This window comes from Spirochaetota bacterium (assembly GCA_034190085.1).
In the GTDB taxonomy this organism is placed as follows: Bacteria; Spirochaetota; UBA4802; order UBA4802; family JAFGDQ01; genus JAXHTS01.
In genome coordinates, this window is the sequence record JAXHTS010000083.1 from 1 (window position 1) to 57671 (window position 57671).

42 protein-coding genes, 1 tRNA gene and 1 riboswitch (1 of these 44 running past the window's edge) are annotated in these 57671 nt (G+C 37.9%); of the genes, 16 read left to right on the forward strand and 27 right to left on the reverse strand.

Annotated features, from left to right (window positions below; translation table 11 throughout):
* The coding region (locus tag SVZ03_17050) for a choice-of-anchor X domain-containing protein (protein MDY6935912.1) at nt 1–1154 on the forward strand (1154 nt) is incomplete at its 5' end.
* 37 nt (nt 1155–1191) lie between these two features.
* Here the strand turns inward: SVZ03_17050 and SVZ03_17055 are convergent.
* From SVZ03_17055 to SVZ03_17065, 3 genes are all read right to left on the reverse strand, one after another.
* Entirely contained in the window at nt 1192–2751 is a 1560-nt protein-coding gene (locus SVZ03_17055) for a carboxyl transferase domain-containing protein (GenBank protein MDY6935913.1), read from the reverse strand.
* A gap of 19 nt (nt 2752–2770) precedes the next feature.
* Nucleotides 2771–4321 carry a carboxyl transferase domain-containing protein gene (locus SVZ03_17060; protein ID MDY6935914.1) on the reverse strand — a complete coding sequence of 517 codons (1551 nt, stop codon included), beginning with the start codon at nt 4319–4321 and terminating at the stop codon, nt 2771–2773.
* A gap of 158 nt (nt 4322–4479) precedes the next feature.
* Nucleotides 4480–5577 (reverse strand): nitronate monooxygenase, encoded by a 1098-nt coding sequence (locus SVZ03_17065; GenBank protein MDY6935915.1) that lies wholly within the window; start codon nt 5575–5577, stop codon nt 4480–4482.
* Nucleotides 5578–6146: 569 nt separating this feature from the next.
* Here SVZ03_17065 and SVZ03_17070 point away from each other — a divergent pair.
* From SVZ03_17070 to SVZ03_17085, 4 genes are all read left to right on the forward strand, one after another.
* Nucleotides 6147–7325 (forward strand): NAD(P)/FAD-dependent oxidoreductase, encoded by a 1179-nt coding sequence (locus SVZ03_17070; protein MDY6935916.1) that lies wholly within the window; start codon nt 6147–6149, stop codon nt 7323–7325.
* 204 nt (nt 7326–7529) lie between these two features.
* A complete protein-coding gene (locus tag SVZ03_17075; protein MDY6935917.1) occupies nt 7530–8414 on the forward strand; it encodes an ABC transporter ATP-binding protein in 885 nt (294 codons plus the stop codon).
* 7 nt (nt 8415–8421) lie between these two features.
* A complete protein-coding gene (locus tag SVZ03_17080) occupies nt 8422–9432 on the forward strand; it encodes an ABC transporter permease (GenBank protein ID MDY6935918.1) in 1011 nt (336 codons plus the stop codon).
* 284 nt (nt 9433–9716) lie between these two features.
* Nucleotides 9717–10988, forward strand: coding sequence for an MFS transporter (locus SVZ03_17085; GenBank protein ID MDY6935919.1), 1272 nt, complete (start codon nt 9717–9719; stop codon nt 10986–10988).
* Nucleotides 10989–11064: 76 nt separating this feature from the next.
* Here the strand turns inward: SVZ03_17085 and cobT are convergent, their stop codons facing one another.
* From cobT to SVZ03_17115, 6 genes are all read right to left on the reverse strand, one after another.
* The gene (gene cobT / locus SVZ03_17090) at nt 11065–12126 is read right to left on the reverse strand and encodes a nicotinate-nucleotide--dimethylbenzimidazole phosphoribosyltransferase (protein ID MDY6935920.1); all 1062 of its coding nucleotides are present in this window, start codon (nt 12124–12126) and stop codon (nt 11065–11067) included.
* On the reverse strand, nt 12123–12653 hold the full coding sequence (cobU, locus tag SVZ03_17095) for a bifunctional adenosylcobinamide kinase/adenosylcobinamide-phosphate guanylyltransferase (protein MDY6935921.1): 531 nt from the start codon (nt 12651–12653) through the stop codon (nt 12123–12125). The genes cobT and cobU overlap by 4 nt, the downstream gene beginning before the upstream one ends.
* A 12-nt stretch (nt 12654–12665) precedes the next feature.
* On the reverse strand, nt 12666–13430 hold the full coding sequence (gene cbiR / locus SVZ03_17100) for a cobamide remodeling phosphodiesterase CbiR (protein MDY6935922.1): 765 nt from the start codon (nt 13428–13430) through the stop codon (nt 12666–12668).
* A 104-nt stretch (nt 13431–13534) separates the two neighbouring features.
* Nucleotides 13535–13753, reverse strand: a riboswitch (cobalamin riboswitch).
* A gap of 349 nt (nt 13754–14102) precedes the next feature.
* On the reverse strand, nt 14103–16328 hold the full coding sequence (locus tag SVZ03_17105; GenBank protein ID MDY6935923.1) for an SBBP repeat-containing protein: 2226 nt from the start codon (nt 16326–16328) through the stop codon (nt 14103–14105).
* 808 nt (nt 16329–17136) lie between these two features.
* Nucleotides 17137–18216 (reverse strand): AI-2E family transporter, encoded by a 1080-nt coding sequence (locus SVZ03_17110; GenBank protein ID MDY6935924.1) that lies wholly within the window; start codon nt 18214–18216, stop codon nt 17137–17139.
* A gap of 67 nt (nt 18217–18283) precedes the next feature.
* A complete protein-coding gene (locus SVZ03_17115; protein ID MDY6935925.1) occupies nt 18284–18445 on the reverse strand; it encodes a hypothetical protein in 162 nt (53 codons plus the stop codon).
* A 317-nt stretch (nt 18446–18762) separates the two neighbouring features.
* Here SVZ03_17115 and SVZ03_17120 point away from each other — a divergent pair, with 317 nt between their 5' ends.
* Nucleotides 18763–19542, forward strand: coding sequence for an amidohydrolase family protein (locus SVZ03_17120; protein MDY6935926.1), 780 nt, complete (start codon nt 18763–18765; stop codon nt 19540–19542).
* 335 nt (nt 19543–19877) lie between these two features.
* On the opposite strand, the gene SVZ03_17125 is transcribed toward SVZ03_17120, so the two are convergent.
* A complete protein-coding gene (locus SVZ03_17125) occupies nt 19878–24305 on the reverse strand; it encodes an Ig-like domain-containing protein (protein ID MDY6935927.1) in 4428 nt (1475 codons plus the stop codon).
* A 227-nt stretch (nt 24306–24532) separates the two neighbouring features.
* Here SVZ03_17125 and SVZ03_17130 point away from each other — a divergent pair, with 227 nt between their 5' ends.
* The 3 genes from SVZ03_17130 to SVZ03_17140 all read left to right on the forward strand — a co-directional run bounded on the left by SVZ03_17130 (nt 24533) and on the right by SVZ03_17140 (nt 29385).
* On the forward strand, nt 24533–27199 hold the full coding sequence (locus SVZ03_17130) for a hypothetical protein (GenBank protein MDY6935928.1): 2667 nt from the start codon (nt 24533–24535) through the stop codon (nt 27197–27199).
* Complete coding sequence (gene rpe / locus SVZ03_17135) at nt 27196–27864, forward strand: ribulose-phosphate 3-epimerase (GenBank protein MDY6935929.1); 669 nt, start codon at nt 27196–27198, stop codon at nt 27862–27864. The genes SVZ03_17130 and rpe overlap by 4 nt, the downstream gene beginning before the upstream one ends.
* A gap of 408 nt (nt 27865–28272) precedes the next feature.
* Nucleotides 28273–29385: a radical SAM protein gene (locus SVZ03_17140; GenBank protein ID MDY6935930.1), complete on the forward strand. Its 1113-nt coding sequence runs from the start codon at nt 28273–28275 to the stop codon at nt 29383–29385.
* A 61-nt stretch (nt 29386–29446) separates the two neighbouring features.
* Here the strand turns inward: SVZ03_17140 and SVZ03_17145 are convergent, their stop codons facing one another.
* Nucleotides 29447–31465, reverse strand: coding sequence for a putative glycoside hydrolase (locus SVZ03_17145; GenBank protein ID MDY6935931.1), 2019 nt, complete (start codon nt 31463–31465; stop codon nt 29447–29449).
* Entirely contained in the window at nt 31437–33131 is a 1695-nt protein-coding gene (locus tag SVZ03_17150) for a DNA repair helicase XPB (protein MDY6935932.1), read from the reverse strand. The genes SVZ03_17145 and SVZ03_17150 overlap by 29 nt, the downstream gene beginning before the upstream one ends.
* 1067 nt (nt 33132–34198) lie before the next feature.
* Here SVZ03_17150 and SVZ03_17155 point away from each other — a divergent pair.
* Together SVZ03_17155 and SVZ03_17160 are read left to right on the forward strand one after the other, a co-directional pair.
* Nucleotides 34199–34501 (forward strand): DDE-type integrase/transposase/recombinase, encoded by a 303-nt coding sequence (locus SVZ03_17155; protein ID MDY6935933.1) that lies wholly within the window; start codon nt 34199–34201, stop codon nt 34499–34501.
* Nucleotides 34502–34732 (forward strand): integrase core domain-containing protein, encoded by a 231-nt coding sequence (locus tag SVZ03_17160; GenBank protein ID MDY6935934.1) that lies wholly within the window; start codon nt 34502–34504, stop codon nt 34730–34732. It abuts the gene before it with no gap.
* 856 nt (nt 34733–35588) lie between these two features.
* Here SVZ03_17160 and SVZ03_17165 read toward each other — a convergent pair.
* Together SVZ03_17165 and SVZ03_17170 are read right to left on the reverse strand one after the other, a co-directional pair.
* Nucleotides 35589–36053: a hypothetical protein gene (locus SVZ03_17165; GenBank protein ID MDY6935935.1), complete on the reverse strand. Its 465-nt coding sequence runs from the start codon at nt 36051–36053 to the stop codon at nt 35589–35591.
* Nucleotides 36054–36494: 441 nt separating this feature from the next.
* A complete protein-coding gene (locus tag SVZ03_17170) occupies nt 36495–37187 on the reverse strand; it encodes a hypothetical protein (protein MDY6935936.1) in 693 nt (230 codons plus the stop codon).
* A gap of 806 nt (nt 37188–37993) precedes the next feature.
* Here SVZ03_17170 and SVZ03_17175 point away from each other — a divergent pair.
* Nucleotides 37994–39562, forward strand: a complete 1569-nt coding sequence (locus tag SVZ03_17175; protein ID MDY6935937.1) for a radical SAM protein — start codon at nt 37994–37996, stop codon at nt 39560–39562.
* A 155-nt stretch (nt 39563–39717) separates the two neighbouring features.
* Here the strand turns inward: SVZ03_17175 and SVZ03_17180 are convergent, their stop codons facing one another.
* A complete protein-coding gene (locus SVZ03_17180; GenBank protein ID MDY6935938.1) occupies nt 39718–40527 on the reverse strand; it encodes a class I SAM-dependent methyltransferase in 810 nt (269 codons plus the stop codon).
* 89 nt (nt 40528–40616) lie between these two features.
* Entirely contained in the window at nt 40617–42074 is a 1458-nt protein-coding gene (locus SVZ03_17185; protein ID MDY6935939.1) for a putative glycoside hydrolase, read from the reverse strand.
* Between the two features lie 416 nt (nt 42075–42490).
* Here SVZ03_17185 and SVZ03_17190 point away from each other — a divergent pair, with 416 nt between their 5' ends.
* The 4 genes from SVZ03_17190 (at nt 42491) to SVZ03_17205 (ending at nt 46122) form a co-directional block, all read left to right on the forward strand.
* Nucleotides 42491–43264 (forward strand): ABC transporter permease, encoded by a 774-nt coding sequence (locus SVZ03_17190; protein MDY6935940.1) that lies wholly within the window; start codon nt 42491–42493, stop codon nt 43262–43264.
* A gap of 134 nt (nt 43265–43398) precedes the next feature.
* Nucleotides 43399–44160 (forward strand): ATP-binding cassette domain-containing protein, encoded by a 762-nt coding sequence (locus SVZ03_17195; GenBank protein ID MDY6935941.1) that lies wholly within the window; start codon nt 43399–43401, stop codon nt 44158–44160.
* A 114-nt stretch (nt 44161–44274) separates the two neighbouring features.
* Nucleotides 44275–44958, forward strand: coding sequence for an MlaD family protein (locus SVZ03_17200; protein ID MDY6935942.1), 684 nt, complete (start codon nt 44275–44277; stop codon nt 44956–44958).
* Nucleotides 44959–45246: 288 nt separating this feature from the next.
* Entirely contained in the window at nt 45247–46122 is an 876-nt protein-coding gene (locus SVZ03_17205) for a glycosyltransferase family A protein (GenBank protein MDY6935943.1), read from the forward strand.
* On the opposite strand, the gene SVZ03_17210 is transcribed toward SVZ03_17205, so the two are convergent.
* From SVZ03_17210 to raiA, 11 genes are all read right to left on the reverse strand, one after another.
* A complete protein-coding gene (locus SVZ03_17210) occupies nt 46058–47146 on the reverse strand; it encodes a hypothetical protein (GenBank protein MDY6935944.1) in 1089 nt (362 codons plus the stop codon). The two genes, SVZ03_17205 and SVZ03_17210, sit on opposite strands and share 65 nt — an antisense overlap.
* Before the next feature lie 3 nt (nt 47147–47149).
* Nucleotides 47150–48157 (reverse strand): RNA polymerase sigma factor RpoD/SigA, encoded by a 1008-nt coding sequence (locus SVZ03_17215; GenBank protein MDY6935945.1) that lies wholly within the window; start codon nt 48155–48157, stop codon nt 47150–47152.
* A 240-nt stretch (nt 48158–48397) separates the two neighbouring features.
* Nucleotides 48398–48470: transfer RNA gene (locus tag SVZ03_17220), tRNA-Trp, on the reverse strand.
* 45 nt (nt 48471–48515) lie between these two features.
* A complete protein-coding gene (gene purF / locus SVZ03_17225) occupies nt 48516–49979 on the reverse strand; it encodes an amidophosphoribosyltransferase (protein ID MDY6935946.1) in 1464 nt (487 codons plus the stop codon).
* 84 nt (nt 49980–50063) lie between these two features.
* Nucleotides 50064–52025 (reverse strand): primosomal protein N', encoded by a 1962-nt coding sequence (gene priA, locus SVZ03_17230; protein MDY6935947.1) that lies wholly within the window; start codon nt 52023–52025, stop codon nt 50064–50066.
* 210 nt (nt 52026–52235) lie between these two features.
* Nucleotides 52236–52925, reverse strand: coding sequence for a uracil-DNA glycosylase family protein (locus tag SVZ03_17235; protein ID MDY6935948.1), 690 nt, complete (start codon nt 52923–52925; stop codon nt 52236–52238).
* A gap of 6 nt (nt 52926–52931) precedes the next feature.
* The gene (locus SVZ03_17240; GenBank protein MDY6935949.1) at nt 52932–54287 is read right to left on the reverse strand and encodes a sigma-54 dependent transcriptional regulator; all 1356 of its coding nucleotides are present in this window, start codon (nt 54285–54287) and stop codon (nt 52932–52934) included.
* Entirely contained in the window at nt 54265–56049 is a 1785-nt protein-coding gene (locus tag SVZ03_17245; GenBank protein ID MDY6935950.1) for an ATP-binding protein, read from the reverse strand. The genes SVZ03_17240 and SVZ03_17245 overlap by 23 nt, the downstream gene beginning before the upstream one ends.
* Before the next feature lie 194 nt (nt 56050–56243).
* Nucleotides 56244–56510 (reverse strand): HPr family phosphocarrier protein, encoded by a 267-nt coding sequence (locus SVZ03_17250; protein ID MDY6935951.1) that lies wholly within the window; start codon nt 56508–56510, stop codon nt 56244–56246.
* Between the two features lie 10 nt (nt 56511–56520).
* The gene (gene hprK, locus SVZ03_17255) at nt 56521–57462 is read right to left on the reverse strand and encodes an HPr(Ser) kinase/phosphatase (GenBank protein ID MDY6935952.1); all 942 of its coding nucleotides are present in this window, start codon (nt 57460–57462) and stop codon (nt 56521–56523) included.
* Nucleotides 57463–57596: 134 nt separating this feature from the next.
* Nucleotides 57597–57671: the final stretch of a ribosome-associated translation inhibitor RaiA gene (raiA, locus tag SVZ03_17260; GenBank protein MDY6935953.1), read on the reverse strand. It continues 249 nt past the right edge of the window; 75 of the gene's 324 nt are visible here — the last part of the coding sequence; the start codon falls outside the window, past its right edge; its stop codon occupies nt 57597–57599.

Sequence of the window (57671 nt, forward strand, 5' to 3'; positions counted from 1 at the left end):
ATAGCGCTGAATATTACGCAAGAGATCCTAAACTCGGTCCAAGGGTTCTGGAAGTAACTGTGACGCCAGACGATATACCTCCGGATGGAGCTACAGAAGTGCTTTTTACAGCCCGCATAACCGATCCTGACGATAATGTTACAAGTGTGGTAATAGACCTGTCAACCGTTGGCGGGGATCCTGGGCAGGCTATGTATGATGATGGAAGTCATGGAGATGTAACTCCAGGTGATAAGATATACAGCTATGAGACTTTACTTATTGATGAAACCGGACACTGGACCATAACTGTTACTGCAACTGATGAAGACAGCCAGACTGGTTCAGGAGATATTGAAGTAATGACAGTAAACTCAGGTTGGTCTGTGATTGATGATAATGAGGCTGACTTTGTGGGTTATTGGGCAGGTGGCGGAGAATCAACTGGTTATAACAACTCATATATTACATATCATGAATCAGGAGACGGCTCCAGCATTGCAAAATTTACACCAGCTATTATGCAGTCCGGCAATTATAATGTGTATGCCTGGTGGACCTCGCATAATAATCGTGGAAACGATGTTCCTTTTACTATCAAGCACAGCGGGGGTTCGGATACAATTAGTGTGAATCAGCGAGTGAATGGCTCCAAATTTATGCTTCTCGGTACATACTATTTTGTATCACAACCAGCTTATGAACCGATAATAGTAGACAACGAGGATGCTCTCGTTATTGGCGATTGGCCAACTTCATCCGGCAATACCTATGAATATGGCAAGGATATTCTCTACCATGAGTCAGGATTTGGACTCAACACTGTAACCTTCACCCCAAACCTGCCAGAATCAGGTAATTATGATATTTATGCCTGGTGGACAACGCACAGCAACCGCGCCACTGATGTTCCCTATACAATAAACTACAGCGGAGGATCCGATGTCGTTGTCATGAATCAGGAGAGAGGCGGAGGAGCATGGATATATCTCGGCACATACTATTTTAATGCAGGCACTGGTGGTTCAGTTATGATTTCCGATGATGCGAATGAATATATCATAGCTGATGCTGTAAAGTGGCAGTTATCATCTCAAAAGCAGTGCGTTGAGATAAGCGATGATGCTAACGGCTATATAATAACTGATGTTATTATGTGGGAACCACAAAATTAGCTACAATACAGCTAAAGCTATATAGTATTACCATGCTCTATGTTGGGGGTGTCCCATGCATCTTTGCCCTCTTAGGTAATTGCTCATGCTTATCATTTGTAATCGTGAGAGCCTCTATAATCTTTTTCCTGGTGTCCTTTGGATTGATTATTTCATCAATTACTTGAGATGTATATGTACTACCGAGATCAAAGACGTCCACCTTCTCTCTTGATCGATTAAGGTATCCCTCATAAGCATCATCCTCTATACCCTTTCCGTATACCCCCCTGTAATCGATTTCAGATGCCTCAACAGCAAAACGCGTAATAGGCCATGCATAGCACAAATCCACTCCCATGGCCTTTGTACCACCCATAATTAGGCTACCGGCATCAGAATAGGCCTCCCTTAAAATAATGCTGATTTTGGGTATGGTAGCATTAGAATATACATCCAAAATCTTGCCAAAGTGCCTTAAGAGTCCAATGGATTCCTGATCTTCACCCGGCACAAAGGGTGGCGTATCAACCAGATTTACGAGGGGGATATTATAGGCATTCAATACCTGTAAGAAACGATAGTATTTATCGCATGAATTTATTTCCAGTATGCTGCCCGGCTCTATTGGATTGTTTGCCACAAGACCCACAACCTGGCCGCCCATCCTACAAAAGCAGGTGATGATATTTTTTGCATATTCATCCTTAATTTCATAGTATTCACCATCATCCACCAACAATTTAATCACTTCATGCATGTTATATTTTTCATCAAAATTATCCGGCACGATCTTGATAAGATCACTGACCTCGCGGTTTGGATCATCAGATGTTTCCTTGACCGGCGGTTTTTCCCTATAATTTGAAGGCAGATAGCTAAGCAAAGCACGTGTCTTTTCAATTGTCTCCCTATCATTGGCGCCCACCACATCACAGGTGCCGCTATGGACCATATGATAATCCGCATTGCCCACTTCTTTATCAAATTGTTCTGATGTAGCCGCCTTGGCCTGTCTTGGACCAGCAAGCCAAAGATTGGCTGTCTCCCTGCTCATTAAAAGGAATTCGCACAGGGTAGGAGCATAAGCCTGACCAGCTATACAGGGTCCCATCAATACATTTATCTGAGGTATCAACCCGGAATATCGTGATATTAGACAGAAGTACCAGTCAATATGTGACATCATAACATCCTGATACCCTAGTCTTCCTCCTGATGAATCGAGCAGCCAAACCATTGGGATACCCCAGTTAGCTGCCATAATTATTAATTCAGCGCACTTCTGAATATGCTGCACACCCAGAGATCCCCCGATTACAGTAAAATCACTGGCATAAACTGCCACCTTTCTGCCATCAACCAAACCCGTGCCTATTATACCTCCATCGCATGGAGCATCAGCCTTTCTGCCGTCCATTCTGTGACCGGTAGTATTGACACAAGAGCCGATTTCCTTAAAGGTTCCTGGATCAAGCAAGCAGTCAATTCTCTCACGTGCCATTAATTTATTTCGACTGTGTTGTCTCTCCACATGTTTAATCCCACCACCAATTAGGTTATTCTCATGAATTTCTTGTAATCTCTGAATCGCATTGTTCATTCTTTCGCCCATCATTTCACCTCTCTTGATATAATTACGCAGGTTTAATAAAAGTCTTCTTTTTAGGCAATTCCTCCTGTTTGTTCATTGTAGCTTGAATTGCCTTTATAATCTTTGAACGAGTATCTCGAGGATCAATAGCATCATGTATCATATAATAGGATGTCCAGAACTTTGAAAGAAACATAACATTCATATGCTCCCTTATAGCGCTCACATAGGCATTATAGAGTTCATCATAATTCCCCTGCTCTCTTGCCTTATCAAGCTCCTTATGAAAAACAGCCTGGACTATCGCCTCAGGTCCTGTAGGTGCAAACTCTCCCGTAGGCCATCCGTATACAAAATCGGGATGCATTTGAGAACAACCCATTACAATATTTGCGCCTCCATAGGCCCTTCTCAATACAATTGTAATTTTTTGATTTGTTAGATGCGAATAGGAATGTAAATTTTTAGCTCCATGCCTGATTATTCCCAGTCTTTCCCATTTATCACCTGGAACATAAGCGGTTGAATCCACCATAGTAATGAGTGGTATATTAAAGGCATCCAAAAAATTTATAAAACGATCATATTTATCTGAGGAGTCAATCTCAAAAACACCGCTCATCTCTTCAGGATTGTTTGCTGCAATACCAGCGACATGTCCCCCAAATCTGGCAAAGCCTATTACCATATGAGAGGCAAAATCTTCCTTCAATTCAAAGAATTCACCATTATCCACAATCTTCTCAATTATCTCATGAATATCATATGTGTACTTCGGATCATCCGGCATAACATCAAGTAGTTCCTCATCCCGTCTCATGTGATCATCGCCAGTGTCCTTATAAGCCGGCTTTTCCCAGCAACTCTGTGGCAAATAATCGAGTAACTCCTTAGCTTTATCAATCGCATCTTCATCATCACTAGCTATCAGATCACATTGACCGCTCTTCTTCATATGAAAATCAGCCAATCCCGCCTCCTTAGACTCAATCTCTCCACCCAACCATAAAAATCCGGTCTTCTCGTTAATAATCAAGAAATCCGACAATGCAGGCAGGGAGGCTACTGTGCCTGTACAAGGGCCTAATAAAAGCATTATCCTTGGAACAACGCCGGAATAGAGACAATAATTTCTAATAAGCCGGCCCAACGCATTTAATCCGCTATCTCCACCCTTAATGCTGAATCTTTCACCAGCAGAATCCATAATTCCTATTAGCGGCATCCTTCTCAATCCTGCAATCTGGATTAACTCAGCCAGCTTCCATGCTGCCTGATCGCTGATTGAGCCGGACATTATAGTAAAATCCATGGAAAACAGCATTATAGGACGACCATTGACCTTTCCCGAGCCTATAATTACCCCATCTGCCGGGCTTGGTCTATCCTTACCGTCATAGGGCGGCCGCATATCCCTCACTAAAGACCCAATCTCCTCAAAGGTTCCATCATCGAGGAGTCGATCAATCCTCTCCCTGGCAGTGAGTTTGCCTAGCGAGTGCTGTACATCTATGCGCTCCTGTCCGCCGCCCTTAATATTTTCCAAACGATTAACTTCAAGTTTCTCTAGATACTTATCCATCCACTCACCCATGGTATATATCTCCTTTCTAATAAATTTTCAAAATAATTTCTCTCTTTCAATTAATATAATTACAACCTACACCATATAGAGTTAATGCCATATAAGTGAAATAATCCAGGTTGAAATATATCGAGCACAACAAAAATTATTTGAAATTATAGTACTGATTAATTTGTTTGAACAAATCGAGGAATAGATGAGATGAGTTCCTCAGCCTCTCTTTCAATTCTATCCAGCAATTCTTTTATTGGTGGAATATCATCCACTCTACCTGCAGCCTCGCCTCCGAAAAAAAGCGCCTTCTCATCATCATCTCCTAATAGAGCTGACATGCCCTTTGATTCAAATTCAAAAATTTCAGGATCAAGTGTATCATCCGGCTCGCCAATAAATAACTGAGGTGTATTTTTTATGGTAAGCTCAGTTAATTCAACCGAAGCATTATTCTTCAAGTATCTCAATGGGCCCACAAAACCCCTTGAGGCAATTGTATCCATCTCACTACTCTTTAATACCCTATCTTTCCATATCTGAACAAAATCACTTTCCTCAGTAGCTATAAATCGAGTCCCCATTTGAACACCGCAAGCACCTAAGACAAGAGCCGCCACCAGGGTTGTGCCGTCACAAAATCCCCCAGCACCTATAACTGGAATATCCACAGCCCTGACTATTGCTGGCAGCAGCACCATGCTATGAACTGGTTGCCAAGCAGTATGCCCACCAGCTTCATGCCCTGATGCGATTACAGCATCAACACCGGCTTTTTGGCATCTCTTGGCATGTCGCACAGAGGGCACCACATGAAACCATTTTAGTCCTGAGGGTTTTATTATATCAGCGCAGGGAATCGGGTCTCCTGCAGAGGTGATCACAACTTTTAATCTCTCTTTTAAACTTGGATTTTCATTTATCGATTCTATTGTTCCTTCAAGGACCTCTTTTGATCCTTCAAACATCTCCATTGAAACCATACAATTGATACCGAATACCCCTTTTGAGTCCCTTGTCTGCTCCTCCACATTGTGAATTAGCTTCTTAATCATTTTACGGGGATTATCGATTTCTTCATTGACTTTATCTGAAGAACCTTCTGCCCCAGGCATTCCAAATGATTCTGCAAGGATCCCGCTTGTGCTTATTATTCCAAGTATTCCAGCATTAGCTGCTGCAATTGACAATTTCTCAGTTTTCCATGGCCCCATACCAGCCTGTATAATAGGATATTTTATTCCAAGCATATCGCATAGTTCTGTTTTAATCATTATCCATACCTCCTTCCTCTTATCTTCATTTCTTAGAAATGAAAAATTTTATTTAAGAAACTGGGTTATAAAGCAATCCCTGATGAGTTCAGGAGATTGATTCACTTCATTCACTATGACAAAACATATCAATATGATATTGACCATCCAATTAGTTATTTATTCAATATACTAATTATGAACATTGAAAAAATCTATACATATTACTCAATATGTTTTATTATATTTTGATAGAGCGTAATATGTTTAAAACCCTATTGACTCAACCCTTTTGACCCAAAATAGCAATCCCTATTCTGATTGTAAAGACTTTTATATTTTACATACCAATATTGAATGTTACTTCACCATGGTTTATAATTACAATGCATCACCCGCGATTCAACGTAAAGAGCAGCCGATTTTTTTTATTCACTTGTAATGAGCAATAATTATTAAAAATTTTAAGGATGAAACTATATTATTGTGTTGTCAATATAAATCGATTCTGACTTTTAAGATAACAGGCATTCGAGGTTATCACTATCTTAGAAAGAGGCCTTAACTCATTAATATAATTAGAAAGGAAAATGCTGAATAGACGAATAGCAATTGTTGGAGCTGGTGTAGCAGGAACGCGTCTTGCATATCTTTTAGCTCGACATGGAATAAAGACTCAGCTCTTTGATCATAAGGCGCCATGGGAAAAGCCTTGTGGTGGTGGACTGACTGCTAAGGTATTTAACGATTTCACTGATATCAATAGATGGGACTTGAATGGTCGAGCAAACTATAAAATGTCAGTAATTACCCCCTTTGGAAGACGAATAGTAATGACTATAGACAATCCAATAGTTACTGTATCAAGAATGAGACTTGGAAATATCCTTCTTGATGAGGCTATAAGAGCAGGGGTCAAGTTTTTGCCATATCGTGTAAAAGCTATTCAGCGAAGGGATGATAAAATCATACTTCATACAGCAGATAAGGAGTATGAGGCTGACTTTGTTGTCGGGGCTGACGGAATTCACAGCATTGTAAGGAAGACTTTTGCATCTCCCTTATCACGGGATGACTACTTCATGGCTTACGGAGCCCTTCTGCGGGAGGAAGTACAGATGCCCATTGTCATCAAGTTTTATAAGGGCTATAATGGCTATGCATGGATATTTCCTCGTTTCAGAGAAACATCTGTTGGGATAGTGCTTGGGAAAAATACAGACCGTGCAATAATGCTAACAGAACTCCAAAGCTTTGTAAATAAGGAATGGTCATTGTCAGGTCTTACACCTCCATCTATTGATAAACCCTATGCAAGAGCTATTCCATCAATGAGAAGAGAGACCTTCCTGCAAGCCATTCAATGCGGGGGAGACTGGGCGCTTCTTGGCGACGCCTCTGGAGCAGCTGACCCTCTCACAGGAGAGGGCCTCTACTATGCTTTTAGGACAGCAGAAATACTTACTAAAGCAATAGTCTCGAACGACATTGATTCATATAATTGGGAATGGAATAAAATGGCAGATATATCAATTGGAAAAGTGAGCAAGGTGGTTGACCTTTTTTATGATTCAAGAACCCTTCGAATTATGGGATTCATTATGGATTACAGTCAAACTGCAAGGGAATTGATAGGTGAAATTATTAGCGGAATTCAAGGCTATGATACGTTAAGATCACGCATGAAGGATGAAGCCTTTCAATATGTTAAAGAAACTATATGGAATCTGTTAGCCTTTAAAAGAAGTAAACAAGTCAATGGGGGATAGGTCTTATTGCATTGTTATTAATTGTATCAGAAAAAAATAGATTACTTTTGGGGATTACCGTACATCCCTCCTTTGCCCCAAGGTAAGATTATTTCAGAAGTATCATTGAGTTGTTTCACATCAATATAATTATCTTCGTTTTGTATTGACTTCCTGATGATGGTAAGCTAACATCGTCTAACAAAAATTCAGGACTCGCTATTCATGTCAGTAATTTTAGAGGTTGTACAATTAAAAAAGTACTATCAAAATGTTAAAGCGGTTGACGACATCAGCTTTTCCATCGAACAGGGAATCTGTTTTGGGTTATTAGGACCAAATGGAGCGGGAAAGACCACTACAATTGAGATTATTGAGGGCATTATTTCACCCACATCAGGAGAGGTGCTTTACAAAGGAAAACAAATTAACAGCCGTTTTCGTCAAGATGCAGGCATTCTGTTCCAGTCCACAGCGCTGATGGACTTCATAACAGGAAGGGAGGTGCTACAACTATTTTCAAGCTTTTACAAGCGGACTCAACCTATTGAGGAATTAGCAGACATGTGTCACCTGCATGATTTTCTTGATCGCTATGCAACAAAATTATCAGGCGGTCAACGACAACGCCTCATGCTTTCGCTAGCCATGATAAATGACCCAGAAATTATATTTCTTGATGAACCAACCACAGGTTTAGATCCACAAGCTAGGCGCAATTTCTGGAAGTTAGTGGAATCAATAAAAGCCAAAGGGAAAACCATAGTCTTAACTACACACTATATGGAGGAGGCGGAAATATTGTGCGATAATCTTGCAATAATGGACGAGGGCAAAATTATCACACAGGGATCACCTCAACAACTTCTACGGGAAAACTTTGATAATATGTCAGTCCATTTGGATAGAAGCGATTTTAACATCGATCCCGGCTCTTGGCCGGAGCCTGTAACTTTCATTGAGAACAATGTTGAGATTCATACCAATGATATTGACCAAACCATCCAGCGACTTCTGGATAATAATATTAATCTCAATAGTCTTCAGGTTAAATCCTATACCCTGGAGGATCTTTTTATCAAACTTACGGGACATCAACTTAAAACCTGAAAATGAAATGAAAAAATTATTAGCTGTTTTAATTGCTCGAAATAAGGAATTTTATAGAGATAAATCATCTTTAGGTTGGTCTATCGCATTTCCAGCACTCATAATCTTAGGATTTGCATTTGTGTTTTCAGATGACAATGATTATGTCTATAAAGTTGGAGTATATAAAACAGAAAAAAATGAAATAAAAGCCCAGGATTTCTTAAACATTGAATATATCCAATTTATAGAATTCACAAATCTGGAAAAGGCAATTGACAAGATACGCTACCATCAGATCGATCTTTTAATTGCATCCGGGACTCCGACCCGTTACTGGATCAACAAGGACTCTAAAAATGGTTACTTTCTAGAGCGTATCCTTATGTCATACTCCAATAATAACTTCATCAAGCAAAGCGTGTCAGGAAGAGAAGTGCGATACGTTGATTGGGTTATCCCTGGAGTATTGGGGATGAATATGATGTTCAATTGCCTCTTTGGTGTGGGATATGTAATTGTACAATACAGGAGCAAAGGGATATTGAAACGATTAAAGGCCACACCACTGCATGCATTCCAATTCCTTAGCGCTCATGTAGCCTCACGCTTAATAATCACCCTATGCATCACATCGTTTATTTTTATTGCCTGTTATTTCACAATTGACTTCGTTATGCGAGGCTCCTTTTTGAATCTGATGATTGTAGCAATTATTGGCGCGATTTCTCTCATCTCCATTGGACTTTTAGCAGCCTGCCGTACAACTAGTCAGGAGCTATCCAATGGCATATTAAATCTCATCAGCATGCCTATGATGTTTTTATCTGGAGTATGGTTCTCACTTGAGGGCAGCCCGTCGGTTATAATAATAATTTCCAAATTTCTGCCACTAACTCATCTGATTAATGCTGCAAGAGAGATCATGATTGATGGGGCTACCTTAATGCAGGTCGCTGATCATATCCTCATACTTGCGACAATGAGCGCTATATTCTTGATTATTTCACCACTTCTATTCCGCTGGGATAAACCTTGATTTGAAAAGATAAGTATAACGAATATAAATAATACTATAAAAATGCTCATTTATAATAAAAATCCTTTGCTATTTTTATGTATACTTCTATGGTCGTCCCTATGGATTCAACTGGTCTTATTTTATTATCTCATCATTACGAAAATGGATTTGAAGTTACATTTACCCCTCTTTTCTGTGCAATTATTCAGACCTTAAATATCTGATTATAAACACATTTGGGAATGATCTTATGATGATTGAGATCGAAATACATAAATTATTGTAAGTGGAGGTATAGTTGAATGGTTTCATCAATTGAAAAATTTTATGGCTGGAAGGCGTTGACTGGAGCAATGCTGGTCTACTTCTGTGGTTGTGCATGTTGTTTTTATTCAATAGGCGTTTTCATCCCATTATTATATGAGGAGTTAAACTCGAGCCTGGCTGTAGTAGCAGGAGTTATCACAATGTTCATGGTGCTTATGGGACTGGTTGGCCCCTTGATTGGCATCTCTATCGACAAATTCGGTGCAAGAAAAAACATAATTTACGGTAATCTTGTCTCTGCTTTAGGCTTAGCTGGAATGTACTTCATCAACCAAGCCTGGCAACTATATCTACTATTTGGAGTTATCGTTGCCTTGGGTCAGGGATTTGGAATGTTTGTACCTGCCACAACCCTAGCCAATAACTGGTTCATTAAGAAAAGATCATTAGCTGTTGCTCTGATCGTCGCCTCAGGATCAATAGGTGGCTTTGTCGGCCCCTCTGTGACTAGAATTTTTATTTCTAACCTAGGATGGAGGTTATCCTGGGTCTGCTTAAGTGGTATTTTAGTGGTTATATCTGTAATAATCGGAGGAATGCTTATAAGAAACAGGCCTGAGGATTTGGGTCAAGCACCTGATGGCAAGACTGATGAAGATGCACAGGAATCCGAGTCGACTGATGTGCCTTCAACAAGGGTATATCAGACTCCGGTTGACTGGGAAACGGGAGACGCCCTGCGTACTCCGGTTATATGGATGTTAGTGGCAGCTTTTATTACTCATATGTTCGCGCTGAATACTATGATAGGCCATTTAGTATTCTACTTGGAAAAGGACTTAGGTTTTACTAAGGCATTAGCCGCCTTTGTATTTGGTCTAATTCCTGGGATGAGTATTGTTGGCAGGCTGAGTATGGGTTTTTTGGCCATGAGATATGAGTTGAGATATATTGTTTCCATCTGCCTAGGCTTGATGGTAGTCGGGATGAGTATTCTTATGACAAACACATCCCTAAGCATGATCTATGTATTCGCTGTACTCTTTGGTATCAGCTATGGAGCAATTATCCCAGCCCTTCCCTCATTCATTGGAGCATATTATGGACGCGAAAATTTTGCCAAAATTTTAGGCTGGCTCTTGCCCATTACCACTATTTTCGGGGCATCCTCAGCTCCATTGGCAGGAATGGCTCGCGAGGCTTCAGGTAGTTATATACCTTGGTTCACATTTGTGGCTATCCTCCTTGCGGGAGGTGGAGTACTGGCCTTTATGGCTCGACCTCCTAAACCGAATAAAATAACCTAGAATCTGCAAAGATCGGGTATTAGAGGGTTCGTAATTTAAATACTATTTCTCATGTATTTATGAAAAAATAATTATGTCAATTCTTCTCTTTGGAAACACCTGCATCTTCAAATGTTGTCATCTCATTAAGTATCTTTACCCCGGTTTCGATGAAGCTGATGGCAAGACATGCCCCCGTGCCCTCCCCCAATCTCATCTTGAGGTTGAACATAGGCTCAATGCCCATCCAATTTAAAGCAACGCTATGACCTATTTCAACAGAATTATGGCTGCCAAAAATATACTCCTTTGATATTGGCGAAATCGTTGTAGCAATAAGGGCTGCGCAAGTTGTAATGAAGCCGTCTAATACAACAGGTATATTATGTGCAACAGCCCCTAATATGATGCCAGCAAGCCCCCCGATCTCATATCCTCCAACCTTTGATAAAACATCTATTGGATCCTTTGGATCAGGATTATTAATCTCAATCGACCTCTTTATTACATCTATTTTTATTTCCAAATGTTCATCATCAATTCCAGTGCCCCTTCCAGTGACATCCACAACATCCGCCCCTGTGATGCAGCTACATATAGCGCTTGAGGAGGTTGTATTTGCAATCCCCATATCCCCTATACCAATAATATCAACCTTATTCTTTTTCAACTCCGCTTCAATGAGATTAATACCACCCTCAATTGATTTGATAGCATCATCCCTTTTCATAGCCGGACCCTTTGTCATATTATCCGTGCCATATCCAATTTTCTTTACAACTAAACCTGGCTCCTCTCTTAAATCTGAAGCAACCCCCATATCAACAACTACAACACGTGCTCCAATGTGTTTGGAAATCACATTTACACCGGCCCCGCCCTGTAAAAAATTATACACCATCTGTTCTGTTACCTCCTTGGGAAAGAGGCTAACCCCTTCTTCAGCAACGCCATGATCTCCTGCAATAGTAAAAATTACCTTATTGGGGATTGTAGGGCTTAGTGTGCCGGTGATGCAGACGATTTTTTTGGCAAATTCTTCAAGCCGACCTAAACTGCCCTGGGGCTTTGTCAGGTTATCCAATTTGCTTTGCGCCTTATTCATTAAGTCATAATTTATTGGTTTTATACATTTAACAACATCATCAAGAGCTTTCAATTTGTTCCTCCTTTGATCTGTAAAGGTATTGCTGATATCATAAAATAGGCTTCATCTGAGCCTGATGCTACGATTTGATTGCAGAAACCGGCAATATCTCTAAAATCCCTGCTAAGTTTATTGTCCGGTACTAAACCCAAGCCAACCTCATTTGTAACAATTATAACAGTAGATTTGCCCTTCTTTATTATCCTGACTATTTCTCTAACCTCACTTTTGATTTTCTCCTCCTCCTTCCCCTCCACTAACATAGCTGACACAAAGAGGGTTAGGCAATCCAGAATGATTACTATATCGGACTCGACCTCCTTCCTAAGCACAGAGGCTAATCCCTTATTGGCTTCAATAGTCCTCCATGAACTTGGTCTTTCCTGCTTATGTAACCTAACCCTTCTCTTCATCTCTTCGTCTTGTGGAATGCATGTAGCGAGAAAGAGCTTGTCCCTCTCTATGGATTTAGCAATTTCCAACGCAAAGGAACTTTTACCGCTTCTCGCGCCGCCAGTTATAAATATAAGCTTTGCCATTTTATTCCTTCTTTATAACAGTTCTTCAATGATTGAAATGGATTCTTCAAAATTACTTTCTGAAAAAATCTCCAGGGTCAATATCCCATCATAATTATTACAATTTAATATATTCCAAATTTTTTTGAGCAACTTCCTATCCATATACCTCAGGGATTGATGATCCCTGTCTCTATAAACACCATGCAGATGAATTACCTTAGTTTTATTTAAATATTTGTTTAAATGCTTCTCTACATCAGCCCCTGCTACTATCAAATGGCCAACATCTATGCATATAGAAAGATTATTATCAGCTATAATATCTTCTATGTACCAAAAGGGATAATTGATATTTTCAATTCCTATCTCACTATTCTTGCATACTGTTTTATTGAGTATTGACTGTAATGAATCGCTTATTCTCTTCTGCCAAGCATCAATTCTAATCTCTTCTATATCCATTAAATTAAGGTGTAAAACATAACAATGAGGTTGAAGATAATATAGGTGATTTATCAGTGTAACGACCTTATCAATTGAACTCTCCCTCAATAAATCCCTGTTGCTCCCTAAATGCAAATCAACAGGCAGATGAGGAGTATATGTAAGATCGCTATCCCTGCTAATCTGCAACAACTCCTTCATGTTCTCAACTGAGGGAATATCAGCCTCATCATTTACCTCAAAGAAAAGCAGTTCAATATCATTTACCCTGTCTTTTAATCTATGCACATTAGGAATGATTTCATCAGGATAAATGTATGAAGTGGTTCCTATTCTAAAGGGTAATTCCATATTCTATTAATATAAAAAAATCCTTAAAGTCCTTCATTGGACGATAAGGATTCTACTTCCGGGTAAACATCATCCTTACCTCGAGAATGAAATGCTCTACAAACACTCACCTCTTCATAATAGGCAGGTCTTCTGGCTTCCGGATCACCCTACTCTCCACGCCTTCCCACTCAACTTGTCTGCTCAAATCAAAGCAGGGTGATGAACAGTGGCTTCTTGTGGATTTGGTCCCCGGTTACAGCGGCGAGTCCGCTCCTGTGTCTAACAGGATTCCCTTTTCATCCTGAATTCAAATTCAGGACACCTATTATAAACTGAATCTTGTACAAATTATAGTGAGACCATTTATAATTCAAGCTTTTTTCTATATTTGAAAACCTTTTAACGACTAAATTTAAATTAAATCCATACATCTGTAAGGGTCTATGAATATGAGATCTCTATACTACATGAGATAGCAATGAACCTCCCTGCTGTTCTTAAAGAGGATGCATAAAACCCTTTGGAATAAGCAATATTTAAATCAAGAAAAATGGAAGATAATCTAATCAAAATCCGGCAAGAACCTCGTCAGTATAGATTAATTAAGAAAGGGGCTGTCTATAAATTCTAGCCTATAGACAGCCCCATTAACTATACTCCATAAGAGTCAATAATTTTACTTATAAACAATTAGTTCCTATCACCGAGTGAGTTATACCTAATTGTAAAGATATCCATGCCGCCCTCATTGGTCTGTCCACCGAGGTCACCTTCGGTATATCCTGTCACATAGATATTACTATAAGCATCAGCCGCTACTCCAAGTCCCTCCTCTGCATTTGCTGTACCTAATAGTCTTGTCCATTCTCTATCGCCTGTAGAAATATACTTCATAAGAAAAATATCTTTAATCCCTTGAAAGGATTCTCCATGAAGAGAATCACTTACATATCCGGTCAAATAAATATTTCCATCCAATTCAACAGCCACCCCACAACCACTATCATCATTTCCATTTCCACTCAGCCTTGTCCATTCCTCATTAAACAATATATCACACTTAATAAGAAAAATATCAGAGTTTGAGCCACCAGAATGAGGTTCGCCATTAAGATCACCCTCAGTATACCCAGTCACATAGACATTATCATTTACATCAACTACTATTCCACTACCCTCATCATTATACATTGTGCCAAACATCTGTTTACCTTGCTGAATACCTGCCTTATCATAATTGACTATACAAATATCTCTACCACCAATATTTTGTAAAGGTCCGCCACTATCAAGATCACCTTCTGTATATCCTGTTATACATATATTATCACTTCCATTAACGGCTACTGCAATGCCTTCTTCATTTGCTGATGTGCCAAATTGTCTAATCCAACCAAAAGATCCATCTTCAATAAACTTAGCGAGAAAAATATCTTTATTTCCATAAGAACCTCCATCCAAATCACCCAATGTGTACCCTGTCACATAAACCTCAATGTCTTCGATTTGAGGACGAACCGTCACTCCAAGTCCTTCTTCATTTGCTGATGTGCCAAATTGTCTAATCCATATTGTGTTGCCATTGCTATCATACTTAACCAGAAAGATATCCGTACCCCCATAATAGCTTTCAGATCCTACCCCATCCAGGTCCTCACAGGTGTATCCTGTCACATAGATATTATCATTGGCATCAACAGCTACTGCTTTCCCTTCATCATCATTTGATGTACCCAATTGCTCTATCCATTCTATTGAACCAAAAATATTATATTTTACAAGAATTATATCCCTTGATCCAAAAGAGCCATTCAAATCACCATCTGTATAACCTGTTACATATATACTGCCCTCAGAATCAACCGCTATCCCATTCCCAGAATCATTGCTTATTGTACCCAGCAATTTCGTCCCGAAATTACTTACAATTACCTCTGTATCATCATCTGTTTGATAATCACCTGAATTATCATAGGCTATTGCCATGATGCTATAATAATCATTGCTATACCCTATTGTATTCCAGCCATATTCATATGGCGTTTCCTTATCCTCTCCAACCATTGTCCCATCTATATAAAATTCAACCCTATCAATTCCGTCAGGATCAGAAGCATCAGCTATGATCGTTACCATACCGTTTAAAATATCATCGTCTATAGGATTAGTGATATTTATTGATGGGAGTGTTATAAGTCTTTTACCAGTAAATATTCCCCCCCTCTTAGAAGGATCTATTGGATCCCAAGAATTGATTGAGTTCCCTGTTGCATCTTGCACATTGCTGACTGTGAGTAAATATTCCGTTTCCTCCTGGGAGGAAGTAGTTAAGTCTACTACATTATCGAAAACCAACTGCGCTTCTGAAATTGCTAAAGAGACATCGAGATTATCACTTAGAGTAATTAAATAATTATCTGGATTCTCAGCGCTATTGGGATCCGCAATCGGATCCCCACCAACAACATCTTCGGAAAATGTAACCCTTACAACTGTATTAGATGTTGACGCTACATTCTCAACTTCAGGCAAGGCATCGCCTATGAACTCCATAGAATTTGGCGGCACAATTGTTTTTCCTCTAATACTCTGAACATTGTTTACTGTAAGCAAGTATTCTTCATCTATCTGAGAATCAACCTCTAATTCTACCACCGCTCCTGAAATCTGCGAAGCTCCAATTATATCTAAAAAAACATTTTCATCATTTACTAAAGTGATTGTATAATTATCAACATTTTCAACGCTTATATGGTTCATATCTTCTGAAAACGAAACCCTAACCCCATCATTCGAGATTGATGTTGTTTCAGTTAAATAGGGTGAACTGCCATTACCCCATAAATTGTACTGATCGCATGCACTAAAATTTGTAACTAACAATAAAACTAATATGCTGAATAAACTTCTCTTCATCACATACCTCCTTGTAATAAACTATTATTATTAAAGAAAGTATTTATCATTTATATTCTCACTTTTGAAATGTTAATAATGAATCACTATTAAAATCTTTATAAGATAATAAAAAAAATCAGCAAAGTCAACAAAGATAATATTTTTTTCAAAAAAAATAGGGTAATTTTTTAAAAAAATTGAAAAATATGGGATATCTCTCAATTTTTCGAGTAGGGGTGAACAAACCTTCACCCCTACTCCAATCTGAATTCCAGAATCCTTCTACGAATAAAGAACTGACTTTCTTCTCATGTACACTAATCACATATATTGATTATATTATTAGTGTACTTCTATTATTTATTATATCATACATAGTATTTATCTCAAGCTAAATTAACATATTACCTAAATTATAACTTTATAATAAATTCAGAACATTACTCAATTAAAGAATGTAAAGGATAGTAGACGGAGGATAAAGGTAAAAAATATATAACAGAAGTAACGACTCAGCTAATGTCATCCCCCTGTATTCACAGGGGCAAGCTCTGCGAATACAGGAATTTTATATGTTTACAAAAACCTACTAATAATTGCTTTAGATTCCGGCATTCCGCTACGCTACAGCCAGAATAACATATTTTAGACACACCCAACTCATCTCCTGTATACATTTTTAATTAAATAGTGTATATTGGGAAAAATACATGAGTAGTTATTAACAAAAAATCTTTTTGTATTGTTTATCTCAGTATCTCTTTAATCCACAAATTTGCATTTTTTCAAAATAAAGAGGGTTAATGTCATGAAAGGATGGGGTTGTTTACTCACTGCTGTCATCATACACATTCAACAGTTTGTATATCTCCCATAGCGAGTAAAAGAGTACGAGTAAAATAGGTCCAATTATTAAACCAGGCAGATTAAATGCCTGAATACTCCCGAGTAGCAAAAAGAAGAATAACAAAGGGTGAAAATTCAGCGTAGTACCGAAAAACTTTGGTTTAAAAAGATTCTCCAGTGTAATATACCAGAATAGACACCATGTTCCCATTAATATAGCATATAGGTACTCACCTATTACTAAAAGATAGACGCAAGCAGGTATCCAAACAAAAGCAGTGCTCACAATTGGAATCAAAGAAAACACTGCAGCAATGCTTCCCGCTAAAAGGGACATCCCAATTCCAAATAGATAAAAGGCTAATCCTACTGCCAGTCCCTGTAGAAACATTACCAACATATTTCCAGCAATAAGAATCTTGATTACCTGCTTTAATCTCTCAATAATGTCTTTTTCAATATCTTCAGGAAAGGGTAATATACTATATAATGATTCTTCAAGTCTGTAACCATCCTTGAATAAAAAAAATAGAATAAGAAGCATAAAAAAAATGTTAATTGATAACCTTATTGAAAAGGTTAAAACAGTTGTTATATTAGAAAATATTTGTAGAGAGGATTTCTGTAAAAAGTTTATCACTTCTTGTAATATTCTGCTCTCTTCAATATTAAAAAAAGAAAAAATGGTTTTAGTGATATCGCTTTTTTTTATAAAATCATTAATGAAGGCAATATTAATTTTTTGATGAAGGAACAGATAAAATTCATAAAACTGATCAGCCAATGAAAGCATGATGAAAAAGAGAGGTATAAGAACAATCATAAAGAGGAAAATGGTTACGAGCAGGGAGCCTATGAGTCTATTTTTTATATATTTTGTTACCCAATCATAAACTGGTCTTAAGGCGATATAAAATATGCATGCAAAGATAAACGGCCAAAAGAATACACGATAAATATATATTAATGAAAATGTTACGATGAAGAATATAATAAGGAAGAGTATTGTTAATTTCTTATTCTGTTTTAAAGTAGTAAAAGAATCCCTTTTTTCTATCATATTTTAGTATTTGTACATAAATATCATATAAATCAACAATTTCGATTAATCATTACACCAGTTCTCCCTATTTAGTCAAGTAATTTGATAATTCCGTAGCGATTTTCCTAATTGCATGATCCAAATAAACCTCATCAGAGATTTTTTTCCTGTACTCCTGGATTTTTGAGGAGTTTGCAATCTTTTCACGTTTTACCTCACGCTCCTCCATGTTCATGAGATTTTTCATAAGCTTACCTCTTCCAAAGTCTGGTGTTCATCCTTGAACAGACTCTTTAACCTAATAAATCAATCGGAAGAATTGATAATGTACCTTAATATTCTTTTCTAAAATAGGTACAGTTACAACCCAAACTACTTAAATAAAAATTAATGATTGAAATATTTTTTTTATAATTCATAATCTCAAAGTATTGTATAACTCTCAGAGTATTATTGAATATTATAGTTCTAATGAGTAACACTTGGTTACTTATACATCGATGTTTTAGGAAATTATATGAATAATAATTTCTACTCCACCATCCAGATTAATGGGTTCAGCAAATGACAATATTTGATGGACACACTCATCTAGGATTGGGGTTTGAGCCTGATAATCTAATTGTATCCATGGAAAAATATAACATTACTCTTGCCTTAGTATCAATTATCAGTGATGACCTTGATACTAAGGCTAATAATGAGATGGTTCAACTAGCAAAGAAACATAAGCAATTAAGGGGATTGGCTTGGTGTAATCCTATAAATAAAAAAAACAGCGCCCAAGAAATTGAACATTTTTTCAGAGATGGAAAACTGATAGGCATGAAATTTCATCCCTCATTAAATATGTACAGCGTAACCGATCCTAGCGTAGAGCCATACATGGAGCTTTGTGTTCAATATGATATCCCCGCCCAGTTCCACACTCAACCAGATGAGTACTGCAATCCTAACCTTATGCTAAAATTGGCACTGAGACATCCTCAGGTAAAAATCATCATGGTGCATATGAATCTTGGGAATAAGGGGAGTGATAATGATGTTGCCATTGATGCAGCGAAAAATGCCTCAAATCTATTATTAGATACCACCTGGGTCCCATCTGAAAAGGTGATCAAGGCTGTAAAGGGGATAGGAAAGGATAGAATAATATTCGGCACTGATGCGCCTGTAGGCAATTATTATAGATTCGGAGATTATGAGCATTATGATCATTATTTCCTCTTCAATGCTATCCCTTTCCAAGAACCCCCATTTATATCCTATCTACAGAAGAGGTTGAGCCCGGATGAATATGATCATGTTATGTATCTGAATGCCAAGAGGATTTATCATCTTTGACTTTTATCATTGAACATAGTCTTCAATTTTATTAAATTTACACATGCTTAGTAAAATTAGAGTGTATCATAAAATCTAAAATTATACCTAACATTTTGTACCTGCTTAATTACTAATCATTCAATAAAATTAATTGCACCAGATTTTGCTTTAGTTAATATTTATTAGCATTGATGAAAATATATGATAATATCAAGATATGCTATATTGCGGCAATGGATTCGAGGATATTAGTAGGGGCGAACGGCCGTTCGCCCCTACTAATATAATACCCGTAATTTTAAGGAATTTTCTGCATCCACTTCCCTTCAAAAGATGCTATCATTGTATAAAATCTAATTGTTTTTTATATCATAATAGATATCAGCTCTATTATTTCTATAATCAAGCCACAGGAATAGGCCTCCAAAGGGAGTTCCTCCATCATTATAGAAAACGGATTTTATAAATAGCTCGTCATCATCAAAGGCAGTGGAAATTGCGATGAGACAACCATCCAGGTCGACATTTACAGCATGAGCATCCGCATCCCAAAGTCTGGTTCCCGCGCCATCAACAGCCTGGGCGCAGATTATATAGCCATTTTCAGGATAATACCGATCATCAATCCAACTCACAAGGGCACCATCAGAGCCATCCCCGGTTATTGAGATGTTCGACTTATAGCTGTCATTATTATGCACGTAGGTGCTAAATCCATTTATAGTAACTTGAGCCCCACCATTCCCATCAATATCGTAATGTCGGATATAAACATTTCCGGCATCATCAGCATAGGCAACTATTGGCCCATTTGCAGAATCGGTAGCCATTACAGGATCCGCCCCTGAACTTGCCGCAGATCCGGTGAAATTATCTATCCAATATTGTGTAAGATCGATATTCCTGCTGGTAATATAAATATCAGTGCCATTTTCATAAAGCACGAATACCCGGTTGTTGTTGTCAGATTTTATGTCAAGAAGATTGCCTGAACCGAGGTTAATACCACGGCTTGGCGTGCCGCCTCCATTAACAAAACCGCCAATCCCATTAATACGCTTGCCGTAAATATTTCCATCAGTTGAGTCCTCATAGATAACAAAAGCCATGCCCTGACCAGCGCTTACTACTTTTACATTTTGCAGTGTATCAGCATGTGTACAAATGCTAAAAGTGCCCTGATATATCGAACCATCCCTCAAACGCGCCAATGCTCCGTATATGTTACCAGCGCCAGCGCCTGTTCCCTCCCAGGCGAACAGAACACGGGGTTGAATTACCACGTATCTCTGACCGATTGCTGTCATAATATTCGAACTCAATGTAAGCTGCTGCCCTGCAATGACTGTCACATAGGCTTCATTACCAGTGCTATTATTATGCACTATGTCGCCGATCTCTACATTGCTGAAGTTTGAGTTAGTATCAGTAAATGGATTTCCGGAGGTTGTAACCGTGCCCGCTTCTGAGAGCCGTTCATCACTGCTGAATACAATATACTCATCCCCCACCGTATCAAAGGTGTTTTTGTTCAATGTAAGCTGTGTCGCTGAATCCACACTTACAACTACAGCGTATATCTGATCTGATATGTTATAAACAAGATCACCCTTTTCAACCCCAGCGGCAGTAAAATCTGCCTCCCCGCCGCCATCAACGAGGATATTCTGACTGGCTACATTATTTACATCGCCTGTTTCAAGAATATCTCCATTGATTACATTAGGATTAAGGTTAAGTATCTGATAAGCCTCGCCATTGCTCATTATATCAGTATCTAAATTCAATGCCCTCTGCTGCACAGGGAAAGGGCCAGTCCCAGTGTCCACCCTGGCGATGTTCGGATCGCCAGGATTATTATAGTCATCTGTATTTATTACAAGATCATTATTCAGTACCCCATCACCTGTAAAATCTCGCGCAGCGTTGTTATCAAATAACGGGATACTCGGTCGCGCTTCTGCAGTGCCCGAGACTATAGCGTCATAAAGCGTAATCCCAGTGCCATCAGCAACTGCCAAATTAGCATCCATTTCAATCTGATAAAAGCTGTCAAAATGATTTGCATTGGGGTAATGATCATCACAATATTCTCCATTATAGATCTCATATGCCTGTCCTGAAGCAGTGACAGCATAATCGACCAGCTCCAACTCAGCGCTAGATATCAATGAATTAACCATTGTATAGGTTGATGCGTTAATATATGCAATATCCCCAACCCTCACACCTGGAGCCGGCAAAGTAAAATCATCAGCAGAATCTATCAATCTATCTGAAGTTGCAGGATTCGTCCATGTGCCGGAAATATCCTGAGTCACATCACTAGGCGCAAAGATTTCATAATTATCACCGATAATGAACACCTGATCAGATACCTCAATAAAACCACCCCCAGCCCATACCTGCACATCTGTTATTATCGCATAATCACTCCCTGTTGTTGTATTTTGGATAATATCACCTGCAACCACCCCCTGAGTAGCCCATCCACCTAAAAGTCCATCATTAGCAGTATCATTGATTTGATCTCCTGCTATTCCAGTGACACTCCCTGTTAATCTTGAGGCCCCCTTTCTATCAATATCGTAATTTTGATTACTGTTTACTGAAAATATATGTTTATCAAGATTTAGCTCATCATTATCAATCTTAGTAACAACTGCACATTCACCTGTATCAGTATTCCTGATTATATCATTAGTCAAAACAGCAGCAAAAGCCCCTGCATCAATTACAATATCTGTAGAGGTGCCAGTCGTTGTACCGGATTCTATTGTACTCTTTGTAATAGCTATGGCACTTACGCCGGTATTGCTGATTATTCTGTAATTTGTGCCGTCAAACAGAATATCACCCAAACCAAGCCATCCGGGCTGAGCATAACCATGCGTTGTATAGACATATTGATTGTTTGCGCTACCCTCATAGTCATTAACGAGCGCCCCAGAATCAGTAATCAATATCCGATGATCCCTTGCTGTGTCCGTATCATTGTTTGTGTCTCCATCCGCTATGGCATAGCTATCAGTTGCATTGACTGCATCCGTCGTATTCTGCTGAATTATATGACGGAAAGACCCTGCACCCCCAATGTTTGCTATATCAGTGTTATCATGATTTGCGCTGTCCACTACAATGTCAGTAGCTGTATTTATCCCCAAAGAGGTAAAATCAACATCATAATCATATATATAATTGGCATTATCAGCAAAGACAAGTGCGGTGCCTGATGTCCTGTTGGTAATAAATCCGCCGTCAACATTGTTGTTGCCCTGATATCCCCAAACAATCGCAGCTCCGGGATTTGTGCCTGTGCCTATGTTTAATCCGTTATCCCCCTCTGCGTTGCCCCAGGCATAGCCAAGGAAGGCTCTGTTATTGCCTCCGTCATTATACACTACCTTTGCATAAATATTATTTGCGCCATCCTCCATAGTAACAATAGCATATCCTCGTCCCTCTGGAAAGGCCCTGAGATTTGTTCTGCTGTTTGTGTCAATAAGATCGCCATTTGCAGTCCATGGAGCAGTGGGCGTTGTATCATTAACAAAATAGTAGCCATAGATATTAGCGCCATTGATCCAGAATAGATAAGAAGACCCATCCAGGATGCCATCGCTATTATTATTCTGGATCACTGCAATATCCGATTTGTCACCCGCACTTGTGCTTGCTCCTGTATCGCTCGATCCATCGCCTTCAGTAACAAACGTCAATATCTGCCCTGTGACCGGATCGGTCGTTTCATATTCCGTGTCAGCAGTGACATTAAAATAATATATCGTAGACTGAGTTAGAGGGCCAGGCAGCGATACTGAATGCGTGGTCTTCATTGTCGCACCACCAGCCTCTGTCACAGCGCCAGCGCTATAATCTGTATCAGTACCATAAGCAACACTGCACTGATTAGCAGCTACAGGATAATTTGTATTGAATTTGATGACCGCGGAACTGGTATCAACATCAGTTACCCATACGGATGTAATAGCCGGTAATCCTGATCCTGTATCAGGATCGCTTTCAGTGGTGAAACTCCATGTATCATCTCCATCCTCAACAAGAGAATTGCCCGAAGTATCCTGGATGCCAGAGGTAAGGTCTACTGTGTACATAGTGTTGTAGCTCAGGGGTGTTGAAAGATTAATCCTGAATGTTTTCGCTGATATTGATGTATCTACACCGGATGCAACATTGGGCGCAATAGTACAAGTTGTTAAATTTATAGTGCTGGTTGTTATATCCTCTGTTAAGGTTACCTCTACATACCCAAGATTTACATTCACCCCGGTTGCCCCATCTGCGGGATATCTGGAGCCTGCAATAACCCTCGGCCTGTAGCTATTAGAAGTATCTAAACCCGTTGTAAATGAATAGGAATAATCCTGATCAAGAGTATATCCATCACTTGCTCTCATTCCAGAGTTTATAGTAACAGTATATGAGTTGTTAAAGGATAGCGTTCCCACATCTATAGTTACAACTCTATTATCCCCGGAATAAGCGAAGCCCACTGGCGTAATCCCTGAAATATTGCCAGCAATAGAGGAGGTATCCACTGCCTTGGAAAAGACTAAAACAATATCCACATCTACCGGAATTTCTATATCTCCATTGTCAGGATATGTCCCCTGCATCTTAAGATTCAGGGTGCCGGAGAACTCAGGATTTTCTACAAATGCGGGGCTTGGATCAACCACCGAAGCCTCATCGGAGCAGCTAACAATAAATGCAATAATGAGTATTAAGATCATTACACCCAAACGGCATATTAGATTCATATTATCACCTCAATGCGCCAAATACTAAAGATGCTACGAATTACTGTAAATTCTCAGAATTGGCAGGTGTTCTGCTATTCATTGAGAACCCACGAATTCTATAATCATTATTTCATTTATTGATTTACAAATAAACTTTCTCTTCTATATAATGATAAAATCATTCATCACTATTATACAATACATCATATTAATTTACTAATCAGCCACATATTTATCAATAAAAAATGACAAAAAATATACATACTGACCAATATTTTCAAAAAATAAGCTCGAACCTGCCATTTTCAGAGGAGAGTGGACAAAGAACCCCATTTTTCAGTAGTGTAAAAAATATACAGAACATTTTTTTTCAACTGCTGTGGTATTTCAAAGGCTTAAGTGAATCTAATCATCTGAAATTATTTTATAAAGAGAGTATATTAAGGCTATGCAGGATAATTCTATTTACATCAGTAATGATTATTTTCATAGAGGGGAAAGGCGCCGGAACGGTAACATCAGTCACACTTACTCCTGACACCCCCACCACCCTTTCCAACACCCTGGGATATTATCTTGCCGGTATCACATACAGTTTTGATGTGCATGTAATTGATCCTGATATCGCAGGATGGGGCGAAATGACAGATGTTAGGATAACAATTCCCAATTTGACAGATATCGTTGTGGCAATAAATCCCTCAGGAACAGGAGCCCAGACTATAAACACAAACACCGGGCCTGTTGATGCAAGCGCAACGATTGGGGGAAGTGACACATACAACGATTTCACTGTCACCTTTAGCATTACCATAAGATGGGATACCGCTGAATCAGCATGGGCCGCCTTAAGAAATACCGTCGCATCCGCCACCAGCACAAATCCCATCCTAAACACCGACACTGATACTGTAAACGTCTCTTACGGGGTCTGTTCAAGCATCAAAATTCTGAACTTTGTTCAGGATGGAGATGCCGCTGATGGGATGATCAATCCCTATAACAGTGACAGTGGTTTTAGTGTTTCTGGTGATGTGGTATACAATGTCCCAGGCGCTTCTGTTTCTGATCGTATAAATGATGTCAACTTGGGAGAATGTACTTCGACTGATCTTCTGCTTGATGGCGGAGCAACTGTATTTTCGAATGTAGGCGATGCTGATGAGCCGGACTTCACTATTGATTCAGTCGATGCTACCCTTGTTACTCTTGGAAATCATACATGGAGGGTGAGATCAACAATGACGACGGCCGGAGGGCCTGAGGATTCAATAAACAGCCTGGCAATCTCAACTGACAGAGTCCTTGTTACAGGACTCTCGGTATCTCAGGGTGACGGAAGGGATGTGGGCAATTATCACTGGCGCAGCCTTCTGGTCCCAGGAACAGTCTTCACGGTTACTGCCAGGATGCAGAACAGCGGGGGGGGGATGGTAGGCAATACCACTTTTACCGTTGATTATAATGATGGAACTGAATTCGACATCACCATCCCCAACGGCAGCACAAACGCAAGCGTAATAATCCCTTCCGCCTCCATACCCCCTGAGGGCTCAGGGAATACAAACAGCTACACCTACTATGTTTCGCACATCACGAACAACAGCCATGGAGAACAGGGCGATGGCACCTTTGGAGCAAATCTTTCACAGATCATTGATTCCTCTTATCCAGCAGCCCCTTACTCTTATTATGACCCACAATACATATGGTGGGAGAATGGGGATCCTCCCCCAAATCAGCCGACCAGCGCGCTAACAAGGCAGAGGGAGGTGACATCAGCCACATCCATCTCGGTCTATTGGGATCCGATCGACACATCAACCGGTTCAGCGGATGGAGATTTTTACGAATATCGAATCTATTTCAGAGAAGCGAACACTGGCGATCCATACCTCCAGTGGGATGGCGATGATGATGATACACTTAGAGATTCCTCTGACACAATTACAAATAATCCTTGGCCTGCCCCGACCTCCGACTCCAATCTAAATTTCGACTCCAATGGATGGAAATATACCTCCATACCCAATCTAAAAATATATACTCAATATGAATACTATATAACAGCGGTTGACCTCTTTGGCAATGAGACGCCAGCCCCTTCCGCACCCTATGCGACAAGAACTCAACCCTTCTCAATTGAGATAGGATTATCGGATGGAATAACATCATACACCAACGATAGCTTTACTGACCTGACCCCCACCCTGCGGCCCTTAAGGGAGACGAACATCAAGGTAGAGATCAACATAGTGACATCCGAGGAACTGCCCGATACTGTCAAGGTATGGTTTGCCTCCGGGGACATAAACACATCCCCTGATATAATATCGTCTACCAATACTGTAAATCAAGGCGCCTTTTCTCAGAATACACTCTTCTCCTCAACAGCGCAAAAAATCGGCTCCAACCAATGGGTTGCATATCTTCCCACAACAGCTCCCATAATCAGATATGGAAACTCTATAAGATTTATTGTTGAAGCGACAAGTGACAGTATATCAGCATTTTCCGATTCTGAAATTGAACCCTATCCAAACCAGAATCCGAACGATGATGAATGGACATTCTACATCGGCTTTCAGCCAACATTTAGGCCCTGGCCTGCACGAATTCTGAATAATGTAATCACCAACAGAACCCCATTGGCATATCCGGCCTATTTCCTATCCAATGACGCCTTTGTCACCATAACGGTTTACGATATAAAGGGAAGGCCGGTTGCGACCCTCTTGGACAACGCATACAGGCTTGGAGGCCAGAATATCAAGGAACAGGGCTGGCGTGGGACAAACAAGAATCATAGAAAGCTTGGAGTTGGACTATACTATATTCATTTCAAGGCCAAGCGAGCCTCTGATGGAAGAGTTATACTTAATAAGATGAAGAAGGTGGTAATTGCAAAATGAACCATAAAAAAATTTCTCCCTCAATTCTCTCAGCCGATTTCAGTAAATTAGGAGAGGAGGTAAAGGCTGTGGAATCAGCCGGCGCTGACTATATCCATATCGATGTTATGGATGGACAATTTGTGCCCAACATTACAATTGGGCCATTGGTTGTAAAGGCCGTAAAGGGGATGACCCGATTGCCTCTGGATGTCCATCTGATGATTGTGGAGCCGGACCGTTATATTGATGACTTCATTTCAGCTGGAAGCGACATCATCACAGTTCATGTTGAAGCCGATGTTCATCTGCATCGAACCATAAGCTACCTAAAGGATAAAGGCATGAGGGCGGGGGTGGCGCTGAATCCCTCTACCCCAATATCAGCTATCGATTGCATATTGGAATATGTGGATATGGTTGTGATTATGAGCGTTAACCCAGGTTTTGGCGGTCAAAAATTTATTGAAAACTCGCTAAAAAAAATAGATATGCTGCACAGACTTATGAAGAATATGGATGCGAATATTGAGATAGAGGTGGATGGAGGGATCAACATAGACAATATTGAGAAGATTTCTTCAGCAGGCGCCAATGTCTTTGTATCCGGATCAGGAATATATGGAACCGATGATTATAAAAGAACCATTGATATCATGCGGGAACGAATTCAGCCGGAGGGTTAGCATATGATATGATCAGCTCATTGATCGCTTTCTCACCGTATGCCCCGCAAAGAAAGATTAAGGCCCCAGGGAGAGTCACTCATTTTTGGGAAGTGTTTCATAACTTTGCGGAAGGCTCCCCTAACTTGGGGGAAGCTCTCCCCAGCTTGGGGGAAGCTCTCCCCAGCTTGGGGGAAGCTCTCCCCAACTTAGGGGAAAGACTCCCCAACTTGGGGGAAAGACTCCCCAGCTTGGGGGAAGGTCTCCCCAACTTGGGGAAAGCTCTCCCCAACTTGGGGGAAGGTCTCCCCAACTTGGGGGAAAGACTCCCCAAATTAGGGAAAAGACTCCCCTAACTGGGTAAAAGCTGTCTTATTATGTTCAACTATTAATTCTTCATGAGGGATTAATGAATATGGGAGGAGCAAGATGGAAAGGGATGAGAATAGACAAAACTTTATCGATATTACAAGGGAAAAATACTATAAAGCAGCATCAGAAGCCAAACCGCTCTTCTGCTGGTTTAGCCTCACTGATATATGCAATCTAGATTGCAAATACTGCTTCATTGAAGCAAAATATCATCCTCCAGATTCACCTGAGCCGATGCATCATAAACTCAGCACTAAGGAGGTATGTAATATTATTGATAATATTGCTGAAGCCGGGACTGAGATTGTGATGTTTGCAGGAGGAGAGCCAACCCTGAGAGAGGATCTGATTGAGATAGTCAGCTATACCTCAAGACGTCTGAGTGTGGCCATGAATACTAATGGTTATCTGTCAGATGAACGCCTATGCTGGAGCCTGGCCAGGGCCGGGCTGTCTCAGGTAAAGGTTAGCGTGGATGGCCTTCAGGAGAATCACGACTGGAACAGGGGCCAAGGCTCGTTCCAGAAGACAATGAAGGCATTGACGAACTATAGGATTGCCGGAATTCCCAAGGTGATGCTGATCATGACACTCTCCAGCAACAATTATGATGAATTGGAAAGCATGGTGCGGCTTTCTATGGAAATGGGAGTGGATTTTACAATGGTTGAATTTTTGCCCATTGGCAAGGCATCCGAGAAGCATGAATGGGCGCTGACCAGGGATCAGATAGAAAAGGCTCAGAAATACCTGTCTGAAGCACAGAAGATGTATGGATGGCAGAGGATCGCTTTTGAAAACCGCTATATTGTTGGTGATGACGAGGTGTGCAAGGGAATATGTATGGATCCCAATATGGGCTGCGGCTTTTATGACTTCTGCGTGGGGTGTATCAGCGGACTATACAGCTACTGCATAACAGATTCCGGAAAGATTGTGGCAGGTGACATTATGGATATCGTGGCAGGCGATTTAATGAAGGAAAGCCTTAAGGACATCTGGGAAGGCGCTGAGATATTCAAAATTTTAAGAAACAGAGAGAATCTCAAGGGTAAGTGCGGGAGGTGTCAGTATAAGTACATTTGCGGAGGATGCAGGAGAAGAGCCTATACATATACCGGCGATATAATGGCCTCAGATCCCGGATGCTGGCGAAATAGCAGTGATTGATAAAAATAAAAAGCATAAATGAATACCTATGAAAATCCCCTATCTATCAAGTCAATAGCAATTACTCGATATTGCTCGCTGTCAATGGGGATAATGCCTTTCGAACCATTTTGTAATCGCCACGCGCATTCCATAGGGTAAATCCGCAACAACCACTCTCAAAAACGCCGCGAATTTGATTATTTATGTAACCCTTGCCCCATGTGGGAGATGACATCCGGAAGGCCTGTATATATGGACGCAGGAGGGCGCTTTCTGCCACAAGTTTTTTAGCCCTCTTTCCGCTATGAAAAACGATTCGATAAGGACGTAGTTCCCTTGGCCCCTTCATATAGAATTTTTTGCCAAAATGAGATGGATAGACCATTGGACAGATGACATCCACAATCTTAGCAAACTCCTCAATATCCTGCCCGATCCAGTTTCCAAAGTGATACCATGCATTGTAGCCATATACATCCACTGAGATCGGAATAGCGATCTTCTCCCGCGCCTTCCTCAAGAAATGGATCATAACCTCTGACTTATATACATCCTTCTCATCGTTATATCTGTAATCGCAACGACTGATGGGGCCGTCGGATGGAAATCTTATATAATCAAACTGTATTTCATCAAAACCCAGATGTTCTATCTCCGCCGCAATATCGATGTTGTATTGTTTCACAAAATCCGAGTGCGGATCAACCCAGAATTCACGCGAATTACCCTTCCAGGGCTTTTTCATTTTTTTATCCCATATGGCATATTTATTATTATAGGCCCTGTATAGACATCTGTCCTTAAATACTACGATCCGGGCTATTGAATATATCCCATTCCCCTTTAATATCTCCAGATATTTAGCAATATCAGGAAATCCTTTCACAGCCCCAATCTCCTTGGCATATCTGTTTTCAGACGGCGAAAAGATATAACCCAGGTCATCCTTCATATCAATTACTATCGAATTCAGATTGCAGGCCTTCATAGTCTCCAATAAACCGTTAAAATTTTTCTTTGTTGACCAAATGCTGGAATATATACCCCTCTTCCCTGAAGCCCTTGAGGATAATTCATTATTCTTTTGATATCTAAAATCATTGATATGATAATAAATTGAGGGAGATTCTCCGGTTCTATCTACTATAAAGAGAGATAGGGGGCTAAGGTTTTCTGGAATTCGACTTCGCAGTGTATTAAAACTGACTATTGACCACCGTCTGCTCGCCAAGTCCATTCTGTATACCCCAATACTGGTGGAGACAAAGAGATATTTTCTAAAGGGAATAACTCCATATATATCGACCATATCCTTTTTTTCTATGGGCATATTTAAATTGCTCCACGACTTGCCCTTATCTGATGATATGTAAATACCGCCGGAAAAACTTAAACCCGCATAGAGTGTATTTTGGTCGCTGTTGTCAAATGCAATCACAGATATTTCCTCAGAAAAGCATAGCTTCCCTGCATAGGGCTCCCTTGGAAGGCCTGAGGAAGAACTTACAAAACGCGTATTCCTCTTCTTATACAATCCATTAAAGGATGTGCCGGTATAGAATTCAGATGTATTATCTCTCACAGCAAGAGCGGTGATATAATTTCTCTTTTTTAATCCATTCATAGATACAATACCCCAGCCCTTCCCGCCATCAATTGTTTTAAAGATCGTATGCTTCGTTGCCAGAACCATAACATCAGGATTATCATCATCTATGTCAATTGCTGATATCTTTCTATATTCAGTATTATTTGACAGACCATATCTCGCAAGAAAATCAGGGGTATTCAGGTCCTTCCACCTGTATTCCTGATTTTCGAATCTGAAGATGCCGGAATTCCCAGTTATCAGATATAGATTTTTATTCTTGTCAATTAACATCTTTTCAGGAATAAAATCCATTGGCAATCCCATGTTAAAATTTTGCCAACTGTGACCCTCATCTCCTGAGATCAGTAGCCCCCTCTCCGCTGACAATAGGATAACCTGCATGTCAGATGAATACAGCATGGGCACATGGAACATAATTAAAATTGGCAACAGAAATAAGATTAAATAGACTAAAAGATTAATTCGATTTTGCCTTGAACTTTTCATCAACCATTTCCCTATTTAGAATAATATAAGAATACCCCTGCTCAGTGAGGAATAGCTGTCTCTTAAGAGAGAAGGTCTCCTCTACGGAATTTGCTGTAACGATAGTATAGAAGTAGGCGCTGTTGTCGTCCTTCTTGAGACGCAGGATCCTCCCCAATCTCTGAGCCTCTTCCTGACGGGATCCGAAGGTGCCGGAAACCTGAATTGCCACACTTGCATCCGGAAGGTCAACTGCAAAATTTGCCACCTTTGATACAATGAGTCTCTTTAGCTCGCCCCTTCTAAAAGCAGAGTATAAGGTCTCCCTCTCTGGCACAGGGATCTTCCCGGTAATTATCGGAAACCTGAATCTTTTTGCTAACTCATTTAATTGTGATATGTACTGCCCTATTATCAGAATTTGCGCATCTTTGTGGTAATCTATAATCTTTTGAACTATCCTTAATTTTTCCGGATTTTCCGAAGCTATTCTGAACTTATCTCTCTCAGGAGCAACTGAATAATTATACCTCTGTGATTCGGGAAGATCTATCTTTATCTCTGTGCAAAGGGCCTCTGCAATCCAGTTTGCCTTTTCCAATACCTTCCAGGGCATATCATACTTTTTGGGACCGATCAAGCTGAATACATCTGATTCCATCCCATCTTCTCTAATAAGAGTCGCTGTAAGCCCCAACCTTCTCTTTGATTGTATTTCAGAGGTCATTCTGAATATTGGAGCCGGAAGCAGATGTACCTCATCATAAATGATAAGCCCCCAATTCTTTGATCTGAATAGATCAAAATGCAGAAAATCATCCTTTTTGTTTTTTCTATATGTCAGTATATGATAAGTCGCAATCGTTATAGGCCTTATCTCCTTCTTCTCACCGGAGAATTCACCAATCGCATCAACTGATAGACTCGTCTTCCCCAACAGCTCTTCCTTCCATTGTCTTAATGCTACTGTATTTGCCACCAATATAAGGGATTGGGTCTGCATAAGAGAGATCACTCCAATTCCTACTATGGTTTTTCCCGCTCCGCAAGGAAGAACAACAACACCGCTGCCGCCATCAGGCCCGCCTCCTCTATGAAATGCATTTATTGCATTCTGCTGATAATCCCGTATAATAAATGGGATATTCCCTGACATAAATTTTCTAAGCTCTAATATACATAAATCACCATCTTCATAGCCAGCTAAATCTTCAACAGGATACCCAATCTTAATCAGAGCCTGTTTCACATGACCTCGAAGGTTATGCTTCACCTTAACACTGTAATCATCAATTACCTTATCAACATATTGCTCAATCCCTTTTGTATGAATAATCTCCTTAATGATAAGGGGATCAGCGGCCCTTAAAACCAGAGTGTCCTCTACCTTTTCAAGTTTCAAAAGACCATATCTTCTCAACTGTTCTTTTATTGTGAGCAAAACACTCTGAGGGACTGGATAACGCGAGTAACATTTTAACTTTTTAATAATCTCTTCAAATATGAGTCCTGATGATGCGGCATTCCAGAGGGATAGTGGGGTGATTCTGTATGTATGCATATGCTCAGGGCTCTTCTCCAACTCTGCAAAGGGGGAAATCGCATCCCTGGCATTCTCAAAATCGGGATTATCAACCTCAAGCAGTAATGTATTATCGCTTTGTACTATTAAGGGTTTTTGTTGCATATTAATTATTGATCTATTATCTTCCTGATGCTCAAGGTTTAATTTTAGGGATAATATTTATGTCCAGTTATGTCAGGATTTTTTTGAGATATGCTACTCAGTAAAACCTGATCTATAACAATTGATTAGGATTGAATAATAATTTAATATTTCGATACACCGCCATAAGACAACAAGCTATTCATTATGACTCATTTCTATATTTTGAAAACATATTTTTGTCAAACTATTATTTATAGTAAGGTCATTTATGAAAGCTGAGGGGTACTTGAGGAAGACTATCAACTCATTCTGAACAAAATGGCAAGAACCTTTTGACTATATTCTATATTTGCTGCATCAATTTAATCTTAGGATTGATTCCTATACATTAACAGGTAGTATTATTTTCTCTATATTGATTACCCTCCCCTAAACCCTCCTTCTGATCGTCAGGCTTGTCTTCTATAATAATAATGCAGTTGCTCCCCTTTTCAGGACACTTAGTTAAGCATATTACCGATAATAAGTTTCAAGGAGTATGTAATGATTTCAAGAAGAAACTACGACAGATAATTTAAAATTGACGCAGTTGAATTACTAAAGAGAAGCGGGAAGACTGCAGTAGAAATATCACAAGAATTAGGTATAAAGAGTGATTTATTATCAAGATGGAAAAGGGAATTTGATGAAGAGAACAAATTACCACTTTCAGGTCAGGGTAATCCTATAGATGAGGAGTTAACCCGATTAAGGAAAGAGAATGCAAATCTTACGATGGAGCGTGAAATACTAAAAAAAGCCTCGGCCATTTTCTAAACACCCGGGAAATGAAATATCAATACAAGAAAAATAATAGCAATATTTTTCCAGTTAAGAAAATGGCCGAAGTATTACAAGTCTCTCGAAGCAGCTATTATGGCTGGTTAAAATCAAAATATAGCAATCATGAGCTTTGGGATATAAAATTATTGAAAGAGATTAGAAGTATATTTAAATCAAATCGTTGTAAATATGGGAGTCCGAGAATATATAGAAATCTGAAAGGCACAAAATATTCCTGATCAAGGGGACGAATAGTGAGAATTATGCGGAAGAACAATATAGTAGCCCGAAAGAAATGTAAATATAAGATTACCAAGTATTCGTCCCATAATTATTCAGTATCTCCGAATCTTATTAATCGTAATTTCACAGTTGATGCAGCTAATGTTTGTTGGGTAAGCGATATAAGTTATATATCTACAAGTGAAGGCTGGCTCTATCTCTGTATAATTCTTGATTTGTTTTATAGAATGATTGTAGGCCGGTCAATGGCATCTCATATTAGAGCTGATCTTGCTATAGATGCACTGACTATAGCTGTTACTCATAGGAAACCGAATCCTTGATTGATTTTTCATTCAAATAGAGAAATTCAGTATGCATCTGAATCATTTAGAGAAAAATCGAAAACATATAAAATGGTTCAGAGCATGAGTAGAAAGGGAGATTGCTGGGATAATGCATGTGCTGAAAGTTTCTTCTCAACATTAAAGATGGAGGAAGTCTATAAAAGAAATTATAAGACCAGAAAAGAGGCACAAGAATTTATTTTTGAATATATTGAGTTCTTTTTATAATAGACAGATGATCCATTCTTATTTTGACCATATGAGTCCTGCAAAGTATGAAGAATTGCAGCTTAAAAATATAGCTTAGCAATGTGTCCAGAAAAACGGGGCAAACCCAGTTTCTTTTAAAACTAAAATTTGATTTGGCAACTTTTTAAAATATTTTGTTGTATCATTCCATACAATGCGTCGCAAAATATTCTGAAGATCCCTACTTGATGTATCAGCCTTATTTCTTATTACTTTTTCACATATCATGTTTATTGCGATGTGGGTCAGTAGGGCATAGGCAAAACAAACAAGATGCAGGTGTGTAACTACAGCCTTATATGAACGATTTTGATAACACCTGAACCCCAAAAGCTGTTTAGCATCTTTAAAAAATATTTCTATATTCCAGCGTGCATCATATGATTTGATTATATCCGATGCTTTCAATTCCGGATGATCAGTCACTCAACAGAGTATAGTTTTCTCAAATTTTTTTTGGAATAAATTATGTGAACAGTTCCCAATCTGCTCAGCTCAAGCCAACCTGTATCAACATATTTAAAAAACCGCGACTCTGTTTTCTTTGGGAATCTTCATTATTAATTTTTTTCTTGTCTTGTAACAATATGAACCATAAAAACCTGATCTCAACTTTTTTCCTCTCTTTTGGTATTCCTGTTGGATTTTAAGACTGATACGAAAGGAAAATCTTTCTTACGGCATGCTTTTACTACAGTGGGACTCAGTTAGAAAATATCAAAAAAAACTATAACCGGAATTCCTTCTGGCAGTGTAAATGATTGAATTAAGTCAGCCGCAGGTTCTGTTAATTTTTAAATGCAATGCTGAGTTCTTCACAGTCTTTATCTTTTACTTATAATCTGATATCAAATGGAATAGTAATATCTCTGACTCGTAATGTAGCTTTGACATACTGATGACTCCATGTTGATTTCTTGATTAGCGGACCGTAGACCCAGTCAAGGGTATCCATCTTTTTACCTCGTTTCCATTTTTTCGAGTCATCAAGTGTTAAATATATCGTGTCCTTTTTAGTGAGTTTGAGGGATCTGAGTAAATCATATGCTTTATGCGCTAACACTGCCTTCGGATTCCATCGTGCAACATTCACACAATTACTAAACCGCGTTAGGTGGCTGAAATTACTATTGTCAAGATAATTACAAAGTGATGTAATATTTTTATTATCCTGGGATATTGCAATGAGAAGCAATAATATCCGAAAATACTTGAAATGATCAAAACAAAATTCAGTTTTCAAAGAGCGAAAAAAAATCTCCAGACTGGAATGGAAACGGACGATTTTGACCATAACCATAAAGGTAATAACTCCTATGAAATTTTGGTTGGATACTTTTTTCATCGGTAGTTTTACCTCTATTTGTCTTTTCCCTCCATCAGCCAAGTTGAGTAATAACAAACTAATAAATAAACAGGTAACTGCTATATAAGTGATTGGTAAAGAAAGTTGCTCACATAGTCACCCCTTCAAATGCATTAGTCTTTATAGAATAGAATCAAGATGAGACTTCTGCTTTCATAGAACCTGGACAATGGCATCTGTCAAACAGTATCTAAATACAATAAGATAATATCGTTTATGAGCTTCTATAAATTCATTTTTCATTATAATAGCTGTTTTTATCAGAAGAAGTCACAAGTAATAATTGAAATGACATGTAAATTGAAAGGAACTGCTTATCTAAAGATAAAGATACACCAGCTTGATTTAATTGCCATGCCGATAAAGCTCATTAATTTAATTGAATTCTTGTTGCTCATAAGCGCTTGTCTTTTGTGCGGAGAATCTATCCTTTGCCATTTTAATATACTTTTCCTTTCTAACCATTCTTTGCATTCCTTTCATCATATCAATTAAAGAATTTTTGAAAAACAAGTTTATGATTGTAGCAGGCAGATGCCCCCTAATATTTACCTTTGATTGATAAGAAAAGAATGTCCTGTTTGGATCAACCCTTTTATAATCCCAATGCCCCAATAGTTCCATTCTCACATATTTTTTTTTAAAGGTTACCTTACTCTCATTTGTGGGATTAAAATAATGAATATATGTTCCATTATCAAAATCAATCGCACTTTTAACTTCAAACACAGCAAGCCTGTCTGAAACAGGCCATGGTAAATTTGTGATGGTATAAAAAACAAGATTATAATCATCATCCTTATGGTCGTATCCAGAATCTTTACATTTAGGCATCCAATAAATATAGGCAGGTATATCAATTAGAACCTCTGCCACAACCTCAACAGGTGCATCAATATATGCAATAGCTAAACATTCCTTGATATTGCTTCCATCAACATCCTTGGTATACACATTAATCCCATCCTTACTTTTTGCTAATTCCCAATCGTTACCTGCGAGTGATATTGAATAAAATATTATAAGAAAAGAGGTAATCCCCCAAAAAAAGTTAAATCCATCTTTCATTGGTTCCTCACTATATTCCCCTTAGTATATATTTATTACAATTATTCTGATAAACAACAATAGAAATAAACAATAGAAGACTTCAAATAAGTCAACCATAATATTCCCACTGGAATAAACGCGTGAATTGATAAGCCGAAGTGAAGGGGTGCGGGAGTAAGGTTAGTTATTCAATTTTGTGATTCCCTTTATCCTAAAACTGATGAAACCATGCTGAAATACCAGAAGATTCCCGCACTTCGACCGAATTGACAAAAGATATAATTTACTAATTCGAAATATTTATTCATTACCTATTCCATACATAAAATAGACTTGATGTATTTCATTACTCATACAATTAGTATTTTATATCATAGGCTGAATGAATTGACTTTAATAGTTAATTATACCGAAAATATTCTATAATCAGCACTAAAAACAAGGCTCTTAACTCCTTGTGGAGGATTTTAACAAATAATCTCACCATACTATTGCTTTGGGGATGGATATTTATACGGAAGAAAATTAAATGGGTAGGTTACACTATTTTGTACATGTCATTCCGGTTGATACGAAGTGGAATACCGGAATCTCTATATTGAAAGAAATATATTCATTAGAGACTCCCCCCTCCCTAGGAATAACATAGATTAGAACATTTCATTTTAAATTAACTACTACTATTTATGCTTATTAATAAAATCGATATTTTTATTGACACAAAAATATATTAGATCATTATATCCAAAATTTATAATAAATATATAGATGCATAATTTACCTCGCCACATCTATTTTTGATAATAATATAAAGGAGAACTTAAATGAAAGTGCTTCTAGTAAATCCGGAATACCCTTTTGAAGAATCACCAACACCACCCTTTGGTTTGATGTCACTAGCGGCATATCTCCTTGAGAAAGGAGTGGAAGTCAGGATTGAGGACTATATTGTTACTCCATGCAACAGAGAACAAATCCAGGGTGTAATTGATGAATATAAACCAGAAGTTGTTGGAGCAACCGGCGTCACCATGAACATCAATACCTCCCTAAAAGTCCTGAAGATATATAAGGAATTAGATCCTAATATTGTAACATTGATAGGTGGCCCTCACGTTACCTTTGACGCAGATAATATACTTAATAATCATAGCTTTTTAGATTATATTGTCAGGGGTGAAGGCGAGTTAACCACAATTGAACTTCTTGATAGCCTTGGTTCAAGCTCTTCATTAAAAAATAAGGTAAAAGGGATAAGCTATTGTGATAATGAATCGATTATTCATAACGAACCCAGAAGCTTTATTGATGATATCAACATTTTACCATTTCCAGCCCGTCATCTTGCTCCATTAAGCAAATATCGAGCCTTAGGTTTTCCAATAAATATGACAACCTCTAGAGGTTGCCCCTATGAATGCATCTTCTGTGTTGGCAGAAAGATGATGGGCAAGAAGATGAGGATGTTTGATGTTGACAGAGTTGTAGATGAATTTGAGATATTGGCTTCTATGGGATTTAAGCAAATAAACCTTGTTGATGATCTCTTTACCTCAAAAAAAAGTAGATGCATGGATATCTGTAATGGCATCATTAAGAGAGGCATATCTCATAAATGGACCGCATTTTCTCGAGTTAATACAATTACTGAGGAACTCTTAGAAAAGATGAAGGAAGCAGGGTGCACTATGCTCTGTTTTGGGATAGAGAGTGGAGACCAGAATATTTTAAATACAATCAAGAAAAAAACCACTATTGATCAAATTCAGAATGCAATTGATCTATGTGAAAAGGTCGGGATAGGCCCAATGAGTTCATATATTTTAGGCCTTCCTGGAGAAAGTCGAGAAACTGCAAAAAAATCTCATGATTTCGCCAGAAATTTAAATCTTAATCATGGCTTCCATATACTCTCCCCATTCCCTGGGACTGAAGTCAGAGACAAACATGATGAGTACGAGATGACAATAATGACAGATGACTGGGACAAATATGACGCGAATCAGGCTATTGCAGCAACCAAATACTTGACTTGTGAAGAGATCAACCAATTAGGACAAGAAATGAATTCATTTGCAGAGGAGCGAGTTTCGGAAATATTTGATAAAAGTAAAAACAAAAAGCCAATGACCGAGATTGAGATACAATTTATTAATGGTGTAATAACATTCTCATTTGCTCATGATTTAATTAAGATGAGACTCGTTGAATCATATCCCGGTTGTAAAAACGGCAATGATATGAATACAATAATTGATGATTTCATTCATTACATTGAAAAGCATACAAAATTCACCAAGGAAGATATTCGGGATAGGCTTATTAATCTATTTTCGAATAATTGCCTAAAGATTGATGGTATAAAAGGGGAGACAGAGATTAGGTGGGTGTAAGAGAATAATCAATGCAGCACTATTACAACCCTCTATGTTGATTCTATCAAGGAGTGTAAATTAGTAGAAAATGACCCATTTTACTCTTTAAAAAAAGAGAATACCAAACCCCAGTTAATAAATAATATTAAATTATATCAATAAAAAATCTTTTACTACTTTTTTACTCTTATCATCAATACCACACCGAAATGCCTTAAAAAGGGAAATCTTTGATTTGCTAAATATTCTAGTCTATCGGAAAACCTTTTTAATGCCCTGTGAAATCTCTTTGGAATAATTATATATTGCCATGTCCATTTTGTATGGAAGTTCCATGGAAGTCGGAACTCATGAGCAGTTATCTCAAATTCTTTAAATAATCCCCTGCATATTTTTTCAATCTCTCCTATTCTATAAAACCTCATCCTTATCGGGTCCTTGACCCTGAAGAGATGAATACTGATGAATTGGAGAAGGCCAAAGAGCAAGTTTTCAGGCGCAAATCTACCAGGAACTCGAATATTGGCAACACCTCCGGATTTGAGAATCCTCTCAACCTCTTTAAGGACCTCTAAACCATTTTCTTTTGAAAGATGTTGTAACACCAAGAGTGAATAAATCATATCAAAACTATTATTGCGAAAGGGCAAAGTGGTGCCATCTCCCCTGATTAATATGGGGGAATGGCCATTGTTACTCAGGTGTCTCGCTGAAAGTTCAAGCATATTCTGAGAAATATCCAATCCAATGCAATCAATACCAGCATCCATAACCGGCTTCAACACCCTCCCCCAACCACACCCCAAATCCAACACTATATCTCCCTTATTTATTGGAAATGGGGGTGGCGCATCCAAAAGATCTCCATAGAAATCTCTTAACAGCACTTCAACACCCAGAGTAATAAAATGAGCATCCCTCAATGCCCCCTCCTCCCAGACCTTTATATATTCTCTCATAAAATCCTTTTCTCTTACTATCAAATCACTATCCTCTTTTGTAACATTGATAAAGATTCATCTGCTTGAAAGATTTCAGGATGAACCTCAAAATCATTTAATTGCTCAGATATTCAGCGATCCAGCTTGCTGTATGCCATATGAGATAAGGCTTGATATACGGTATCATAATTATTTCTTGAATTCCAGAACATATACCCTACAGCTCCAGCATCCCTACATGCCAATATTTCCTCTAATATATAATACTTATTGTATAAAGTGGTTCTCCATTTGAATGCCTGCAACCAAGGACGAACAGCCTTCCCACCTGATAAAGCAGTTACCTTCCTGCATCCATTATAAATGAAATAGTATGGGTGGTCTCCAGGTTTTTCAAATCCTTCAAAATGATCCTCAAAATGGGAGGGATAAAGCATAGGAGATAAAATATCGCAATACTGTGAGAGAATTTCAACCTTCTGTCCAGTATTTCGAATGTCCACCTTCTTCCCCCAAGCTACAACTCCAAAGATATCAATTGATAAAAGTGTATTTCTAGGCGAGATTTCATTATAAGCCCTTTTAAGGAAATGAGCGATGGTTTCCTCATTAGACATTCTGCCAAAGTGGTATTTAAAGTCAGCATCCCTGATGTTGCCCACAGTCGGAAATCTGATATAATCAAATTGTATCTCATCAACTCCCTTATCTGCAAGCTCTATTGCTAAGGCGATGTTATAATCTTGAACCATTTTATTTGATGGGTCACACCACAATTCCTTTGATCCGTAGTTCCAAATTCCGCCTGTACTCCTTGACCTAATAGCAAAATTTGGATTCCTTCTGCAAATCAAATGATCCCTAAAAACTGAAATCCTTACAATAATATATATATTATTCTCCCTTAAAATCCTGATCAGCTTATCAATATCATCAATACTTCTCTTATCGTGTGTTCTATATTGTTGGACATCTGACACCCTACTATAATAATTTACAACACCAACTACATCCTTAGCATCAAATACAATAGCATTTATCCCTACCTCCTTGAGTCTCTTAATAGTCTGTACTATATTTTCGCTGCCAATTGAATAACCTGTAAAATACAGTCCTCTGACATATTTTATTTCCGGTTTCTTTCTCTTCTTATAGTCAAGCAGAAATGTAGGCAGAGAGGAAGGTATATAGAGTACAGTATCCCTTTGAATAGTATTCCTGCCAATACTATTATATTCTTTGATCGCCATCTTCAGTTGATATATTTTGTAAAAGTGTGTGTAGGCTATAGCCTTTTCTGCAATCTCCCTAATCCTTATCCTCTTCATCGCCTTGTAGAATAACATATGTCCTGAATGGATGAAACCCTCTGGAAGATTAGCAAATGTCTTCTTATATCTTTTGCAATAGGCCGGATCTATTATCTTATAATTTGGCTCTTTGGGAATGACCGATTCATACACATTTACCAGAAAGTTCGTTATGGAATCATAATAAAAACCTATCCCAATAAAATATATATTTAATAATACTATAACCGGGATTAGGATGATGATTGATAATAGTATATTTTTTTTTCTAATTGACATTTGAATAAAAAGTACACTATAGTAATAGTGTATAGGTATTAAACAAAATTAACTCAACAAATAATATTTCATTTATAACGAATTTATAGAGTGGGAGGCTTATCCAAACACTCATCTTCTAATAGACTATTCGTATATGCTATGTCCTGTTAATCACAGTTTCCTTTTTGATCAGAGAACCAAATTAAGTTAAGATTGTCCCAATTGGCAATTTATTAGTGAAAAAATCAACCAAAAAATATCTGTATACTCAACTTGTAGGGAATGACTATAGCTATCCCCTCCGACCTTTAGTCGCGGGAGATATTTAATGCATTTTAATTCACCCCAATCTTCACTAAAATCCTATTCCGATGTGAAGAGGAAAGCCTAGGGAGGGATCATTTTTTAGTTCTTTACTGTAACAAGTCTGATATATGTCAGTCATTATAAAAAAAATAATATCTCTATATCAAGGGCAAAAAAAATTTTGTTCCTTTCTAATCTCAATATTAATATCCTTCAAGTCAATTAAACACCTTCGATTTCGGTCTATTTATTCTATTGCCATTGATCAGACAAAATACACTGGAATAGACGCATTGCCGATCATAGTATCCATCGCACTGCTTATTGGAGGGACGGTTATAATCCAGGCAACAAAAAATTTTCCGAAATTCGGGATTGAAGAATTTATCGGCAATCTTCTTGTAATTATTATTGCACGGGAAGTTGGACCACTTACAACCGCTATCATTGTGATCAGCAGGTCCGGCTCAGCCATCGCTGCAGAGATAGCAACCCAAAAACAGGACAAGGCGATATTATCCCTAGAGTTAATGGGAATTGATACAAAACTCTATATTGTTTTTCCCAGAATCATTGCATCTATTTTAGCGTTCTTTTCACTCATTATTATCTTTGACATAGTAGCCTTTTTCGGCGGATATCTAATCTCTCTCACCTCTGTATTTATTCCCTTAAGCTCTTTCATCGAGACATTACTCAGCTCATTCAGTTTTGAGGATTTGACAATAACAATAACGAAGAGTATAATTTATGGTATACTTATTCCTATCATATGCTGTTATTATGGATTTATGCCAAGGTCCAATTTCGAGATCCCAATCGTTGTTAGAAAAGCGGTTGTGAGAACGCTGGTTATTATTGTTATTATAAATGCTTTTATATCTGCATTGTTCTATTATTAGATATATTACATATAAAATAATTTTTCTCTTACATTCTTCACTGAAACAGTGATTAATGGATGATGACTAATAGTCATTGGATAAATTTAGTATACATATCATTATTGTATCATTAGTATACAAATAGGCTAATAATGGAAGAGGTTGACATACTGAAAATCGAAGGAGTATCATATGAATCGGATAGAAGGGGATCTTTATATGATATTTCCTTTTCAATAAAAAGGGGTGAATTTGTAGTAATTTTTGGGCCTGAGGATTCAGGTATTGAACTCATCTGCCCACTTATAGCTGGGATTGTTGAAAAATTTGAAGGAGATATATATTACGAGGACAAGTCGATTAAAACTTTTGATTATATAGAGAAACATATATATAAAAAAAAATTAGGCTATCTTCAAAGGGGATATGGATTGATAAACAATATGTCAATGGAGGCCAATATCTCCCTGCCACTAAAATATCATTCTCAATTGTCAAATTTGGAGATAAATGACATAGTCGAAAAATATATCAAAGAGATGAATCTCGATCATTGCAGAGGTTTAAGGCCTATTGATCTCTCAAATTCAGAAGCCCTGAAGATAGCCTATGCAAGATCAATAGCATTAGATCCTGATCTTCTCCTGATTGAGCATCCTTTTGAAGGACAATGCCTTATAAACTCACAGACATTTATTAACAGCTTGAAAAGATACTCCACCTGCTTGAAAAAATCTGTAATCTTTATTACATATGAACCGCAATACTTTATAGACCTTTCACATACCTTTATAATGTTCTATGATGGTAGAATAGTGTTTGCTGGGTCAAAAAATGAGTTTAGAATAGCTGAAAACCGATACTTGTCGCAATATCTCCAAGCATCATGTGAAGGGCCCATGAATATTTTATAGATATCTATAATATTCACAGACTATAATATATAAATTGAATATACTAATGTCTATTCAACATAAAGTGTATAAGTATATTTTAGATTATTACTGGAAATCAAGGGAATCTCAGAGATGAAACTTGAAAAAAATGAATCTAGGGTTGGTATCTTTATACTCCTTCCAATCATCATACTTCTTCTTTTTATTATGCTAAAACTTGGATATTCACTGGCAAGCGATACTATCGATGTCTATTTGAAGATAGATAACATTACCTCCATTAAAGAGGGTACTCAAGTAAAGATAAAGGGATACACTATCGGCAGGGTTGTTGATATTAAACCGGTATATAAACCTTCATTACACTTCCTGGCCCTAATGAGGATTAAGGACAATATTGAATTATTTGAAGATTGCTCTGCTATCATTCAGAACCAAAATATCATCGGTGAGCCTGTTATTGAGATAAGAAATCCAGAAAGAAAGGGTAATCCCTTAAAGGACGGCTCTGTAGTTGAAGGGATTGAATATGTTAATTTAGAAGTTATATTGCATGATGTACATGTATTGCTGACAACGCTATCAGAAACAGCTGATGTAATAAAAGGCATATCTATTGAAAGCAGGGGTAATCTGAGATCGCTAATCAGCAATCTATCAACCAGTGTATCCACCATAAACCAGATCCTTCTAATCTCACAGAAGGATATTATCTCGATCCTCTCCTCCTTTAGAGCAACAGCTAAAACAATGAATGAGATATCAGAAGAGTTGAAAAAACATCCAGTTAAATTTCTTTTCAAGGGGAAGAAATAATTGCAGCACTCACCCTAATCAACTTCTAATTATAATCATATAACTCTTTCTGGCTCTAAGACAGTGCCAATCCTCAATTATTCCTATTAGTGAGGTGATAGACTTTATATAAACGGCTGATTTTCATATCCTATTTATTAGGGACATAGGGCAAATGAAATAATTTATCAATAAAGGCTTTATCTTTATAATAATTAATTGAAAATATGCCACTGATATCAATATTTCTGAATTGACATTTCTGTTTTATCCTCATTGCATTTAAAATATGGGATAGGATTATAGGAGATGCCATTCTTTTCTGTAATAATACCAACATACAACAGATACGAATCTCTGAAAAAAGCGATCGATTTCCTGTTAATACACCAGACCTTCCGGGATTTCGAATTAATTGTTGTGGATGATGGATCAACTGATGAGACACATCAAATTGAAGATGAATACAGAGATCAACTTGTTTATATTAAACAGAAAAATTATGGTGTCAGCAAGGCCAGAAATGTAGGCATAGCCAATTCAAACTCTCCATATATATCATTTCATGATTCTGATGACCTATGGTATCCCAGAAAATTAGAAAATCAATATATGTATATTCTCAACAATCCAGATTTTTTAATAAATCAGACTGATGAAATATGGATAAGGGATGGGGTGAGAGTAAATCCCATGAAAAAGCACAGGAAGAGGGAGGGAGATATATTTCTTGACTCATTGGAGTTATGCCTTATCAGTCCCTCATGTGTGGCAATGACGAGAGAGCTATTTGAGCGATATGGCTTATTTGATGAGAATCTTCCAGTTTGCGAAGATTACGATCTCTGGCTTAGAATAACGCTGAAGGAGAGGGTAGGATTAATAGATAAAAAACTCGTAATTAAATACGGAGGGCATGAGTCGCAGCTTTCAAAAAAATATTGGGGGATGGACAGATTCAGGGTATATTCTATTATCAAACTCTTAATCCATCACGGAAATGAGATTAATCCTGAGTATCAGGACAGAGCAATAGAGGTTGCAAAAAAGAAATGTGCAATCCTCCTGCAGGGAGCCCTGAGGAGACAAAATGATGTATTTGCAGATACAATTAAAAAAATTATTGAGTGTATTGACAACTATAACTATAACAGAATAAGCCTTGAGAACCTCTTAAAAATATAATCGAATCATCAACACAGGCTTCCACAAATGACTCACCTGCATACACCTGCGAAAATAACAGGATGCCATCACTACGAAATATCAATAATTGAGCCACCCCATCTTCACCTGTATAACCTGTCACGCATATGCCATTAGAGCAATCAATGTTTGACATGCCATCCCTCTTATTCGGGATGTTAATAGTATTCAAGATTATACCATCCGCCCCAAGTAATAATATTCTGTTATAATCAATTACTGTGACTCCCCCCTCATCCGATATATTGATCCCTGTCTTCGTGAGATGAACATGTTGTAAGGAGATTGTATATATCTCATTTTTTATTATATTAACTAATCTTATAAAATCTCCTTTATTATTCCCATAATGAATTACAAGTAGATTGCCATAGCTGTTCACAGCCATACCCTTAACTATCGAATTGCCGGGCACAACCTCCTCATTTATTATAAATCCTTCTGAATTGATAAGATAGTAGCTTCCGTCCAGAAATCCTATACATGCAAAGTCGGTATATTTTGAAAAGGCTATTATTGTACAGACCCTACCAGTAATTCTTCGAACACCCATCTCTTTTCCATTATAATCTACAATTCTAATACGGCTATGATCACCATTCATTAAAAGAATAAATTTTCCATTATAGGATACGTAGGGATATTCTCGAGAAGCGATCTTCCAGAACCTTTCGCAATGAGTATTTAAAAACTCAATTCTATTTCCCACCTTCTCATATTGTACAAAGTATTCACCATCCCCACTAACAGATATAAGCCTGCCGTTATTATTATGCCTTGTTATCAACTCACCTGTTCCGGATAGGACAAAAAATTCTTTATTGGTTTTAATTGGAGGTATTTTGTTATTGATGAATTTAGGGGAATTAGATCTCTGGATATTTTCTATTGCATCAATCCTGCCATGCCATTGGGGATAAATCTCTATGCCCACTTTCAGTTGCCATAATGGGAGAAGGCATAATATGAAACCAATGAAAAATCCCACTAAGAGATATTTCATCCCTTATTCTCTAAGAAAACTTTTTAATTTCTGACTTCTGGATGGATGTCTCAATTGTCTGATCGCCTTTTTCTCAATCTGCCTGATTCTCTCTTTGGTGAGATGAAATTTGTCTCCAATCTCCTGAAGAGACATGGGGGTATAACCATCGAGCCCGAATCTCATTTTTAATATTTCTTTTTCTGAGGAGGATAGGGTATTTAGCACTGACTCTAAGGCTTCCTTTAAAGACTCGTCAAATACCTTTTTGTCAGGTGATTCGATTCTTGAGTCCTCGATCATACCCACATAGGTTGTATCCTCTGAATCTCCATAAGTTGAGTCAAGTGAAATGAAATCCTGAGTAATACTCCTCAGGCGATTCACCTCTTCATCATCCAGGTTTAGTCCTTCAGCTATCTCAGAGGGATTGGGTTCCCTTCCAAGATGATTCTCTAACTTTCTTCTAACCTTCTCAATCCTCTGTATATCTGCAGTTCTATTTAGGGGGAGTCTAATTAGTGAGGTCTTCTGAGATATTGCAAGTAAAATTGCCTGTCGAATCCACCATATTGCATAGGAAATAAAATGAAAGCCCTTATCTGGATCAAATTTATCGGCAGCTCTAATAAGCCCCATATTACCCTCATTGATTAGATCGAGTAGAGATATACCGCTTGTTTGATACTTCTTTGCTATTGTCACAACAAATCTTAAGTTCGCCTTTATCAAACACTCTTTAGATTTTTCATTACCATCAATACTCTCTCTGGCAAGCCTTTCTTCCTGGTCTCTTGGAAGAAGGGGGATTTTATTAATTTGTTCCAGATACCAGGAAATTGAAGAATCCTTATAATCATCGATCTTTTTCTTCTTAGATCTTTTTTTAGTAGTCTTCGAAATCATTTCTTTGTCTTTAACTTCTTCATCAGATTCGCATTCTTTTATCTGATCCTTGATGATTTCTTCATCTACCTTAGGATCCTCTTTTCCCTTCCTTTTATCAAATTGCTTCTCAGATTCTTTTGCCATAATAGGTCCTAAATTGTATTGGCAAAGCTGATATTCTCCATATTATTTCAAATAACAGAATCAATTACCTTAAACTTTAATTATATTCACAATATTGTTTCAATATACACCATTTATTTGAAATTCAAGGGCACAAGGTTACTACAATTTTATTTTCCGTGCCAAATTAAGCAAAATATATAATTTATTCCTTAATTAAAATCAATTAAACCACTATATATCTACAATTAAGCTAATATTCAGGTCCTGCAGGACTCGAACCCGCAATCCCCGGTTTTGGAGACCGGTGCCTTACCAGTTAGGCTAAGGACCTTTGTTCCACTTAAGGACATCCAATCATCATATATGTCAAGTACTTTTAATAATATTCGCTCATCGCAACATCCTCAAATAAATATTTTTGATTATCCTGAGATTGCACAAATTCTACTGGATAATCTCCATCAAAACATGCGGTACAAAATTGCATTTCAGGTTTATCTACAGCGCTTAACATTGACTTAATTGAAAGGTATTCTATTGATTCCACCCTTAGATATTTTCTTATTTCCTCTATGGTGTGTGATGAAGCAATAAGTTCACTATGAGTTGGAATATCTATTCCATAGAAGCATGGGAATTTTGTGGGCGGCGCAGATATCCTGATATGAATCTCTTTGGCGCCAGCCCTTCTAAACATCTTGATGATCTTTCTCATCGTTGTGCCCCTCATTATTGAATCATCAACCACTACTATCCTTTTATTCATAACAGCAGACCGAATAACATTATACTTTATTTTAGCGCCAAAATCCCTGATTCTTTGAGAAGGTTCAATAAATGTTCTACCAATATAATGACTTCTTATCATTCCAATCTCATAGGGAATACCTGATTCCCGAGAATAGCCCAGCGCTGCTGAGATAGAAGAGTCCGGAATAGGGACAATGATATCAGCCTCTATCGGTGATTGCTTTGCAAGCATTCTTCCCATGGCTATTCTCATCTCATGTACAGAATTACCAAAGATAATGCTATCAGGCCTAGAGAAATATATATACTCGAAGATGCAGAGTGATTGCTTCTCCTCCTGAAATGGAAAATATGATCTTATTCCATATTTTGATATTTCAAGCAACTCTCCAGGCTTTATCTCTCTCAAATATTCAGCATCAATTATATCAAAAGCACAGGTCTCAGATGCTAATACATAGGATTCCTTAAGTCTTCCCAATACAAGAGGACGGAATCCATAGGGATCTCTAACTGCATAGATATTACTCTTATTCATAATAAGAAGGGAATAAGCTCCCCGAAGCCTTCTTAGAGAGTAAATCAATGCTTCCAAAAAATCACTTATCCCAGATCTTGCCATAAGATGAACGATAACCTCAGTATCAATTGATGTCTGGAATATAGCGCCATCCCTCTCCAGATCGAAACGAAGCTCCCCAGCATTTACAATATTCCCATTATGAGATAATACAATTGGTCCAAGAATTGAATCAGTCCTAAAGGGTTGCGCATTTCTCAAAAAGGGTGATCCAGTTGTGGAATATCTATTATGTCCAATAGCCATATATCCCTGGAGTTTATTGATATGCTCCTCTTCAAATACCTCGATAACCTTCCCCATTCCAGCATACCTATATATATGATCCCCATCACATGATGCTATACCAGCCGATTCCTGCCCCCGGTGCTGAAGTGAATACAATCCCAGATAGGCGAGATTAGATGACTTCTGGTGTCCATAGACGCCAAAGACTCCACATTCATCATAGGGTCTCGGGCTAATAGATAGCCTGTTATATTTTCGTAATTTCAGTATATTTCTATTCATCATATCCAAATCTTTTCTATTCAACCTTTTACAATATTAGTTATTACACCATCGCTTTCGAACACTCCTCTTTGAAAACCTAAATCATAACATATCATATGGATCAATGTCAATCTCCAGATAAACATCCCTACTAATAATACAATCCCTTGTCGATATTACAATTCTCTTTAATTCATTTATGTCTTTCGATTTTAAAATCAGGTGATATCTATAATTATTGGCAATCTTTGACAGTGGAGCCTGCGATGGGCCAAGAAGAATAACAGCCTTATTGCCCTCACTGATTTGTTGTTTAATAACATCCCTTAACCTGTTAATGGAGTCCATAACCCTATTTTCCTTCCTCCCTCTCACAAGAAGCCTTACAATCCTTGAAAAGGGGGGATAATCCAACATCCTTCTCAAAGATAACTCATGTTTATAAAAACTCATGTAATCATGATTCTTCAGGAAGCTGAATATATAATGAGTATCATCTAAAGTCTGAACAATCACGTTTCCAGGGGTTTGCCCCCTGCCACATCTCCCAGCTATCTGTATTAGAAGAGAAAAAATCCTCTCCGCAGCCCTAAAATCAGGCAGATTAAGTCCAATATCCGCCATTACAACCCCTACAAGCGATACATTCTGAAAGTCAAATCCCTTTGCGATCATTTGTGTTCCGAGAAGGATGTCAATCTCCCCCTTCTCCATCTGATCAATAAGTTTAAATCCAAAATTTTTTTTCCTCGAGGTATCTTGATCTAACCTGAATATCCTTGCATTGCTGAAAGTCTCCCTGATGGCATTCTCAACCCTCTGAGTGCCTGCGCCAAGCTTGATCATACTTCCTGAATCACATTCCAGACATTTCTCCGGCAACCTTCGTCTGTAACCACAATAGTGGCAGAGCATATAACCATTATTGTGATAATTCAGGCTTATGCTGCACTGTGGGCATTCAAGAATAGATCCACAGGATTCACACAAAACTATAGGTGAGAATCCCCTTTTATTAAGGAAATATAGAACTTGATTCCCTTCTTCAATTGCCCTCTTACTATACAGTTTCAATATTGAGGATAACATATCACCTTCCCTCGGTGGATCGATCCTGACTATCTCAATCTTAGGCAGTGTGGCTGCACCATACCTTCCATTAAGACTGTGCAGCCTAAAAATACCCCTCTCTGCTGAATAGAGCGATTCAATTGAGGGAGTGGCTGATCCCATCACAAGGAGAGAATTCTCATTCCTGCTCCTGTAAAATGCAATCCTCCTCACATTATAGCGTGGGGTACTATGTTCTTTGTATGAAGGATCATGTTCCTCATCTATTATAATAAGTCCGAGGTCAGGACACTGCAAAAATACAGCCGATCTTGTTCCAATGGCAATCTTTGCTTCTCCACTGTAAAACCTCTTCCAGTTATACAACCTCTGATTAGGAGTCTGATGACTATGGTATATTATTAAATCATTGCCAAACACATCATACAACCTCTTATAGACCTGAGATGATATGGATATCTCCGGCACAAGATATATTACTGATCGATTTTGTCCTCTAATATACTTAGCTATCTCAATAAAAACTTCAGTCTTTCCGCTACCAGTGATCCCATAAATCAGATGACAGAGTTTATTTTTACCCTGTGAATTGATAATATTATCGTATATCGTCCTCTGCTCATCTGTGAGAAGAATATCCTTCCCCTCTTGGTATTCCAAGGGATTCTTATATCTATTTGAGGGCCTCTCCCCTGAAGGCAAAGCCATAGAAATAACCTCACCTACAGTACATAAGTAATTTGAGGCAATATATTGCGAAAGATCAATTAATCTAACATCAAATATTGGTTCATCATCAATAACGCTGATAATATCTTTAAGCTTATGATATTCTGTTCCATTGGATCGGACATTCGCGACAAAGGCTGTAGTAATCCTATTATTAAAATTAACCTTTACCCGAACTCCTGAAGGTACATCCAATTCGTCTGGTAAATTATAGGTATAAACCCCATCTACCGGATACCCCACATAGACATCAGCAGATCTCATATTTTACATCGTTATATAATAAGAATTAATTAGCATAATTACAATTCATATAAAAGGCAATTTCTTTTGGGAAGGGTCATGAAAAAATCCTTTTAAAATTCAAGTGTTTTAATAATTGATAAAGGCTTCTGAAATATGCCCTTGGCAGGCAGTGAATAAATATAAAAAAATTGTAATTGTTTTTGCTCCTTAGGTGCTCAATTATAATGACTATACCTTTATCTCAGTGCATCTGTTGGTTATAGATGAGTCTCTTTGAAGTTTTGCTCGAACCTGTTTGAGTATCTCCCAAGAGTTCCTCTTCAATTCTGTATGCCTTAACAGAATCATTGGATGTTCGATACCCTTCCAAAATATTCTACTATTCTCTTTTATAATATCCATTAGAGGAACATATTCCCCCATTACAATTATAATTTGTGGATCAAAGTAAAGAATTTCCCTTTTCAATATCCTATCACAATTCCTAAACATAAGACTTGGTGTACAAAAGGAATCGCTGCTCTCACATTTAATTATTGATGTTATATAACAACTATTAATATCTACATCTATTGCCTTTAGCATCTTTCTTAGTAATTCCTTTGATTCTACTACCAATGATTTTCTCTCAATGCTACTTACCAATCTTGGTGGATTCTCAATGATCATAATCCCATTTTCTCCGCTTCCATAAGGCGGCATTCTATTTATGATATTATTACATTTAGTGCATTTAAGAATTATGTCTCTTAATGAGAGGTTCTCCAAGTCATCATTATTCTGAATTTCCAAACCGGTTTTATCCTCAATCCATTTTTTAATAAAGGATAACTCATCAGGGCATCTATGTAGTATTAATTTTCTTTCCTTATTTAAGCGCTTTATGTAGGTGGATAAGCTTCTATATTCTTCAAACATTGATTGTTAAAATTCATCCATATTTATTATAAATTGTTTTATCTTTCGATGCAGGTTTGTCCTTTCAATTCCAAGCTTTCTAGCAGTCAGGGTAATATTCTTATCATTCTTTTTTAACTCCCGTATAATAAACTCCTTTTCGAATTCTTCCCTCGCCTCCTTCAAAGATGATATCTCCCTCGAGAAGGTATCCTCATAATCATAGGAATCAACATATTTCTTAATATCCCCTTCAGCAATATTATCCTTTTGAATCATTATACATAAGCGTTCAATAACATTCTTCAACTCTCGGATATTGCCCGGCCATGAATGTTTTTGTAAAAATCTCACCCCTTTATCTGAAATCTCCTTTGTTCTAAGACCATGCTCACATGAAAATTTATCAATAAAATATTTTAGAAGCAGGGGTACATCCTCACCCCTCTCTGTAAGGGTGGGGACATGGATTGGGATTACATTAAGACGATAGTAAAGGTCTTCACGAAATCTTCCATTCTCAATAGCCTTCTTAATATCTATATTCGTGGCGGATATCACCCTTACATCAACGGTTATAGTTTCAGACCCCCCAACCCTTTCAAATTGCTGCTCCTGCAATACTCTCAAAACCTTTGCTTGAGCCCCTGCGCTCATATCACATATCTCATCCAGAAATAGCGTCCCGCCATCAGCCAAATCGAACTTCCCCAACCTCTTATTGATTGCTCCTGTAAATGAACCCTTCTCATGACCAAAGAGTTCACTCTCAATTAATTCATTAGGTATTGCAGCGCAATTCACTTTAATAAATGGCTTATCCGATCGCTTAGAATTTTTATATAGCGCCCTTGCCACAAGCTCCTTTCCTGTGCCGCTTTCACCAGTGATGAAAACCCTTGCATTGGTTTTAGCTGCAGTCTCAATTATACTCTTAACCTCTAATATTCCCCTGGACTCTCCGATCATCTCATCTTCCTGATGCGCCTCTTTTCTCAGCCTTATATTCTCCCTCCTAAGTCTAACCTGTTCAAGAGCATTATTAAGAGAGGTCAAAACCCTCTCCATGGATGGAGGTTTTTCAAGAAAATCGAAGGCCCCCATCTTTGTAGCCTTAACTGCAATGTCAATAGAGCCATGACCGGAAATCATAATTACTGCTGCGTTTGTATCCCCTTGTTTTATTCTCTGAAGTACATCAACACCATCAATATCCGGTAGCCATACATCCAAAAAGACTAGATCAACGCTATTTTTCCTAAGGAAATCAAGGGCATCATAACCGCTAGCACTAGAATACACAGTATGCCCTTCATCCTGAAGTATAGCGCTTAATGTCTTAATAATATTTATTTCATCATCAACTAATAATATCCTTGCCACTATTCACTTCCTCTTCTTTTAATACGGGCAAATCAATAATAAACTCAGTTCCTTCACCAAATATGGAATTGAAATATATCCTACCATAATGCTCTAAAACGATCTTCTCAACAATTGTTAAACCCAGCCCTGTTCCACTTTCCTTGGTTGAAAAGGTTGGCTCAAAAATATTTTTAAAATCCTCCTCCCTAATACCAATACCTTCATCTTTAATACTAATCCTTACAATTGAATCATTTCCATTATTCACTAATTCGGACTTAACATAAATATTTCCACTCTCCTTTACGGCGTCAACAGAATTCTGTAAAACATTAGTCAATGCCTGTCTTATCATAACCTTATCAAGATACATACCAGGAATTGAGTCATCGAAATCTGTTTTAAAGGTAATGCCTTCGTGAGCTCGAAAAAAATTGACGCTATTTTCCAATATTGGATTAAGGTTTTGAAACTCAGGATTCATCTCCGGAAGTCTAGCAAATCGGGAAAATTCATTCAATAACCTGGTTAGTACATTTACCTCTTCAGTTATTGTCTCAGTTCCCGTAATAATGATATTATCAATGTCCGGATGCTTATCCTTGAATCTTCTCTGCATTCTCTCAGCTGATAGCCTTATTGGCGTTAAAGGATTTTTTATCTCATGTACTAATCTTTTAGCCACTTCCTTCCAAGCCTGTAGTTTCTGAGTCTGATACATCACCTCTTTACTCTCATCAAGCTGCTTGACCATCTTATTAAATGAATCGAATAGTAGAGCGAGTTCATCATCAGAGTCTCTCTTTAAACGAATGCTAAAATCACCCGATGCAACACTGCCAGCAGCTCCGGCCAGTTCCAAGACCGGACGGGTGATATTCTTTGAGAGAATAAAGCTGATAATAATTGTTACAATTATTATTAATAATGATAGAATAAGAAGGAATATCCTGATCCTGGTTTGAAGATAGGTCTTAGAAAACTCCTTCCTATTATATTTATGTAAAGCATCCTCATATACAGAAACCCTGTTTAATATCTTCTCCGGTATCATCTTATACAGGGCAATAATATAATTTCCAGAATTCAATCCTCCCAATAATATAGATATTCCATCAATTGATATTTTATAAACATCATACTTTTGTTTAGGAATAATAGCGCTAAAAAACCTCTTTATGCCATTCTTATATGTATCATTATAGCCGCTTCTATCAACCTCATAAATATCATTATTGGAAACATCCTTCTTAATCACTCTATATACAATAGAATTATATCCCTTGACCCTAAAAATATTATCTATATCCCTCCGCCCTTTTGGGGAATTCACATTAAAATGACCTGTCATTATCGAATAATCCAGAAATATTAAATCACTATAAAGATTGTCATAGCGCTCATTTATGGAATCATCAAACATGTTAATTGCGTCTTCAAGGGCATTAATCGTCTTTTCAGTAATCAACTCAGATATCTGATTATCAATGATATAATTTGTGATAAATATTATTGGCAGCGACGTAAAGCATGCAAAGAAAACAAATGCAAGGGCAATCTTTAACCTGATACTTGAACCAATATATGATGAGGATGAATAGAGTTTCCTCCTGAAGGACATAACTATAAAGTAAATCGCAGCCAGAATCGGGGTAATCATCATCAAATAAAGAAAAAATGCTCGGCCAATCCTTTCCTCTGTATCAGTCCGTGGAAATAATCCCAAAATTAGCAGAGCTGAGAATAAAAATATCCCAATAAGAAAAACAATATCCTGCAATCTGGACTTACTAATTATCCTAATATTCATAATGTTTTGAGATGGAAGAAGTCTACAACCAATTTTAATGTCAATCGGTAGTATTATATCTTATATAATGAAGGTTTTGGCACAATAGATATTATCACTAGGCTATTATAGAGCCAGAGTTAACGAATATATTTCAGTAATTATTCGTATCCTCTTAATTCACTTTAATCATTATTAAAGTTATCTTCAATTAGAGCAACGAGTTTGGACACAACCTCAGCTTCCCCCTCTCCATTGGCTCTTACAATAAGTTTTGATCCCGATGTTATGGCTAATCCCAAAACTGATAGTATCGACTTACAATTAGCCTCAATCCCATCTTTAATCAGGAAAACCTCACAGGGGTACTTCATCGCTTCCTCTACAAGTAACATAGCTGGTCTAGCATGAACACCTGCATCACTCTTTACAATGGCTATTTTTTCAATCATTAAATCCCAACTATTTCATAGAAATCATATTTTTGATCTTTTCATCAAGTTCTTTTGCAGAAAAGGTACCCATTCTCTTTAATCGCTGATTTAAAGCCGCAGTCTCAATGATTATTGGTATATTTCTGCCTGGTCTTACGGGCACTATTATGTAGGGTAGTTCTATTTTCAAAATAGTGTACTTCTGTTCTTCTATCCCTAACCTATCATATTCCCTTGATGAGTCCCACTCCTCAAGTAAAATCACTAACTCTATCCTCTTCCTATTACGGATAGACCTGATCCCATATATCTCCTTAAGATTGATTATTCCCAATCCCCGGATTTCAATATGGTGAGTAATAACATCTGATGCGCTGCCAATGAGAAAGGATTCATCAGTCCTTTGGATCTCAACGAGATCATCTGCAACAAGACGGTGTCCCCTCTCAATCAATTCAAGCGCGCTCTCACTCTTGCCTACTCCGCTCTTTCCAAGCAATAGGACTCCGATCCCAAAGACATCAACTAAAGTGCCGTGAATGGTAGTGGATGGTGAAAAGGTATCCTCTAGTACATGTGTTAGCAGACTGACAAATCTTGTTGTAGGGTGTTCAGTTATAAATGTTGGCACCCTTTTTTTGTTAGCCCAATCCTCAAATAATTTATCAGGTTTCTCACAATGAGTATAAACACAGCATAGGATATCATAAGAGAAAAATTTTTCATATATCTCTCTCTTTCGGTCTACGGTAAATTGTCTCATAAAAGCTGTCTCCCCAAGGCCGAAGATCTGTATCCTCTCGTATGCAAAAAAATCAAAGAAACCAGCAAGACTGAGACCTGGTCTATTAATCTCACCAACAGTAATTTCTTTATGAAGGCCATCCTCTCCGGCAATCAGCTTTAGTTGCAGGTCGATTACCCCGCCTTCCTCCATAAGATCTTTTATATAAATTCTTTTCTTCTTCATGTTTGATGAATAACCAATTTTTAAGTGTATTGTGCGAATCCCAAATAGAAATCAAATAACATTATAGTAATTCCAATACCTTCATCTTCAGACAAAAACTCCCGATGGAACATCAATCATAGAGATACATTACCCTATTCCTCGATCTTCCACTCACCTGGTGGAATTGATTTATGCTCAAAATGCTTCTCTTTATACTTCACAATCTG

Coding starts and splice junctions, on each gene's coding strand:
- SVZ03_17055 (MDY6935913.1), bottom strand. CDS start 2,751: ATGATGGGCGAAAGAATGAACAATGCGATTCAGAGATTACAAGAAATT.
- SVZ03_17060 (MDY6935914.1), bottom strand. CDS start 4,321: ATGGGTGAGTGGATGGATAAGTATCTAGAGAAACTTGAAGTTAATCGT.
- SVZ03_17065 (MDY6935915.1), bottom strand. CDS start 5,577: ATGATTAAAACAGAACTATGCGATATGCTTGGAATAAAATATCCTATT.
- SVZ03_17070 (MDY6935916.1), top strand. CDS start 6,147: ATGCTGAATAGACGAATAGCAATTGTTGGAGCTGGTGTAGCAGGAACG.
- SVZ03_17075 (MDY6935917.1), top strand. CDS start 7,530: ATGTCAGTAATTTTAGAGGTTGTACAATTAAAAAAGTACTATCAAAAT.
- SVZ03_17080 (MDY6935918.1), top strand. CDS start 8,422: ATGAAAAAATTATTAGCTGTTTTAATTGCTCGAAATAAGGAATTTTAT.
- SVZ03_17085 (MDY6935919.1), top strand. CDS start 9,717: ATGGTTTCATCAATTGAAAAATTTTATGGCTGGAAGGCGTTGACTGGA.
- cobU (MDY6935921.1), bottom strand. CDS start 12,653: ATGGCAAAGCTTATATTTATAACTGGCGGCGCGAGAAGCGGTAAAAGT.
- cbiR (MDY6935922.1), bottom strand. CDS start 13,430: ATGGAATTACCCTTTAGAATAGGAACCACTTCATACATTTATCCTGAT.
- SVZ03_17105 (MDY6935923.1), bottom strand. CDS start 16,328: ATGAAGAGAAGTTTATTCAGCATATTAGTTTTATTGTTAGTTACAAAT.
- SVZ03_17110 (MDY6935924.1), bottom strand. CDS start 18,216: ATGATAGAAAAAAGGGATTCTTTTACTACTTTAAAACAGAATAAGAAA.
- SVZ03_17115 (MDY6935925.1), bottom strand. CDS start 18,445: ATGAAAAATCTCATGAACATGGAGGAGCGTGAGGTAAAACGTGAAAAG.
- SVZ03_17120 (MDY6935926.1), top strand. CDS start 18,763: ATGACAATATTTGATGGACACACTCATCTAGGATTGGGGTTTGAGCCT.
- SVZ03_17125 (MDY6935927.1), bottom strand. CDS start 24,305: ATGAATCTAATATGCCGTTTGGGTGTAATGATCTTAATACTCATTATT.
- SVZ03_17130 (MDY6935928.1), top strand. CDS start 24,533: ATGACAAAAAATATACATACTGACCAATATTTTCAAAAAATAAGCTCG.
- rpe (MDY6935929.1), top strand. CDS start 27,196: ATGAACCATAAAAAAATTTCTCCCTCAATTCTCTCAGCCGATTTCAGT.
- SVZ03_17140 (MDY6935930.1), top strand. CDS start 28,273: ATGGAAAGGGATGAGAATAGACAAAACTTTATCGATATTACAAGGGAA.
- SVZ03_17145 (MDY6935931.1), bottom strand. CDS start 31,465: ATGAAAAGTTCAAGGCAAAATCGAATTAATCTTTTAGTCTATTTAATC.
- SVZ03_17150 (MDY6935932.1), bottom strand. CDS start 33,131: ATGCAACAAAAACCCTTAATAGTACAAAGCGATAATACATTACTGCTT.
- SVZ03_17155 (MDY6935933.1), top strand. CDS start 34,199: ATGCGGAAGAACAATATAGTAGCCCGAAAGAAATGTAAATATAAGATT.
- SVZ03_17165 (MDY6935935.1), bottom strand. CDS start 36,053: ATGGTTATGGTCAAAATCGTCCGTTTCCATTCCAGTCTGGAGATTTTT.
- SVZ03_17170 (MDY6935936.1), bottom strand. CDS start 37,187: ATGAAAGATGGATTTAACTTTTTTTGGGGGATTACCTCTTTTCTTATA.
- SVZ03_17175 (MDY6935937.1), top strand. CDS start 37,994: ATGAAAGTGCTTCTAGTAAATCCGGAATACCCTTTTGAAGAATCACCA.
- SVZ03_17185 (MDY6935939.1), bottom strand. CDS start 42,074: ATGTCAATTAGAAAAAAAAATATACTATTATCAATCATCATCCTAATC.
- SVZ03_17190 (MDY6935940.1), top strand. CDS start 42,491: ATGTCAGTCATTATAAAAAAAATAATATCTCTATATCAAGGGCAAAAA.
- SVZ03_17195 (MDY6935941.1), top strand. CDS start 43,399: ATGGAAGAGGTTGACATACTGAAAATCGAAGGAGTATCATATGAATCG.
- SVZ03_17200 (MDY6935942.1), top strand. CDS start 44,275: ATGAAACTTGAAAAAAATGAATCTAGGGTTGGTATCTTTATACTCCTT.
- SVZ03_17205 (MDY6935943.1), top strand. CDS start 45,247: ATGCCATTCTTTTCTGTAATAATACCAACATACAACAGATACGAATCT.
- SVZ03_17210 (MDY6935944.1), bottom strand. CDS start 47,146: ATGAAATATCTCTTAGTGGGATTTTTCATTGGTTTCATATTATGCCTT.
- SVZ03_17215 (MDY6935945.1), bottom strand. CDS start 48,157: ATGGCAAAAGAATCTGAGAAGCAATTTGATAAAAGGAAGGGAAAAGAG.
- purF (MDY6935946.1), bottom strand. CDS start 49,979: ATGAATAGAAATATACTGAAATTACGAAAATATAACAGGCTATCTATT.
- priA (MDY6935947.1), bottom strand. CDS start 52,025: ATGAGATCTGCTGATGTCTATGTGGGGTATCCGGTAGATGGGGTTTAT.
- SVZ03_17235 (MDY6935948.1), bottom strand. CDS start 52,925: ATGTTTGAAGAATATAGAAGCTTATCCACCTACATAAAGCGCTTAAAT.
- SVZ03_17250 (MDY6935951.1), bottom strand. CDS start 56,510: ATGATTGAAAAAATAGCCATTGTAAAGAGTGATGCAGGTGTTCATGCT.
- hprK (MDY6935952.1), bottom strand. CDS start 57,462: ATGAAGAAGAAAAGAATTTATATAAAAGATCTTATGGAGGAAGGCGGG.